The organism is Acinetobacter sp. C32I, assembly GCF_023702715.1.
GTDB lineage: Bacteria > Pseudomonadota > Gammaproteobacteria > Pseudomonadales > Moraxellaceae > Acinetobacter.
Genome location: NZ_CP098480.1, coordinates 3,055,361 through 3,113,031, shown reverse-complemented (window position 1 = coordinate 3,113,031; position 57,671 = coordinate 3,055,361). Strand labels below are relative to the sequence as shown.

Here is a 57,671-nt window from a genome sequence, read left to right as displayed (position 1 = left end):
TCAATATTGGTGCAGTTTTCGCCGCTAACAATGTATCTCCAGTCCAAACATATAGTATTGGCTCAGCCAGTGCAGATAGAACAATGCCAGCAGAAACAACTATAACAGCTATAAGCTGAGTCGAGTTTAAATAAACTTCGCGCATCTCAGCAAATTTTTGCTCGCCTTGTAAGTGAGCCATTCTTGGCATAATAACTGAACTAATTGGTGTGCTAATTTGCAATACTCCACCAGCAACTAACACCGCCAAAGAGAAATATCCATAATCAGATAAAGTTAAAATGCCTGATAAAACAAATTTATCTAATTGGGTCAGCAAAACCCATACTGAAGAGGTAAAAGCAATTGTTAAAGCAAAGCCTAACAAAGGCTTAACGGGAGCCAAGGACCAACTCAAAACATCACCAGAATTAATTTTAGGTAATAACGTATAAGTTTTTATTAAAAATATAAAGAACTCAAAAATAGCTATAATAAGTTGAAAAATAAAAAAATTATTTACATTAAAACCAAAGCAATACATGTATATTAATACACCAGGAAATCTGAGTGTGGCAACTAGAGTATTTATCCCACTCAACCACATAATTTTTTCAAAGCCAGATATCACCCCTCGATACAAACCCGTCATCCAACGTAGTGCAACGCAAATTGCCATGACCTGTAATGCAAATAAAACATCCGTAATATTTAGGCTCTGAAGTTTAAGCCAGTTCAAAGCAATATAATTATCAAGACTCAAAATCAATGTTGTACCGATTAGTGAGATTGCTACAAAAATTATGCTTAATGCTCTGAATAATTGACGGAAAACTAAAGCTGTTCCCACCCCAGCATTAAATTGAGCTGTTTGTCTGCTAATTGTTGGGGTTAGACCAAAATCAAGTAGCATGAACAGACCTTGTAACATGGTAAAAAAGCCAACCAAGCCATAAGCTTCTGCTCCCATATATTTCATGTATAGCGGCAGAATAAGAAGGCTAATCACAATAATATAAATTTGGCTGATATAGCTGGCAAAAATATTTATTTTGAGTTTTGACAATTTTTTACACTCAAAATCAATCCATGATCTTTAAAAGTTTAGCGGGATTACCAACCATGACATGATTTTTTTCTACATCCTTTGTTAATACAGCTCCCATACCAATCATTGCACCCTCATAAACATTAAGTTTTTCTCGCAATGTGGCATTTGTACCAATTTCAACAAAGTCATTTAAAACAATATTTCCAGATACTGAAGCATTTGGAGCAATTGTTACAAAGTCTTTTATAATTACATCATGTCCAATTGTACTATTTATATTGATGATAGTATGCTTTCCAACTGAAATATCTACGGTAAGTATTACTCCAGCACAAATGATTGAGCCTGTGGCAATCGATATGTTTTCACCAACTATCGACGATGGATCGATCAATGTCGCAAAAGAAAATCGCTCATCTTTAAAAAAAACATCTATAATTTTCTTTCTTGCTCTAGGATTGCCAATTGCGATCACAAACTCATAGTCAAGAAATTGCTCTGCATGTTCAATTGGTCCTAAGACATCTAGTCCCATAATTTTAGTATTTTGCTTATCTGGTGTACTATCCAAAAAACCCAAGACTTCACGGCCACAACGCTTAGCCATCCAAGCAACTTCTTTCCCAAAACCACCTGCACCAACAACTATAATTTTCTTCACTTATATATCCTTAATAATGTTAGAAATATATTTACACTCATCTATAGATAATGTCGGATACATTGGTAAACACAATACCTGTTCAGAGAGTTTTTTTGCTTTCGGCGTTTCTGTATAAAAATCTTGATATATACTTAGCTCAGTCATCAATGGAAAAAAATATTTACGAGCAAAAATATTCTTCGCCTTTAGTTTCTCAAATAATTCATCACGACTTAAAGGATAATTCTCAGTTATTACTATTGGAAAATAGGAATAATTATCCTTATCTAAAACAGGTCGACTTACACAATCAATCCCATCAATATTCTCTAAAGCTGCTCGATATATTTGATCAATATTCTGGCGTGATTGTAATGTATCCTCAATCGTTTTGAGTTGTAACAATCCTAATGCAGCATGAACTTCGCTCAATTTTCCATTGAGAGAAATATCATTAATAGTTGCCTCATTCACAATGCCAAAATTTCTTAATTGATCAATTCGTTGCTTCATATCAGCACCATGACTTACGATAGCACCGCCCTCAAAGGTATTAAATACTTTAGTTGCATGAAAGCTAATTACACTTAAATCGCCATAATCCAGAATACTTCGTCCTTGGTGCTTAATACCAAAAGCATGTGCAGCATCATAAATTAGTTTTAATTGATATTGATCAGCGATTGTCTGTAAAGCGTCAACTGCACATGGAATCCCATAACAATGAACAGGTAAAATTGCGACTGTTTTATCTGTAATCGCAGCTTCTACAGCTTCTGGATCAATATTGGATGTGTTTGGATCAATATCAACAAAAACAGGGGTTAATTTATTCCAAACAATCGAGTGAGCAGTTGCAACAAAAGTATAAGGTGTCGTAATCACTTCACCTTGCTCTAAGCCCAAAGCTTGTAATGCTGTAACAAGCGCTATTGTTCCATTATTAAATAATGAGATATATGGAACACCTAAATACTCACATAATGCTTGCTCTAATCGCTGATGTAGGGGACCACAATTCGTTAGAATTTTATTATCCCAAATTTCTTTTAAATAAGGAATAAACTCATCCAATTCAGGTAAAACTGGCTGCGTTACATAAATCGGGGTCTTCATACGTCTTTCACCAAAGAAATCAGATATTGGCCATAATCATTTTTATTCATACTTTGACCAATTGCTAAAACGTGCTCTTTGCTTAGCCAACCATTATTAAAGGCAATTTCTTCTAAACAAGCCACCTTATAACCTTGGCGTTTTTCAATGGTTTCTACAAATTGTGCGGCTTCAAGTAAACTTGCGTGAGTACCGGTGTCGAGCCAAGCAAACCCTCGACCGAGTAACTCAACATTTAAGTCACCACGCTCTAGGTACATTTGATTGACGGTCGTGATTTCTAATTCACCACGCTCAGATGGTTTAACTTGTTTCGCGATTTCAACAACATCATTGTCGTAGAAATAAAGACCAGTTACAGCAAAATGTGATTTTGGATACTTAGGTTTTTCTTCTAAAGAAACTGCACGTTTTTGCCCATCAAACTCAACAACCCCAAAACGCTCAGGATCTTTCACTTGATAGCCAAAGACAGTTGCACCCTTTTGGCGTGCAACTGCCTGACGAAGCATTGGCGTAAAACCTTGGCCATAAAAAATATTATCGCCAAGCACTAAACACACATTACTCGTGCCAATAAACGCTTCACCAATAATAAAAGCCTGAGCTAAACCATCTGGGCTTGGTTGAACTGCATAACTCAGTTCAACACCAAATTGTGAACCATCACCCAATAACCGTTTAAACCCATCAATATCATCAGGTGTACTGATAATCAAAACTTCGCGAATGCCTGCCAACATCAAGACCGACAAAGGGTAATACACCATCGGTTTATCATAGATCGGCAACAGTTGCTTAGATACACCCTTAGTGATTGGATATAAGCGTGTACCTGAGCCACCAGCAAGAATAATCCCTTTCGTCGACATTAGACATTTACCCCTAATCTTTCACGTTGATAACTGCCATCTTGTACACGGCGACACCATTCTAAATTATTTAAATACCATTCAACTGTTTTACGGATACCCGTTTCAAATGTTTCCTGAGGCTTCCAACCAAGCTCTCTTTCTATTTTTGCAGCATCAATTGCATAGCGAAGATCATGTCCTGGTCGATCCTTCACAAAGGTAATTAAACTTTCATAAGATTGAGTATTCGCTTGTGGTCTCAGCTCATCTAGAATTTTGCAAATGGTCTTAACCACTTCAATATTCTGCTTTTCATTGTGCCCACCAATATTATAAGTTTCACCAATCACACCTTGAGTGACAACTTGATACAGTGCACGGGCATGATCTTCAACAAACAACCAATCACGGATCTGATTACCCTTTCCATAGATTGGTAATGCCTTACCATCTAAAGCATTTAAAATCACTAAAGGAATTAATTTTTCAGGAAAGTGGTAAGGACCATAATTATTAGAGCAATTGGTCACAATCGTCGGCAAACCATAGGTACGCTGCCAAGCGCGAACCAAATGATCCGAACTCGCCTTACTGGCTGAATAAGGAGAGCTCGGTGCATAAGGTGTGGTTTCCGTAAATAAATCAGTTGTGCCATCTAAGTCACCATAGACCTCATCTGTAGAAATATGGTGAAAACGGAAACTCGTTTTTCTATTTTCTTCTAGTACTTGCCAGTACTTACGTGCAGCCTCTAATAGAGTATATGTGCCTACAATATTGGTCTGAATAAATGCACTTGGACCATCAATTGAACGATCAACGTGAGATTCTGCAGCCAGATGCATCACAGCATCAGGTCGGAACTGCTCAAAAATTTGTTCCAGTTTGAATGCGTCGCAAATATCTACTTGTTGAAATTGGTAGCGAGGATCTTCATCAATTTCTTTTAATGAATCTAAATTACCAGCATAGGTCAATTTATCTATATTTAAAACGGTATCATTCGTTGTTTTTATAATATGGCGTACAACAGCAGAACCAATAAATCCAGCGCCACCAGTTAATAATATTTTCATATTTTTCCACTATACTGCATCGAATAGACTCTATCTAAGCTTGATATCTTCCACACAACTTAAAGCATCCATGAACAACCCATAAAATATTTCGAAAAATATCGGCTATGTAGGCACTAGATTGTTTACTTTGGATTTCATCCTATTTCACTGAAAAAATGAGAAAATAAGACTTAAAACACTTCAAATTAGTGAGGAGAATACAATGCGGCATAATATAACAAATTTCATCAATTTGTTAGCGCTTCACTCTATTTTATTTAAATGACTTCCACTTTAAATTAAATCTATCCATTGATTACTTTTCACTAAATATTGAATTAAATCAAATTGTTTTATAAAGCAAATTGTTTATATCTGATTTCTCAACAATCCCACGAAAAGATTATTATGTTTTTTTAATCTTTTGGGATAAAATCATCGCGATTTAGCATCCTTTGCCTATTGATGATTCATACAGGGCGATAGGTATTGATTAAAAATAAGATTATCCAAGGGTTTCATGTGAAGTATTACCAACTTTTTTCGATTCTTACTCTTAGTATTAGTGCTGTAAGTTGTGCAATCACTTCAGGTCTTCAGACACATGACTTACCTGAAAATGGGGACTTTACCACAGAACAAGGTGTCAACCTTACTGTTGTACAACTGACACAAGAAAACGTGCCGTCTCTAAACCTTGAATCTGTTAACATCAACCAAAATAATTTAACTTCATTATTTCAGCAATCACATACACAGTATCACTTAAACACAGGTGATATTTTATCTATCCAGTTATGGGCCTATCCTGAAATCACCCCTCCACTTCAAGATGGAAATAACATAAGAAGCACAGGTTATGTAGTTGATAGTAATGGAAATATTCAATTACCTTTGGTTGGGCAAGTACATATTTCTGGAAAAACCCTTGCTGAAACTAACCGTTACCTACGCTCGCAGTTTGCAAAATATTTAAAAACACCAGATGTCATTGTTCGTGTCTTATCCTATGAAGGAAATCGTTACTTTGTAAATGGACAAGTCATGAAGAGTGGACAATATACGCTAAATGATCAGCCAATTAGCTTATATACGGCACTTGGCATGGCGGGCGGGATTAACACCGAAACTGGCGATAACACATCAATACAATTGATTCGAAGAGGCATCACCTATAATTTAAATTTAGTTGCCTTAGAAAAAAATGGTTATTCTCTACATAAATTAATGATTCAACCGAATGATACAATTTTTGTAAATACTAAACAAAACCAGAAACTTTATGTAATGGGCGAATCAAGTAAAAGTCAAGCTTTACCCTTACGCGATCAAGGTATGACCCTAAGCGATGTTCTTGGTGAAAGCGAAGGCATCAACCCGTACACAGCTAGTGCTGCCCGCATTTATGTAATGCGAACAGATTTGAAAACTCAACACTCGACTATTTACCAATTGAATTTGAGTAGCTTGGGTAATCTTGCTTTAGCCAATCAATTTGCAATGCAGAAAAATGACATTGTCTATATTGATGCAACAGGCTTGACTCGTTGGCAACGTATGGTCAATCAAATTATACCGTTCTCTACAGCACTTTATAGTTTTGACCAATTAGGTAAGTAAATAGACATGAGTATGTCATTCTCATGACTGAAATATCAAAGACTCTGCACACTGCTTCTTCAAATTTTAAATAGTTGTTTCCTTATGAATCAAAATACGCAACTGACTGATGACACGATTGACCTCAGAGAGTTATTTTTCTCACTTATCGTACAATGGAAACTAGTCGTTTTTTGTACTGTACTGAGCTTAATCTGTGCAGGTGCTTATCTTAAAATTGCAAAAAAAACCTATTCTGTTGATGCAAAAATTCAAATTATTGATAATAAGCAAAGCGGGTTAGCAAGTCTCAGCCCTCAATTAGCCTCTTTAGGTAGTTTAGCAGGGATTAATCTTGGTGGGAGTCAACAGTCTATTCAGACTGAAATTGAAATTTTACAGTCTCGTTCTATTCTAACCAAAACGATTCAAGACCTAAATCTTGATATTCAGATTCAACCTGATCAATCTTTTTTTGACAGTCTTTTTAATACGGATCAGTTTCATACCAATTATCTTGCTGATCAGGTAAAAATTAGAAATTATAAAACGGCTTTTTCTATCCATCAATTTGATGTTCCATCACAATATCTTGATCAAAACCTAATTTTAAGTTTCAATGGACAAAGTTTTAGTCTGGTTTCAGAAAAGACGGGGTTAGAAGTATATAAAGGATCCCTCAATCAAAAAGCTGTCTCTAATCCGATTGGCACATCATGGAAAATTAGCATATCAGCTCAACAACCATTAGACGGCAAGTATATTGTACAGAAACAATCGATGCTTGCAGCAGTCAAGGCAATTCTACTCAGCTTTAAAGCCGCCGAACTTGCAAAACAAACAGGAATTATCACGATTAATTATGATGGGACCGATAAAGCCCATATCATGAAAGTGTTAAATCATATTCTCCAAATTTACCAAGAACAGAACCTTGCAACAAAGTCTGCAGAAAAAGAAAAGACTTTAAGCTTTTTGAACAAGCAGCTACCTCAACTGAAAGATAGCTTAGAGCAGGCTGAACAAAAGTTTAATGCTTTCCGTGAAACTCACGGTACTATTGATATTCAACAAGAGGCAGCTCTTTATTTAAAACAAAGTGTTGAACTGGAAACACAGAAAGTTCAACTAGAGCAAAAGCAAGCTCAGTTAGCAGCACAATATACTGCACAACATCCAATGATGCAGGAAATTAATGCACAAATTGGCGTTTTTAACAATAAAATTAATGAGTTAAATAGTGCATTAAAAAAACTGCCAAATACACAAAGCCAGTATTTGCAATATTATCGAGATGTGCAAGTTCAAACTCAGATGTACACCAACCTGTTAGGAACATATCAATCATTAAGCTTAGCTAAAGCAGGCGAAACAGGGAATCTACGTGTTTTAGATTATCCTGTAGAACCGACCAAACCGATCAAACCCCGTAAATTAATTATTTTAATTCTCTCTATTCTTGTGGGTGGTTTCATTGGTGTCTTAATTGCATTAGTCCGTAATTTACTCCAAACAGGGGTACGCCAGCGTGAGGAAATTGAGCATGCTGTTGGACTTAAAACTTATGCTGAATTACCTAAAGCAAAGCATAAGTCAACTCCTGAGTTACAAGCCCTCAAAACATTTATCCCAACTTTACGTTTTAAGTTACAACAAAAACAACATAACGTTACACTCTTAACAAGTGTTACACCTGATCAGAACCAAGGTATCATTGCTCAACATTTGGCACTTTATCTCAGTCAAACTGGGCAGAAAGTCTTAGTTATAGATAGCGATCTTTATCAGGGTCAACTCGACCTACTTTTTAAGAGTACTTCAAAAGTAGGCTTATCTGAATATTTACGTGGTCAAGCCAACTTAGATCAAATTGTGGTGAATACGACTTATCCAAATTTAAGTTTAATTAGCCATGGACAAAGCAATGATGAGGCTTCAATCTGCTCACATCAATCGATTTTTGCTCAATTGATGCAGCAGGTCAGCAAACAATATGATTATATATTAATCAACTCCACTCCTATACTTGCAACGTCTGATAGTTTGAATCTTGCTCAATTTACAGGTTTTAATCTCTGTTTAGTGCAATATGGTCAAACACAACTTAAAGATATTGAACTCGCAAAATCTTATTTTGTGAATGCAGGACTAGAAATTGATGGTCTTATCTTAGATCAAATCCCTAGCTATCAAGTTACCCAATATCAATATCAGACCAGCAAATAATTTACCTAAACATTGTGTTTAAAAAACCAGAGCGTTTTAAATTCTCTGGTTTTTTTATTGCAACAAGAATACTTACTGATTTAACAAATGGCCCAGTCCCCATACAAAAAATCCATGCAATTTTGCTGTTAATTATTCAATGCCTAAGCCTATACATGCTAAGATCAATGCCATATTTTTTATTCAAATCTCAGTTTGGGACATCTCATGAGTAAAGCTTTACCTTTCGTTGTCGCAGCCGTTTTAGGCGGTGCAGCGCTAGTTCCTGTCTATTATGCAACTCAACACCCAGCGACTGAACTTGGCGGAGCAAAAGCTGATAAAAATGCAGCACCTGTTGCAAAAATCAGTTACGCACTAGGCTATGAAGTTGCAAAACAAACGCCACCTGAGTTAGAAACCAGTGCATTTATTACAGGTTTCCGTGATGCGCATGCACAAAAACCAGCAGCGTACACAGAAGAAGAGTTACAAGCAGCTTATGTTGAGTTCCAAAAAGAGCTACAACAAAAGCAAGTCAATGAAACTAAAAAAGCTGAGGCAAGCAATAATAGTTTCTTAGCTGAAAATGCCAAAAAAGAAGGTGTGAAAACCACGGCTTCTGGTTTGCAATATAAAATCATCCAAGAAGGTACAGGTAAGCAACCTGCTGCAACTTCTGTTGTGAAAGTTCACTACAAAGGCCAGCTGACTGACGGTAAAGTGTTTGATAGCTCTTATGACCGCGGTGAGCCAATTGAGTTCCCATTGAATCAAGTGATTCCTGGTTGGACTGAAGGCTTACAGTTGATGAAAGAAGGTGGTAAGGCAACGCTTTATATTCCGGCAAACTTAGGTTACGGTGAACAAGGTGTTCCTGGCTCGATCCCTCCAAATAGCACATTAATTTTTGATGTAGAATTAATCTCTGTTAAGTAAATGATCTAAGGAGAGCTCGTGCTCTCCTTATTTTTTGGAAAAAATAATGAAAAGATTAGCGCTCATTTTAATTAGTGCAACCATCGGAACAGTTCACGCAGCACCTGTAGATAAAATTAGCTATGCTTTAGGCTATGAAATTAAACAACAAATACCATCTGAGATAAATGTAAAGTCCTTTATTCAAGGTATCCGCGATGCGTATGCCAAAAAGCCTGCAGCGTATACGGATGAGGAATTAAAAGTTGCTTATTCTGAATTCCAAAAAAACCTAGAACAACAACAACGCCAAGCATCTCAGCATGCGGAAGTCGTCAGTAAACAGTTTTTTGCAGAAAATGCCAAAAAAGAAGGCATCAAAACGACAGCATCAGGTTTACAGTATAAAATTACTCAAGTTGGTAAAGGCCCGTCACCTCGGCTAAGCTCTACTGTCAAAGTTAATTATAAAGGTCAACTGATCGATGGAACGGTATTTGATAGTTCTTATGAACGCGGTGAACCGATTGAATTTCCGCTGAATCAAGTCATTTCAGGCTGGGCTGAAGGCTTACAGTTAATGAAAGAAGGTAGCAAGGCAACACTTTATATTCCTGCGAACTTAGGTTACGGTGAACAAGGGGTTGCTTCGATCCCCCCCAATAGCATCTTAATTTTTGATGTAGAATTAATCGCTGTTCGTCAGTGATTCAAGTAGAGCCTGTGCTCTCCTTTATTTTTTGGAAGAAATAATGAAAAGATTAGCTCTCATTTTAATTACTGCAACCATCGGAACGGTTCAGGCTGCACCCATTACACAAAAAAGTTCACAGAAAGATCAATTGGGCTATAGCTACGGTTATCTTATGGGGCGTGGCAATGCCGAAACCTTAAAAGATTTAAATATCGAAACTTTTGTACAAGGTCTGCAAGAAGCCGTTCAAGGGAAAGCGGCTTCATTAACCGATGAAGAAATGGCAACGGCTCTCAACCAATATAAAAAGCGTCTTGAAGCGAAACAGTTAATTGAGTTTCAAGAACAAGCACAAAAAAATGATCAAGCTGGCAAAGCCTTTTTAGCTGAAAATGGCAAAAAAGCAGATATCATGACCACGAAGTCAGGGCTACAATATCAAGTGCTACAACAAGGCCAAGGTAAATCACCAAAAGCGACCTCAACGGTTAAAGTAAACTACGAAGGCCGCTTGCTCGATGGAACCGTGTTCGACAGTTCAATTGCACGTAACCATCCACTTGAATTCAAACTTAGCCAAGTGATTGCAGGCTGGACTGAAGGAGTTCAAACCATGAAGGAAGGTGGCAAAAGCCGTTTCTTTATTCCCGCAAATCTAGCGTATGGTGATGTCGGTTCTGGCGATGCGATTGGGCCTAACAGCACTTTAATTTTCGATATTGAATTACTTGAAGTGAAATAATAAAAACCCTCCAAATGGAGGGTTTAATTTTTTCAACTTATAATTTTAAGCTTTTAAATGTCTTGGTCGGAAACCTGTCACCAATAATCCAATCACGTAGGCCACCACACCGAGCACACATAAACCAACTACTTCGGCAACGCGTATCCATTGTGAAATCTCACCTTGATACCAGGTTAAACCATACCAAAGTGCTGCAATCATGGTGATATTGGCAACCGCATATTGAAATACCAGTTTCTTCCAATGCGCACCAAAACGATAAATATTACGTTTATGCAAATAGAAATATAGCATCCCCGCATTGACCAGAGCAGACCCTGAAGATGCCAGTGCCAGTGCCATATGCTCTGCTTGCCAATCGATCAACTTAAACAAGCCTATAAACACCACGTTTAAAATGGCATTGGCTGCAACCGCCATTAAGCCAACACGGACTGGGGTTTTGGTATCTTGCTGTGCATAGAAGCCTGGCGCAAAGACTTTAATCAACATAAATGAGATTACCCCTGCACTCATACATTGCAAGGCCAATGCTGTCATTCGCGTATCTTCCACGGTAAATTCACCGCGCTGGAACAAGGCTTGAATAATTGGGGTCGAGAGCATAAATAGCGCGATACTGGCAGGAATACCGACCAACATAATCACCTTGGCTGCCCAATCAATCATGCTTCTAAACTTGGTCTGATCCTGCTCGGCATGACGTGCAGATAACGAAGGTAAAATCACTGTACCAATCGCCACTCCAATGAGTCCTAGGGGTAACTCGGTCATGCGCTCAGCACTGTATAACCACGATACCGAACCATCTTGCATAAACGATGCCCAAATGGTGTTGAGCAATAAGTTAATCTGAGTCACCGAGACACCAAACAAGGCGGGTAACATCAGTTTTAAAATACGGTCTACACCTTCATGTTTAAAATCGACTTTAGGTGGAATCAGTAAATTCTTTTTCCATAATTCAGGAATTTGAATCGCTAATTGTAAAACACCCGCTGCAACCACCGCCCAACCTAGCGCCATGATCGGCTCCGCCATATACGGCGTTAACCACCACGCTCCAGCAATCATCGCCACATTCAGCAATACAGGTGAAAATGCTGGTGAAGCAAATGAGCCATAACTGTTGAGGATACTGCTGGCAAAAGCCGTCAATGACATGAACATTAAGTAGGGAATGGTCAGGCGGAACATGTCCACGGCAAGATCGAATTTCTCTGGATCGTTATGGAAACCCGGCGCATATAAATAAATAATCGCGGGTGCAGCAACCATCGCCACAAAGGTCAATAAGGACATCGCCGTGAGCAAACAGCCAAACACCCGACTAATCAGAATCTGGACTTCGGCATGGGCACGGCTGGTCTTATATTCAGTCAGAACAGGAATGAAAGCCTGAGAAAAAGCCCCTTCCGCAAATAAGCGCCGAAAAAAGTTGGGAATACGAAAGGCAACAACGAAGGTATCGAAGTCCTTACCTGCACCAAATACATTGAGTAGCACCACATCACGGACTAAACCCAATACTCGAGATAACATCGTCATTGCACTGACAATTACAGTCGATCGCCACAATGCCATCGCATTCACCTACGGCTTATCTTTTAAAAAGCGTTATTGTAATGAAAGTCCGAATAGATTTCGTTGTGAAATTATAAATTCGATGCTGTTTTTTCGGCTAATTTTTGTTGAGCAAGCAAATTTCGGAATAATTGCCAATCAAAGTGTTCCCCAGGATCGGTTTTACGTTTTGGCGCAATGTCGGAATGACCTGCAATATGATGTTGAATCTTTGGATAAGCCTGTTGCAAAGTACCGACCACTTCAACCAAAGCTTGATATTGTTCAGGCTCAAAAGGCAAATCATCACTCCCTTCCAGCTCAATCCCAATCGAATAATCATTACATTCTTTTTGTGCAAGGTAACTGGAACGACCTGCATGCCACGAGCGATCATTAAAATTCACAAACTGAATCACTTCACCTGTGCGCAAAATTAATAGATGCGCAGAGACCTGCATCCCTTCAATGGTTTGAAAATAAGGATGTACAGACCAATCCAATTGGTTCTGAAAGAATTGCTGAATATAGCCTCCGCCGAACTGTGAGGGCGGCAAACTAATATTATGAATAACGATCAATTGGATCTCGGTATCGGCAGGGCGTGCATTAAAATTAGGCGAGGCAATTTGAGTTGCGCCCTCTAAGATTCCATCTTGTACTTGAGCAAATCTAGCGTGTTGCATTAGGACTCGAATCAGCAATTTAATATTTATCTCGCCCATTTTGACATGCTTTCTCCAGAATAATCGAGATCAAATACGTATTTTTTACAGGGAGGGTATTAGGGTCTATTAACATTTCACCTTACGAGCTATAGCTCTCATTGCGACAGAGAATATTTTTAGACGATACAAGGCATGACTTGCGAAATTTAGTCATTCTAAATGAGTCAAGTTATAACGCAGGAGCGGCAAAAAATATTCCTGTCCCAGAGGGTTATGGCTAAACCCGCCATAAACAGCGTTATGAAACTTGACAAGGGTGGCGCCATTGCCTACATTTCATGCCTTGTTTATGTTGTTTTAGCCAATAACGCAATGCATGGTTGAAATGTCAATAGACCCTATTATATTGCACACGTTTTTTAGTCAAACATACACTGGAACTGGTATGAGTATTCCTCAATCTTTGCTTGAACAATCTATTCAAATCAATATTCAACAAGCATTACAGGAAGATATTGGCGATGGCGATATCACTGCCCTGCTCACACCAGCCGATGAACAAGCCACAGCCACCATTATTAGTCGTGAAGAGATGGTATTGGCGGGTCAGCCTTGGGTCAATGCCTTAATTCAAGCCTATGACAGCTCAGTTCAAGTGACTTGGTTAAAACAGGAAGGTGATGTTGTTGCGGCAAATGAAGCTTTCTTAAAGCTTGCTGGTTCTGCACGTAGTTTGCTCACTGTAGAACGCCCTGCTTTAAACTTTATTCAAACGCTGTCTGCGGTTGCAACGAAAACAGCAAGCTATGTTCAACAACTAGAAGGTTTACATACCAAACTGCTTGATACTCGCAAGACCTTGCCGGGCCTACGCATTGCACAAAAATATGCTGTTGCCATCGGCGGTGGACAAAATCACCGTTTAGGTTTGTTTGATGCCTTTTTAATTAAAGAAAATCACATCATGGCCGCAGGTGGCATTGCACAAGCGATTCGCAAAGCACATGAGATTGCACCCGGTAAACCAGTCGAAGTGGAAGTCGAAACTTGGGATGAACTCAATCAAGCGCTTGAAGCAGGTGCGGATATTGTAATGCTGGATAACTTTAGCCAGCAGCAGATGATTGATGCAGTCAAACATGTGGCGGGGCGTTGTAAATTAGAAGCGTCTGGCAACATCACTATCGACAATTTACGCGAAGTGGCAACCACTGGCGTGGACTACATTTCAATGGGCGTATTGACCAAAGACGTACGTGCAGTTGATTTATCCATGCGTTTTAATGCTTAAGCCTGATCAAGATCTTTTTCTTGCTTCACTGGCTTTTGTTCTACTAAAACCTCTGTTTTAGCAAATTGCGTCGTTTCAACTCGCTCACTCCACGCTGATTTGGCTTCGGTCGAATCAGTTGGACGGGGGTCAGCCGCCATTAATACAAATGTTACTGCAGTCAGTAGCACCAAGAATACTTGTAACATCATTATTTCCCCTTAAACTTGTTTCTTTCAATTTGGCTCAATCTATCAAATTTAAATGAGTCAAATCAGTGGGCTGTGTTACAGGCATGTAAGCTCTCGGTAATGTTGTGTTGACGATGATGGCTTTATGTCTGCTTTCATTTCGATCTATGTAAGCTTAAAATGCTAAGCAGCTCAATTTATTAAAATAATAAGTATGGATACCATATTCGAAGCTGTGTTTCATGTGCTGTTTAAGTTGCTCCGTTTTCTACTCGTTGACCTGATCTTTGAGATTATTTTTGAAGGCTTGATCCGTAGCATCGGTTATGGGGTGGTTCGCTGTTATCGTCTTGGGCAACGGGTGAATTTTGACAGTACTGAAGTGTTTGTGGTGGGTTTTTTCACTGTGTTGCTACTGATCGCACTGTGTCTTTATTTTTTATTGCGCTAATTTTCAGTCATAAAAAAAGCAGCCTAAGCATTCACTTAAACTGCTGATTTAGCCTTAGCATTTTTTAAACGTTTTAGCTACCCGAAAAGCCCATATACGGATCAGAAATCGAGTCTTCATTGGTCTCAATACGCCCTGCAAAGCGACGACTATAGCTCGGATCATTTTCAATCGTGACAGTAAAATCGTACCACCCCCCAAACTCAGTCATATCCCAACTCAGCTCTTTTTCAGTCGCAGCCGTTTCAATTTGCCAAGTCTTATTCGGTAAATAAGCATTGGCTTTGACCACTAGTTTTGCTGTTTGTGTAGCGTCATTGCGGACTTTTAGGAAAATCTTTGGATCACACTCTTCCATACAGACACGAACTTCTGGAAGTGCTTGAATTTGTGCAGTTTGAGTTAGATTACCCGTAAAGCTGCGATGGAAACCATTCGGTCCCAATACCCATAGATCATATCGATTCTCTTTAGTCTGCCAAACATCATCCAGTTGCTTACCTGCTTCCACCATATAACGGCGTGGAACTGCTTCTAAATTCAATTTGTCATATACATGGAACACAGCCGCATGTGTGCCCGTATTCGAGAACATCAGTTTGACTGTTTTGGCTGTAGCATCGACTTTGGCACTGCTATGCAGGACATAAGGCAGTGCTCGTGATGGACGAATCCCCATCTCCTGCACAGGATCGGTCTGACTGAGCGGACGGCTGACCGGCGACAAATTTTCCTGTGCCTTACGAATCGCATCGGCCTCAGCTTTGCTCTTTTTCCCAGATAGATCAGGCACAGGCAGTAAGTTTGGCGTTTTAAAGTTAAATGCCGAGGTTAAATCGCCGCACACCGCTCGACGATAGGGACTGATATTCGGCTCTTTCACATCAAAACATTGTTCCAAGAATCGGATCACTGAGGAATGGTCAAACACTTGGGAATTGACCCAACCGCCCCGACTCCATGGTGAAATGATATACATCGGCACACGAATCCCCGGTCCATAGACCCCAACGCCATTACTCACTTTCGGATCGGTGAAATTAGGCTGCCCATTCGAAGCCTTAGCATGTGTCGCATATTCATAAGACATCTGTTCTTTGCTGAGCGTCGATTTGCCATAGACCGTGCCTGATGCATCCATTGAAGGTGCACTTGGTGAAGGCACATGGTCAAAGAAACCATCATTTTCGTCAAAATTGATCAAGAAAACAGTCTGGCTCCACAACTCAGGACGCTCTGTGAGTGCATTCAGCACTTCTTGGATATACCATGCCCCTTGTACTGGGCTTGATGGGCCTGGATGTTCACTATAGGTTGCGGGTGCCACCAACCAACTCACTTGCGGTAATTGTCCCTTGGCAATGTCTTCCTTAAATGCCCCCAAGAAACCGCCATCTGGCATGGTATTGGCAATGCCTTTATACAACGGTTGACTGGCATCAATTGCTGGATCATAAGCTGGGCAAATGGTGCTGTTATTAACTGGTTTGCCTGATAACTCATTGGCACGGCGATACTGTTTAAACCCTGCTAATGGATTATCGGTAAAGTTATCCGGCATGTTTTGATACACCTTCCAGCTGACTCCTGCTTGCTGTAAACGCTCAGGATAAGTGGTCCAGTCATAACCCGTGGTCGATGGACCAATCGCATCTAAATCGTTCACCACACTGGCAACATTGGCGCCTGTTGGACCATTGGTGCCCGTCCAGATAAACATACGGTTTGAGTTGGTACCCGTATGCATGGCACAGTGATAGGCATCACATAGGGTAAAGGCATTGGCTAAGGCAAACTGAAATTCGACTTCTTGTTGTTTGTAATAACCCATCGATTGCGGTTCCTTATACTGCACCCAACTGCCCATTCGACCATGATCCCAAGCATATTGGCCATCGGTCCATGAATGTGGCGTACCACGAACGCGCTGTGCATTGCCACGGCTGCTATCGAGATGATAAGGATAGACCGTATTCTTATTGGCATCATACTGTGCCCAGACTTTACGCCCTTGGCTTAAAGGAATAGTAAAGCGGTCACCAAAACCGCGCACCCCTTTCAAGGTGCCAAAATAATTATCAAAAGAGCGGTTTTCTTGAGTCAAGATCACCACATGTTTAACATCTTTGATGGTGCCTGTCTCGACCTTGGCATCAATCGCAAGGGCTTTTTGAATGCTCATCGGGAAACTGGTCAGCGCAGCCGTACCAAACAAGGCTTTGGTTGAATTTAATAAAAAGTCACGACGATTCATTTATAGATTTCCTTATTGTTCTTATTTAAGGTGCACAATGCATTTTGCAGCTTGGCGTTGGCGGCTTTGGATTTGACGTTGAGTTATTATTGTCGTCACTGTCGTTACAGGCACTGAGTAACATGCAGCTCCCAGCAAGTAACACTAAAAAGAAATTTCGCATTTGACTATCCGTTAAATATCAGTGCAGATAGTCAATACAATCTAAATGACAATTCGATGATGATTTGATCGCAGTTTAATGACAAAAAACAGATAAAAAAAAGGCGGTCTAAACACACCAGACCGCCCGCACTATCAACTGGAACTTACCAACCGAGTGCCTGCTGTTGCTTCTGAATCAATTCCGCGATTCCTTTTTCTGCAAGCTCTAACATGGCATTGCACTGCTGGCGTGTAAACGGTTTGTCTTCTGCCGTTCCCTGAATTTCAATAAATTCGCCCGCCTGTGTCATCACCACGTTTAAATCAGTTTGGCAATTTGAATCTTCTTCGTAGCATAAATCGAGTAGCACTTCGTCTTGATACATCCCGACTGAAATTGCTGCGACTAAGCTTTTTAATGGATCCTGTTTAATTTTTTTGTTGCTGAGCAATATGTTCATGGCATCAACCAAAGCCACCGCTGCGCCAGTAATCGCTGCAGTACGTGTGCCGCCATCTGCTTGGATCACATCACAGTCAATCGTGATGGTGTTCTCACCTAATTTCTTCAAATCCACCATGGCACGTAAGCTACGACCAATCAGGCGTTGAATTTCTTGGGTACGACCGGTTTGCTTACCACGCGCCGCTTCACGATCGCTACGGGTATGGGTTGAACGCGGTAACATGCCGTATTCAGCCGTCACCCAGCCTTGGCCCTGACCTTTCAAGAAACGAGGGACTGAGTTCTCAATGCTTGCGGTACATAACACTTTGGTATGACCAAACTCAACCAAAACTGAGCCTTCTGCGTAACGAGTATAGTTACGGGTAATTTTGACCTCACGTAATTGGTCTAGTGTTCTTTGGTCAATACGCATAACGATTCCTTAAAACTATGGCTCAAATATCATTGCGCCATAGTATAGCTCAATTACACGTGCTTCCAGTTTTACTTATTGGTTACAATTCACCGAATTAAGCAAACTTAAACTTTGACTTAAGGTTGCTCCAACCTTGTGCCAACTGTGCTGACATATCATTTGGCAATGAACATTTGGCTAAGCGTACCCATACCGTCCAGAACTGTTTCATGAAGTTGGCTTCGTTATAGTTCACCCCATATTCAGCACATAAGGCTCTGATTTGTGGTGCAACTTGCTCATAACGATTGGCTGGCATATCTGGGAACAAATGATGCTCAATTTGATGGCTCAAATTACCACTCATAAAGTGCATCCATTTGCCACCCGTGAAATTACTTGAACCACGAATCTGGCGCAGATACCACTGAGCCTTGGTTTCGTTCTCAGTATTATCCGCTTCAAAGGTTTCTGCATCTTCAGTAAAGTGACCATTAAAAATCACCGCAGATGACCATAAATTACGCATGATATTGGCTACGGCATTGCCTGCTAATACCGGAATAAAGTTGATGGTGGCAATTGCGGGAAAGAACACATAGTCTTTCAACACTTGGCGTTTGGCTTTTTTACGGAACTCGGCCGCATCCGCCCAGACCTGTTTCCAGGTTTTGGTTTTATACACCAAAGCATCTTCTAAATGCAGATTTTGCACACCGACATACCACTGGAAAAAGAACATCAACTGTAAGGCCAATGGAATATTGGCCAAATGACGTACTTCCCACTTCTGATCTTCGGTCACACGTAAAATGCCATAACCGACATCATGATCTTTACCAACAATATTGGTATAGGTATGGTGCATGTAGTTATGCGTGTAGCGCCAGTCATTGCCTGAACAGGTATTGTCCCAGTCGTAATCTTCGCCACGCAAGCTTGGATCATTCAGCCAGTCAAACTGACCGTGCATCACATTATGGCCCAACTCCATATTCTCGACGATTTTAGAGACCCCTAGCATGGCGGTTCCCAACAACCATACTGGTGGAATCCAGCCACCAAACATCAACATGCCACGTGACGCAATCTCGGTATAACGCACAAAATTGCGGACTTTATAAATATATTTTGAATCCTGCTCGCCGAGATTCTGCATCACCTCTAAGCGAATTTGCTCAACACGGCGACCAAATTCCTCGACTTGTTCAGGGGTTAAATGCGCTGACTTTGATACGCTTTTAAATTCTAATGCCATATTCATGCTGTTCATCCTCAAATATCTTTGTTTTTATAGATCAATGGTGACTGGGCTAAGCGCCTGGCTTACACATAACTTGATCGGACGATTCGGTTGATCATCAATTTCACCCGTGATGACGTTCTGGGTCACACCACTGACTTTGGTACAGCTACAGCGGTTACATACACCCATGCGGCAACCATGTTGTGGGCGTAAACCTGCTTGCTCTGCACTACTCAGCAGATTGGTCGTTGCAATAAAATTCTGTTGCGCACGACGGAAACTAATCGGTTGAGCTTCACTTGAATGCTCGATTTGGATCGGTTGGAAAAATTCTTGATGGAAGTTTTCCGCTGCACCCTGTTGGGTATAAATATCTTGTGCTTGGCGCATCATGCTGTGATGACCACAGGCATAGGCTTTTAGATCTTTAAAATTCGGAACTAACTTTGCTAACAATGCAGCATCTAAATGTTGTTTCTGTGCCGAGGTATTAAAGAAGTGATAGTGCAACTGTGGATATTGCTCAGCCAAGACCAAGATGTCCTGATGAAACACTTCAGCACGATTGAAATACAACACATGAATTTCTTCGAGTTGCTGTTGTAATGCTTGTTGCAATAAAGAATAAATCGCGGTAATGCCTGAACCCGATGCAATCAACACGGCTGGCTGCTGACCTTGATGCAAGACAAAATCACCTTGTGCCTGTGAAATCTCAAAGTGATCCCCAACCCGAAGTTGCTGTGCAGCTTTAGATACTACCCCTTGGACTTTAATGCCTAGACGGATTTCACCCTGTGCAGTCACATCAATAATCGAATAACTACGTTGTTGGTACACCCCATTAATCATTAGGGTAATCAATACACTTTGACCTGCTTGAACTTGGCGAATATCAAAATTATGATTTGGCTTTAAGGTCAATAACACCATATCCGAACTGAGTGGCTCTACGGCGGTAACTTCGCTCAAAATACGTTTCCAAGCAAAGCTTGGTTTTATCTTTTGCAAAATAAAATCAACAAAATCTTCTCGAATCCAATGTGGCTGATAACTTAACTCTGCGTTCATACGTTCCTCGTTTTGTATCTGGCTATTTATATTGAGTGAACAAATGTTCATGTAGTGAACATGTGTACACTATATTTATTTGTGTTCACTGAGTCAACACTTGTTCACTAATTTTTTGGATAATTTTTATACTTTTTGATAAGCCGTTTAAAATAAGGAAAAAATTAAAAAAAATACGCATGCCATCAGCTCATATCTAGCAGGCCCTGATCGGGGAAAGATCAAAAACATTGGCATTTAGCAATGGACAAGGACTAAAAAGTTTCTGTTTTTTTTGCTAGACTCTGCTGTACGGTTTCAATGAGTCTTATTCATGTCGATTAGAGATGAACGAAAACAACAGAGTCGGCAGGCTCTACTGGATGCAGCACTTCACCTCAGCACTGCTGGGCGCTCATTCAGTAGCATTAGTTTGCGCGAAGTTGCTCGCGAAGTGGGTTTAGTACCGACTGCGTTTTATCGTCATTTCCAAGATATGGACGCGCTCGGACAAGAGCTGGTTGATCAGGTCTCATTACATTTAAAAAGCCTGATTCACCAATTGGGACAGAGCTATTTACAACATAGCGGTTCGGCCAAAACCCGAACCAGCATTGAATTGTTTGTACAGGCCGTGAATCACAGCCCGCAACAATGGCAATTTATGATTGCAGAACGATGGGGCGGTTCAGAGACGGTGCGTATTGCTATTGCCCGTGAAATTGAGTTTTTGATTGAAGATCTGGCCATTGATCTGTGCAAACTGGAAACCTTCAAACATATTAAAGAAGCCAAGGATTTACAGGTACTGTCGACTATTTTGATTAATATGTCGTTTACATGGGCCATGACCTGGATCAACCTACCGAAGCAATTCACGATTGATCATTTACTCGAACAACAAAACCTGTTTATTGACAATGCAGCGACGCAAGTCCGTTTACTCTTCAGTGGCATCTCCAACTGGGAACCCCAAAACGCTTGACCTGATCCAAACCAAAGTTTGATATATAAAAGCATTGCTTCGCGTTATGATGCATTAGACACTAATGCAAACGCAGTCTAGAACACTATGAGGAGCTTATAAGCATCATGAATCCTGATCGTCATACTCAGTTCTTAATTCGTAAAGAAAAAATTTTGCAGGTTGCGGAAAAGCTGTTATTAGAAAACAACCAAGAAATGACCCTAGATGAACTGGTTGCGGAACTGGATATTGCCAAGGGCACCTTATATAAACATTTCCGTAGCAAAAATGAGTTGCTGCTGGAACTGATTATTCAAAATGAAAAAGAAATTTTAAAGATTTCAGACAAATACAACACCGATGTCAAAGAATATGCGCCACGCTATATGCTTTATCATTTAACCTCACCAAGTCGTACCATTCTGCTGCATCAGTTAGAAGAACATCTGACCATGACTGAGTCAAAGTTAAAGCATCTGTTTGATGAGCTATATGCCATTCGCCAACAGCGTATTGTGTCGTTGAAAGACATGACGGAAAAATATTTAAAATCACAAAATTATGATATGTCGATTCGTGATTACCTGTCTTATATCTGGTCTTTGACCTACGGTGCAGCCTTATTATTGAACTCAAGCTATTATCAGCGTTCAATCGGTTCACGTGAGAAATTGATTAATCTGTACGTCAATCAGGCCTTGTCACTGCCAACGCAGAAAGTTCAGATCGACTTAAAAGATCTGCAAATGGATCAAAACTAAATAAAAAAAGGACTGTAATAACAGTCCTTTTTTGATTGAAGATGGGTGTAAATTATTTGGCTTTACGCTCTTTTTCCAACAAGTAATCAACCACTTGAGTGACCTTAGCATCTTCACCCTGCACCACATATTTACCATTCACCACAACTGCTGGTACACCCGTCAACTGGTACTGCTGCGCCAATTTATTCGACTCAGCAATTTTTGCCGTGATTGGGAAGGAATTAAACATGCTGTTAAATTTCTGCTCAGGTACGCCATAGCGTGCAAAGAATTTGGCTTGAGAAGCTTGGTCAAAGATTTGCTGACCGCCTTCATGAATGGCATGGAACAATGGAATATGGGTTTTCTTGCGTACACCCAGTGCTTCCGAAACGTAGTAACCACGTGCACCTTGTTCCCAGACTTTATTCATCGCCGCAGGGGTACGTAAGAAATAAACGTCTTTTGGAATTTGCTTTAACCATGTTTGCATATGTGGTTCAAGCTTGAAGCAGTGCGGGCAGCCATACCAGAAGAACTCACGTACTTCGAGTTGTCCAGCAGGTGCTGAAGTTTTGCCTGGATTGGCAATCACGGTATAGTCTTTACCAGCCACAAAATCTGCTGCCATTGCATTCATTGAGAATGCCAACGCAACTGCACTTAAACCACCTAATACTAACTTTTTCATTGGCTTTGCTTTTCCTCTAAGCATTTTTCGTAAGTTTATATGCTAAATATAAAACAAACACGAGCAATTCGTTTTGCTTCTGTGAAGTTTTTTATTGGATTTATCGCTTTTTTTACCAGAATCGCTACACTACCAACAGATTAAACCGAAATAATCATCCTAATATAGAGGTGACACCATGTCGCAATTGAATGTTGACCCGCAAGAAATCGCAAAATTTGAAGCATTGGCTGCCAAATGGTGGGATCAACATTCTGAATTCCGCCCGCTTCATCAAATCAATCCCTTACGTTTAAACTGGGTGGATGAACGTGTCGGTGGCTTGGCAGGTAAAAAAGTACTTGATGTCGGCTGTGGTGGCGGTATTTTAGCTGAAAGCATGGCACGTCGTGGTGCAGATGTACTCGGTATCGATATGGGTGAAGCTCCCCTCGCTGTAGGTCGTTTGCATGCACAACAAGACAATGTGCAAAACATCGAATATCGTCAAATCCCAGTTGAGCAACTGGCGCAAGAGCAAGCAGGTCAATACGATGTGGTGACCTGTATGGAAATGATGGAACACGTACCAGATCCAGCCTCAATCGTGAAAGCGTGCCAAACGCTGGTCAAGCCAGGCGGTCATGTGTTCTTCTCGACCATTAACCGTAATCCTAAATCGTATCTATTTGCGATTATTGGCGCGGAATATGTGCTGCGTTTATTACCTAAAGGCACACACGACTATCATAAATTCATCCGCCCTTCAGAAATGGCGCATGATATTCGCAATGCAGGTTTAACCCTGAAAGAAATGACGGGCTTGCACTACAACCCGATTACCAAACATTACTGGTTAGCGCCGAATGTTGATGTGAATTACATGGTGCATACTACCAATACAGGTGCTGAATGAAAGCGGTTTTATTTGATCTCGATGGCACCCTAATTGATACCGCTGCGGACTTTATTCGTATCATTCAACAAATGTGCCGTGATGAACAACGTCCCGTGGTCGATGCCGATACCATCCGCACGCAAGTATCGGAAGGCGCGCGTGCCATGGTGAAACTGGTCTACCCAGAATTAGAGGTCACAGACCCAATATTTTTAGCACATCGCCAACGCTTTTTAGATGTGTATGGTGACAATATTGTAGTCGATACCGACCTGTTTTCAGGCATGTATCCGTTGCTTGAAGAACTTGAAGCACATCAAATTCCGTGGGGTATTGTCACCAACAAACCACGTGGTTTAAGTGAATCGTTATTAGCAAAACTGGATCTGACCGAGCGCTGTGCAGTTTTGGTTTGCCCAGAAGATGTCAGCAAGACCAAACCTGATCCTGAGCCAATGTATTTGGCTGCCAAGCAGCTGGAGATCGATGCTCAAGATATTATCTATGTCGGTGATCATCCACGCGATATTGACGCAGGTCGTCATGCAGACATGTATACCATTTTGGCAGCCTATGGCTATTTACCCGTAGAATCCCGCGATGATCTTGCTGCTTGGCAGGCTGATGCAATCATTCATACCGTTGCTGAACTACACCAACTGCTTAAACAGAAAATCACGGTGTTGTCAGAAAATCAGGGTATGATGGGTTAAATTTAAATTTTTGCAGATAAGAACAGGAGGCATAACAATGAAATATTCAGAATATCAACCTCGTCCAGATTTACTGAAAGATCGTATTATCCTGATCACCGGTGCTGGTGATGGGATTGGTCGCGCTGCGGCGATGAGTTATGCCCTGCACGGCGCAACGGTGGTCTTGCACGGCCGCACTTTAAACAAACTTGAAGTGATCTATGATGAAATTGAAGGCTTGGGTGCACCACAGCCTGCGATTTTACCCCTGCAGCTTTCAACCGCATCAACCCATGATTATGAGCTGTTGGTAAGCACGCTAGAGCAACAATTCGGCCGTCTGGATGGTATCTTGCATAATGCTGGCATGCTCGGTGATCGGGTGGAACTGGCCCATTATCCTGTCGATGTTTGGGATGATGTATTGGCTGTGAATTTACGTGCACCGTTTGCCCTAACTCAAGCCTTGTTGCCTTTACTAGAGAAATCTGAACATGCCTCGGTGGTGTTTACCAGTTCAAGTGTTGGTCGTGAAGCACGTGCCTTATGGGGCGCCTATTCAGTGTCTAAAGTAGCAACCGAAGCCATGAGCAAAATTTTTGCCGCAGAGAATACCTATCCGAACATTCGTTTTAACTGCATCAATCCAGGCGGGACTCGTACCGCCATGCGTGCGAAAGCCTATCCAGAGGAAGATCCAAAAGTGCTTCCGACTCCAGATAGCATTATGCCCGCCTATCTATACCTCATGGGCGATGACAGTTTAGATATGAATGGCCAAAGTATTGACGCTCAAGCTTAATTTCATCCTAACAATAATTCTAAATAACATTGGACACTGACGTTAAAACTGCTTTTTTCAGAGAAATGGGTGAAAAATCTTCATTGTTTTAAAGTAATAATGAATCGATCTTCACAGTTTCTCTGCATTTTTAACGTACAGTAGTTCACATGAGAGACATCCGAAGTCCATAAGGTGCATCATGAAAAAATTTTTCATTATCTTGGTTTTAGGTTCGACAACCCTGTTCAGTAGTCTGGGGGCTTTTGCAGGTCCACATGATCGCGATGATGATTCGCGTGGTGGCGGCTGGCAAAATGGTCGTGGCTTTGATCGTCCAGATGGTGAAAATCGTCAACGTGAACGTCGCATGCGTGAAGAGCGCGGTGTCGAGCGTTTAAAACAACATCGTTGGCAGGAAGGCTATGTGATGCCGCAGCACTATCGTGGCAATGGCTATAAAGTTGACTACAAAGACACCAATCTGCCGCGCCCAGGTCGTAACGAACAGTGGTACAAGATCAATAACGACTATATTTTAGTCAATTCCGATGATAATAGCATTATTCGAATTATGGGTTTCTAAGCCCAATTTTGCTCACTCGACTCAATAAAGTTGAATGCGAGATTTAGGAATAGATTTATCTTTTGATTTTTTTCGTTAAAATCAGATCTAGTGCTGCATATCTGAGATCGACATGGCGAACCAAATGACTGAAAATTCACATAGTACCCCCCAAGATTATGTGCATTGGTTTCGCCATTCCGCCCCTTATATCAACGCGCATCGCGATAAAACCTTTGTGTTGATGTTTGCAGGCGAAGCGGTTCAGCACGAAAATTTCCAACATATCATCCATGATATTGCGCTGCTACATTCTTTAGGCATCCGTCTCATCTTGGTCTATGGCGCACGTCCACAGATCAATCAAAATCTCCTTGATCGTCATATTGAAACCCCTTTTCATCAAAATCGCCGGGTCACCACGCGTGAATCCTTACGCGGCGTGATGAATGCGGTCGGCTCGATCCGCCTCGAAATTGAAGCCCTACTTTCAATGGGATTAGCCAACTCGCCGATGTATGGCGCTCGCATTGATGTTGTTTCTGGTAATTTTGTCACCGCCAAACCGTACGGGATTCGGGACGGTATTGATTTCCAGCTCACTGGAGAAGTCCGTTCGATTGATACCGATGCCATTCAGCGTCATTTAGACAATCACAATATTGTTTTGCTTGGCCCGACCGGCTACTCCAGTACGGGTGAAGTATTTAATTTATTGGCAGAAGAAGTCGCCACCAAAACCGCGACGGCACTCAAAGCCGATAAATTGATTTTCTTGGGCGAAAAACAAGGACTGTTAAATGAACAACAACAGTTACTGCGTGAATTGAGTCCGCGTCAGCTTGAACCCTATATTCAAAAAAATCAGCAGCAATATCCAGAATTTGCATTACACCTGAAGCAAGCACAACAAGCGTCCTTATCTGGTGTACATCGTGTGCATTTGATTTCTTATGCCTATGACGGCGCTTTGATTGAAGAATTATTTACCCGAGATGGTGTCGGTACCTTGATCACCGATGCGCACTATGAAGAAGTGCGGATTGCCAATATTCAGGATGTTGGCGGTTTAATCAATCTGCTGCGTCCACTGGAACAAGAAGGCATTCTGGTTTATCGCTCACGCGAACGCCTTGAAAGTGAAATCGAACACTTTGCGGTGATTGAACGCGATGGCATGATCTTGGCCTGTGCCGCACTGTATCCGATTCCGGCTGGATCAGATGAAATTCGTTCTGCTGAAATTGCCTGTGTGGCGGTCGACTCAAGCTATCGTAAATCCAATCGCGGTAGCCAGATTTTACAATTTCTGGAAAGCAAGGCCAAACAACAAGGCATTCAGCAACTGTTTGTACTCACCACCCGAACCGCGCACTGGTTCTTAGAGCAGGGCTTTGTCCCTGCCAGTGTGGATGATTTACCGAATGCACGTCAGGCCCTATATAACTATCAACGTAACTCTTTGGTGTTTAAAAAGAGACTGCGCTAAGCATTCATCAGGATGAAGAGATATGTTTATTTTTGATAAAGATCTCTCTTCATCATCATTATCTTTGCTTAAGTCTGAATGAAGAATAAATTCACCATTCAGTAAAATAATAAAAATACAATTAAAAACAATAGTTTAATAATTTTGTTTTTTGAACACTTATTCTATTTATCGATAAGATTATGCAATCTTCTATTTTGCACTTTTGATCATAAGCAAAGCCTGATTATTTATTTTTTATGCAATAAAAAAAGTTTTAGCTTAGTTGCTCATCTTATTTGAATCTTTTGATTTTCGGGGAGCACAAGCAACATGGCTATTTCAATCCATCGCTCATGGGCAACATCGACCCTCATTGCAGCAAGTCTTGCCAGTGTGATGGGTGTTGCAGGTTGTGCAAAAAAACCAGAGCAGCAAGAGACCACAAAACAACAAACCACAACATTAAATATCGGCTTTCAAAAGTATGGCATCTTGCCGATTCTCAAAGCAAAAGGTGAATTAGAAAAAAACCTTGCTGCTCAAGGTGTCACAGTGAAATGGGTAGAATTCCCAGCGGGACCACAACTATTAGAAGGCTTAAATGTGGGTAGTGTGGTCTTTGGTGAAGCAGGTGAAGCACCACCGATCTTTGCTCAAGCCGCCAACCCGAATCTGGTCTATGTGGCCAACCAACCGCCTGCACCCAAGGCCGAAGCCCTGATCGTGCAGAAAGACTCCCCGATTCAGTCGATACAGGATCTGAAAGGAAAGCGTATCGCACTGAACAAAGGCTCCAACGTACACTATCTATTACTCAAACTGCTGGAAGCCAATAACCTTAGCCTCAATGATATCCAAGCCGTTTACCTGCCGCCGTCAGATGCACGTGCCGCATTTGAAAAAGGTGCAGTCGATGCTTGGGTGATTTGGGATCCTTTCTTCGCCGCAGCAGAACATCAGATTCATGCGCGTGTCATCGCTACAGGCGAGCATCTGGTCAGCAATCACCAATTTTATCTGGCTGATCGTCAATTTGCCGAAAGCCATCCTGAAGCACTGAAAACGCTGGTGAATACACTGAACCAGACCACAGATTGGGTGCAAACCCATCCAGATGATGCAGCCAAATTACTGGAAAAACCAACGGGGCTTGAATTTGATGTCTTAAAAAGCTCAATTTCACGCATGGGCTTCGGGGTTCAACCGATCTCTGACAAAGTCGCCAAAGAACAGCAATATGTGGCTGATGCCTTCTTTGCACAAAAACTGATTCCGAAGCAGCTTGTGATTCAAGATGCCGTATTAAAGAATAAGCTTAAATAATAGGGGATCATCATGACATTGTTAGCGAAAGTTTCTGTTCTCGGCTTGCTGATTTCTGCCTTTTCACTCAGCGGCTGCCAAAAGACCGAATCCCCAAATACTGAAAAAACAGCTTCAAGCACTGAAGATACAGCGGTTAAAACCCTGTCCATTGGCTTCCAGAAATCATCGTTAAATTTATTGGTGGCCAGACAACAACAGTTGTTTGAGCAAGCATTCCCGAATGCAAAAATTGAATGGCGTGAATTTCCAGCTGGCCCACAAATGTTAGAAGCGCTTGCCGTTGGAGCTGTCGATTTTGGTTATGTGGGCAATACCCCACCGATCTTTGCGCAAGCCGCAGCAAAACCACTGAGCTATGTGGCTTATGAGGTTGTTGCACCAACAGGACAGGCTATTTTGGTACATGCCAACGATAAAATCAGCAGCCTGCAAGATTTAAAAGGCAAGCGTGTTGCGGTACAAAAGGGCTCGAGTGCACATGAACTATTGGCCAAAACCCTGCAAAAAGCGGGGCTGTCTTGGCAAGACATTCAACCCATCTGGTTACCACCAGCCGATGCTCGTGCAGCCTTTGATAAAAAGGCCGTAGATGCTTGGGCAATTTGGGAACCCTACCTAGGGACTGCGGAGTTACAGGGTCATACCAAAACCTTGGTCGATGGTTCAGCATTTCCAACCACCTATTCTTTTTATATCGGCAATCCTGACTTCATTCAAAAGCATCCCGATTCAGCGCAGAAATTGATTAATAGCGTGAACAGTGCCGATCAATGGATTGTGCAACATCAAGATCAAGCCTTACAGATTTATGCACAAAGTACTGGACTCAGTACCCCAGTCGCTCAACAGGTTCTTAACAAACGACCAAAACCATCACCGGTATATGCGCTCACCCCTGAAGTGATCAAAAGTCAGCAACAAATCGCCGATTTATTTAAACAAGAGCAACTGATTCCTGTACAGATCGATATTCAGCACAGTGTCTGGTCTGCCCACTAAACATACATTTCATTTTCATAAGGAACATCGACATGAATATTTTCTGGTTTATCCCCACTCATGGTGACAGTCGTTATTTAGGCACCAGCAAGGGTGCTCGTCAGGTCGATCATGCCTATATGAAACAGATTGCCGTTGCCGTGGATAATCTCGGTTATGCAGGCGTATTGATCCCGACTGGACGTTCTTGTGAAGATCCGTGGATCACCGCAGCCAGTCTGATTGATGCCACCAAGCAACTTAAATTTTTGGTGGCATTACGCCCAGGTATTACCACACCGGCACTTGCGGCACGTATGGCTGCCACTTTTGACCGCCTCTCCAATGGCCGTATTTTATTGAATCTGGTCACAGGGGGGGATGAGCAAGAGCTGAAAGGTGATGGACTCTACGAGGATCACAGCACGCGTTATCAGACCGCATCAGAATATGTCAAAATCTGGCGTGAAATCTTGACCCGTTCACATACGGGTGAATCGTTTACTTTTCATGGTGGACGCCTGAGTGTCGATGATGCCAAGCTGCTCTACCCGCCAGTACAACAGCCTTACCCACCACTCTGGTTTGGTGGCTCTTCTGAAGCAGCAACTGAGTTGGCAGCGGAACAGGTCGATACCTATTTGACTTGGGGTGAACCTCCTGCTGCGGTCAAAGAGAAAATTGAATATCTCCGTGCCAAAGCAGCTGCCAAAGGCCGCACACTTACTTATGGCATTCGCTTACATGTGATTGTACGCGAGACCAATGAGCAAGCATGGGCTGCCGCTGATGAACTGATTCAATATCTGGATGATGCAACCATTGCAGCAGCACAGAAAAAATTTGCACAAATGGACTCAGTCGGTCAGCAACGTATGGCCGCCTTACACGGCGGACGTAAAGATCAATTAGAAGTCTCTCCAAACTTATGGGCTGGCATTGGCTTAGTCCGTGGTGGTGCAGGTACTGCATTAGTTGGTGATCCTGAAACCGTTGCTGCACGTATTCAAGAATATGCGGACTTGGGAATTGATACCTTCATTTTCTCAGGTTACCCACATTTGGAAGAATCGATCCGTTTTGCCGAACTGGTGTTCCCTTTACTGCCACTCAAGACCCGTGAAAAACTGGCACAGCCGCATTTAACTGGGCCTTTCGGAGAAATCATTGCCAATAACTATGTCCCTGAGACCAAGGAAGCAAAAACCTTGATCAAGGAGGACGCATGAGTGCAAAAGCTTTTTTGAATGATGTTTCACGTGGAACACAAAAAATAGGCAGAGGTTTACTGCCTTGGTTGTTTCCAATTTTACTGATCCTGATTTGGCAAGTGGCTTCTAGCTCAGGCCTGCTGCAAAGTCGGGTCTTACCTGCCCCGACGGCTGTGGTAAGTGCCTTCTGGCACTTACTGCTCAGTGGTGAACTTTGGCAACATGTCAAAGTCAGTGCAGGTCGTGCCTTACTCGGTTTGTTGATTGGTGGTGGGCTCGGTCTGGTTTTAGGACTACTCAATGGCTCATCTCGTATTGCCTCGACCTTGCTGGATACCACCCTGCAAATGATTCGTAACATCCCTGCACTGGCGCTGATCCCACTGGTGATTTTATGGTTCGGCATTGATGAAACGGCCAAGTTGTTCTTGGTTGCTGTCGGCGTATTTTTCCCAATCTATATCAACACTTATCACGGAATCCGCTCTGTCGATCCACAGCTGATCGAAATGGGTAAAAGCTACGGTCTCAATCGTTGGCAACTCTATCGAGACATTATTTTACCCGGTGCGATGCCCTCGATTTTAGTTGGACTACGCTTTTCTTTAGGTCTGGTTTGGGTACTTCTGATCGTTGCAGAAACTATTTCCGCACAGTCTGGCATTGGTTATATGACCATGAATGCACGCGAGTTTTTACAAACTGATATCGTCTTGGTCGGTATTTTACTCTACGCCCTGCTGGGTAAATTAGCCGACGTATTGGCACAAGGTTTGGAACGCTATCTACTGCGTTGGCATGCAGGCTATCAAAAATAAAAGGGACAGAAAAATGAGTAACTTAAATTTAAATTTTTACGATAACACACTCATTCAGCCAATTGCGGAACCTGAAACCACCACAGCACCCGCAAATGGTGCTGATATTCTGATTGAGCAGCTATATAAATTTTATGGTGAGGTTAAAGTCCTTGAGGATTTAGACCTCAACATCCAAGCGGGCGAGTTTGTGGCCATTGTTGGGCGCAGTGGTTGTGGTAAGAGCACCCTGCTCCGTTTGATTGCCCAACTCGAAAAAGCCAGTTATGGCGAAATCAAGTTCCAATCCGCTCGCAATTTCCGTGAAGGTATTACCAACGATGATATTCGCGTGATGTTCCAAGACCCACGTTTGTTGCCGTGGAAAAGTGTCTTACATAATGTCCAGCTGGGCTTAGCCAAAGATCAGCACCTGCTCGCACAACAACTCTTGGAAAAAGTGGGCCTAAAAGACAAAGCCAGCCAATGGCCAGCACAGCTTTCAGGTGGACAACGTCAACGGGCTGCCCTTGCTCGCGCACTTTCACATACACCACGTATTCTCTTGTTGGATGAACCGCTCGGTGCATTAGATGCGCTCACTCGTCTCGAAATGCAGAACCTGATTGAACGTCTGTGGAAAGAACAAGGGTTTACTGCGATTCTGGTCACCCATGATGTCAGTGAAGCAGTGCAATTGGCAGATCGAATTATTCTGCTAGATCAAGGGCATATTGCACAGAGTTTTCAAGTCAATCTACCGCGCCCACGGAAAAAGAGCATTGCTTTCGCTCAACTCGAACAACAAGTCCTTGATGCGGTTTTAGCCACCTAAAACCGCAGGAACGGCGACTCTAAAAAAATAAAAAGAATCAAAAAATGCCGATCTAATTTTATGAACGAAAAATGAATTATTTACAAAATATGTATGCGCTTTTTTAGATTTCAATAATTATCAAATACATCCTCAACACTAACCCCAAAAGTCTATTTTTTTCGATAAAAAAATTTTGTTATTGTGCACAAATCCGACAATTTATCTTACAATGTCAATGACATTTTTTGAATTAAGCTCGCAGATGGAACAGAAAAAAAGTACACAAAAGCGCAATCAACTGCTGAATGCTGCCCTCGATGTTTTTTCCGTCTATGGGTTTAGTGGTGCCAGTCTGGATGAGATTGCGCAACTGGCAAATATGCATAAATCGAATATTTTCTATTACTATGAAAATAAAGAGTCGCTTTATGTCGAAGTGCTCACCACGGTATTACAAAAGTGGCTTGCACCCTTACAAACCTTAGAGTCTGAGCTTGAGCCGACTGAAGCACTCACTCACTATTTGATTCAAAAAATTGAAAGCTCGCGTGATCAACCGAAAGCGTCACGTTTATTTGCGCTTGAGATTATTCAAGGTGCGCCGCATATTTTACCAATCTTAAAAGGCCCTTTGAAAAAGCTATTTAAGCGCAAAACCAAGGTGATTCAAACTTGGCAAGAGCAAGGTAAATTGTCGGCAGAGATTGACCCTGAATTGTTGATTATCAATATCTGGGCGATCACCCAAAATTACGCTGATTTTTCGACGCAAATGGAAATGGTCACAGGCAAAACTTTGCGTAACCGTAGCATGTTTCAACGCACAGTTGAGCATACCGTGCATATGATGTTATACGGCGTATTACCTCGTTAAGTTTTCTTCTAAAAGCCTGAATTTTAGCGATTGGCATACACTTAAAAAGCGACTATGTAAGTCGCTTTTTTTATTCAGTGCATGAGAATGTTATTAAGTTAGCCTAAACAAAATTATGCAACATGAAAAGTCACGGAAAAACTGTTCCAGTGCGCAGAACATAGAAGCGGTATTCACTAAAATCTTGATACTAAATATAAAATCTCAAGGGTTTCGTATAAACCGTATCATGTTAATTTGGCTTTATTGCACAAACCTACCGATACGGTCTATGACATGGAAGTAAAGTTCAAAACTAAAATGAATGAGTATCACTATAAGCCTAAAATCTCATTCAACGGCTCAACAATAGAATGCTATACTAAATTATCCGAAGCTTTACAAAACTTATAAAATGAAAAAGATCCTAATTAGCCTACTTACTATTTCAGCAATCAGTACAATTCAAGCGAAAGAATATCCAAATTATGCAGATGAAAAGAAATATTTACAGATGCTAGAAAAAGTTTACCCACAATTAGAAATCATTGTTCGTGGCAAATTGATATTGAATAACGCTGAAAATGATGTAAAGGTTCTGACTGATAAAGATAAAAAAGAAGTGTGTTCAATGGCAAATGCAGTTATAAAAGCTGACAACATTATCGTAAATAACACAGTCCATGAGTCTTATTTTGAATCAACAAACTATCTCCAAAATTTTATGACTTCAGAAGGTGCTGATAATCTAAAACAAGAATTACAGTTATCAGGATTTAAGTGTAATTAAAATGAAAATTAAGTACTTACACAAAATTTAAAACAGTCCCAAGGCCCATAAATAGGGCCTTTCGATCATCTGATTAACATAAAATCTCTTATGAGAACTCCAAACTCCATTAAATTTTACGCCTATTTAACATAATGGTCGTTATGCGAATTCACCACAAAACCATTATTTATTTTCAATATCTTAGAAACAAAACAATGTTTATCACAACGTTAGACCATTGCATTTAAAAATGTGCTTGATACAGCGCCAATAATTTTTGTGCACCAACTAGCAGATTTTCTTCCCAATCCAAATGAGCCGTATCATTGGCACCATCAGTAATATATTTAACTGAAATCAAACGTACACCCAATTTTCGGCACACTTTAGCCAAGGCATAGGCTTCCATATCCACGAGATTACAACTGACTTTAGGAATCCCTATTTCAAAAGAATCACCCGTTCCACAAATCCCTTTGGGTAAAAGTTCAAAATGGGGTTGAGTATGGATCTCCGCTGGAATCTCATCATCCATCGGGGTGACCCCAACGGCAAAACCCAAAGGAGATACATCCATATCACGCTGCACAAAAGTAATCACCTCAACCAGACTATGCGCATCAAAATGTGAACTTCCTGCACTGCCTAAATTTATCAGCGTTTTGCAGCCCGTCTTTTGAATCACTTCAAATGCCTTGAATGCCGCATTAATTTTGCCGATGCCACTGTAATGAACGTCAATGCCTGCTTGTTCAAACAAGCCTTTAGATTCATTCGGCAAAGCCATAATCAGAGCAATATCAGCATTCATAAAAAAGACTCGTTCAAATCAAAATAGAGACACAAAAAAGGTGTGCTTCGGCACACCTCGATATTATTGCATCTTCTGCTGTAAGGCGACTAAACAAGGAGAGAAAAATAATTGACCACTATACGCCCCTGCCAGTGTTTTCTTCATCACCAATGTCCATAGACCAACCAACAACAGACTTAAAACCACAGCCGCATACTGTAAGAAATCGATATGTAACTGATGCGCCAAGTTGAAGATCGCCAAGATAAACACACCGAATGGGAAAGTCAGTCCCCACCAACCTAAGTTAAATGGAATGCCAGTACGCATATGGCGCAGTGTGGTCAAAATCGCAATCCCAAACCACCATAAGCCAAAACCTAATAAAACCAAACTTGCCACAATGCCCAAGGCTGGAAGTAATGTCGCTAAGCCTTCAAAGCCCATCGCCTGCATAATACGTGGTGCTTGCTCACCTAGTAATAATAACGCTAATGCCCCTGTTCCAATCGGTCCTAAACATAACCAGCTAGAAATCGCGACTTCTTTTTCAGGTAACTGGTGTAAAGCTAAACGTAACATCAAAATGGTTAAGATCGCAAAAGCAGGTAGTACAGAAATACCCCATAACACATAGCCTGTGATCAAGATGGTTAATGCATGTTGATCGGCAGCTAAATGCTGTAATAGCAGCCCCGCAGAGCTAGCAGCAACTTCACAGGCCACGATCGGGAGTAACCATACCGCAGTCATACGATGTAATTGATGATCTTGGCAGCTAAACATACAGAATGGCACCACCCACGCAATCACTACCGCAAGAACAACATCGATATACCAAAGGTAAGTGGCAATTTGAACGGCAATATCACCATATAAATGGGTACCGAAACTGAGAAAACCATTGGCAATTGTGGCTAAGCCCATCGGAATCGCACCGAGGAATAAGCTCATGTTGGGGTGAGTAAAAATTTGCTTGGCTTCAGCCGGAAATAAAATCCAGCGTAAGATATACAGCACGCTAAAAGTGCTAAATAACAAAATATTAAACTGCCATAATTTAGTCGCAAGCATAAATAAAACAGATGAGGCAAAAGGCAGTTGTGCTAAAATCATCGCAACCACACCCGTTCCCATGGTTGCAGTAAACCAGTTCGGGGTAAAATGGCGAATCACATCGATGCTCTGCTCTAGCTGATAAAACGGCTTTTTCATCTCTTTCTCAATATCAAGCGACTATGCAGTTATTTTAGGTCAATCCACAAATAAGAAAAATTGATTTATTTTTATTTAATGAATCAATTTAATTGATGTAAAAACTTTAAATATTGAAATTTTTCTGTGTAAAAACACAACAACAAGACGAAACGCTGAGAATATGGCAATATATAGCCTTTGCAAAAATCACTGTATTTAACGCTCATGAAGTTGCTTCGTCTTAATGCATTATCGCCAGATTTTCAGTTACCGCCGACTGCGGTAACGATTGGCAATTTTGATGGTGTCCATCTCGGCCATCAAGCGATGATTGCTCAACTCAAAACGTTGGCTGAAGCGCAAGGCTTAAAGACCTTGGTAATGATTTTTGAGCCACAACCACTTGAATTTTTTAAAGGTTATGAGGCACCGCCACGCATCAACTCACTCAGAGAAAAAGTAGAATATTTAACTGAGCTCGGTGTGGACTACATTGCTGTTGCGAAATTTGATCAATATTTTAGAAGTTTAAATGCCACTGAATTTGCCGACCTACTCAAATTAAAACTCAATGCACAAAGCTTGGTGCTAGGCGATGATTTTCATTTTGGCAAAGACCGCCAAGGCAACAGTGAATTCTTACGTGACTACGGTTTTGATGTCACCAATTTAAATACCGTGGCTTTAAATGGTGAACGTGTCAGTTCAACCCGTATTCGTCAGGTCCTTCAACAGGGTGATCTGGCGTTAGCGGCAAAACTACTGGGTCGTCCTTATAGCATCACAGGCCGAGTGCAATATGGCGATCAGATTGGTCGTACCCTTGATTTTCCAACGATTAATGTGCGTTTAAACCGTCACAAACCCTGTTTAAACGGGATTTATGCGGTGGATGTGGTCTGTGAAAATGCATCATTAAATGCAAAAGTAAAACATTCAGATCCTGCCCTCAACGGGATTGCAGGCTATCAAGCTGACAGTTTGTTTGGTGCAGGTCATGTGGGGACACGCCCAGCCATCAAACAAGACCAGCCAGAATGGCGATTAGAGGTACATTTCCCTGATGTTTCTGCTAATCTGTATGGCTTATTGATGCGGGTAACCTTTCTTCACTATTTGCATGGTGAACTGAATTACCCTTCGCTTGAAGCCCTCAAAGCCGGAATTGATGATGATGTGCAAAAGTTACGAGACTATCGTAAACGCACACCAGAATTTCCTTTTTAAATTTAAATAGTAGGATTTGTTAATATTTCACAAATCCTAATGTAAAACATGTCAGTTTACCAACTGATCAAACTGGAAGAAAACTTGCATGAGCGATAAGCAAACTCCTGAAAATGCAGTGGATTATAAAGCCACACTCAATTTGCCAGCGACTGAATTTGCCATGAAGGCAAACTTGGCTGTGCGTGAAGCCAAATGGTTAGAAGAGTGGTATGCCGACAACATTTATCAGCAGATTCGTGAAGCGCGTATTGGCAAGAAAAAATATGTACTGCATGACGGCCCTCCATATGCCAATGGTCAAATCCATTTAGGCCATGCAGTCAATAAAGTGTTAAAAGACATCATTATTAAAAGCCGCGTTTTAGATGGCTTCGATGCACCGTATGTGCCGGGTTGGGACTGTCACGGCCTACCAATCGAACTGAAAGTCGAAGAAAAAGTCGGTAAAGTAGGCGTTAAAGTTGATGCCTCAACTTTCCGTAAGGCTTGCCGTGAATATGCCTACACCCAAGTCGAATTGCAGAAGAAAGACTTTGTGCGTATGGGCGTGTTTGGTGATTGGGACAATCCATACCTCACCATGAACTTCAAGCAAGAAGCTGACATCGTGCGTGCCTTGGGTGCCATTGCCAAAGCAGGTCATATCGAACCAGGTCTAAAACCAGTGAACTGGTGTATGGACTGTGGTTCATCATTGGCTGAAGCTGAAGTTGAATACGAAGACAAAAAATCAGATGCGATTGATGTTGGTTTCACGGTTGTGGATCTCAAAGATCTCAGCATACGTTTGAATGTTGATGTTCAAGATGCCACGGATATCGTCATTTGGACCACCACCCCATGGACTTTGCCTGCTAACCAAGCCGTGGCACTCCATGCTGAAATCGACTATCAATTGGTTCAAGTGACCACTGACCGTGGTACGCAAAACTTTATTCTGGCCAAAGACTTGGTTGAATCAGCAATCGAACGTTACAAACTGGAAAATCCAGTTGTACTCGCAGATTTCAAAGGCGCTGCAATCGAGAACCTTCTTTTACAACATCCGCTGTTGGCAGATCGTCAGGTGCCTGTCATTTTAGGCGAGCACGTGATTGCAACCAGCGGTACAGGTGCCGTTCATACTGCACCCGGCCATGGTGTAGACGATTACAAAGTCGGTTTGCTGTATCAATTAAAAGTTGAAAACCCTGTCGGTGGTAATGGTGTTTATTTACCAACATCACCAATTTTTGCAGGTGAACACATCTATAAAGCCAATCCTCAAATCATTGAGGCATTGGGTGCAGTTGGTCGTTTATGGGCACATCAGCCAATTAAACATAGCTATCCGCACTGCTGGCGCCATAAAACTCCAATTATCTTCCGTGCGACACCTCAGTGGTTTATCAGCATGGATGCCAATGGTCTGCGCCAAAATGCCTTGAATGCAATTGAAAATGAGATTGAATTTGTGCCGGATTGGGGACAAAGCCGTATTCAGTCGATGATTGAAGGTCGTCCAGACTGGTGTATCTCACGCCAACGTACTTGGGGTGTACCAATCCCATTCTTTGTACACAAAGATACCAATGCATTACACCCACGCACACCTGAATTGATCGAAGAAGTGGCTAAACTGATCGAACAAGAAGGTATCGATGGTTGGTATAACCGTGAAGCGAGTGAATTCATCGGTGCTGATGCAGAACAATATAATGCAGTACGCGATACCTTAGACGTTTGGTTTGACTCTGGAACTACACACTACGCTGTGCTGCGTGAACGTGATGATCTACAAGATCCAGCAGACTTATATCTTGAAGGTTCAGATCAACACCGTGGCTGGTTCCAATCGTCGTTGTTAACTTCGATCGCGATCAATGAACGTGCACCATATAAAGGCCTACTCACCCACGGTTTCGTGGTTGATGAGAAAGGCCGTAAGATGTCTAAATCATTAGGCAACATCATTACCCCACAAGACATTATCAAAGATATGGGTGCTGATGGCTTACGCTTCTGGATCGCGTCTGCTGACTATCGTTACGAGATGACAGCTGGTAAAGAGATCTTTAGCCGCGCATCAGATGGTTATCGTCGTATTCGTAATACCTTACGTTTCTTGTTGGCAAACTTGAATGGCTTCAAACCATCAACAGATGCTTTACCAGTCGACCAGTTGATTGCATTGGACCAATACATCTTGCAACGCGCTGCTGAGGTTCAAAAAACCATTCAGCAAGCCTATGAAGAGATGAACTTCCATATCGTCACTAATGCGCTAACAAGCTTCTGTATTAATGACTTGGGTGGTTTCTACCTCGACATCATCAAAGATCGTCAGTACACCACCAAAGCAGATTCACAGGCACGTCATTCTGCGCAAACAGCGCTGTATCATATTGTGCAAGCTTTTGTTCGTTGGATGTCACCTATTCTCAGCTTTACCGCACAGGAAGCTTGGCCATTGATTCCAGAACAAACTGGAAAATATGTATTTACTGCTGAATGGTATGACATCCCAACTGCATCAACAGCAAACTTACTGTCTGAAGCAGATTGGCAAACATTGATTAGCGTAAAATCAGCAGTAAATAAACAGATTGAAGCAGCACGTAACGCTAAACTCATCGGTAGTAACCTATCTGCTAAAGTTGAACTTTGGGCAGATGAAGCATTACAAACATTGTTAAACCAATTGGCTGATGAATTACGTTTTGTCTTGATTACCTCTCAAGTCATCGTTCACCCTTATGCTGAACAAGGCGAAAGCACAGACCTCGAAGGTCTGCGTGTGCAAGTTTCGGCGGCAGATGGTGAAAAATGTGTACGTTGCTGGCATGTATTGCCTGATGTAAATACACACGTTGGCCATGCTGGTTTATGCGCTCGTTGTATTATCAACGTCACAGGCAGTGGCGAAGTGAGAAAATATGCATAATTCTGTGCAAACTAGCCCAGCAAAAAAAGGCTTATTCCAATTTTATCCGCATAACCTGCTTTGGCTTGGACTTTCAGTCCTTGCCATTGTGCTGGACCAATGGACCAAATGGATTGCCAGTTCACATTTAAATTATGCAGATCCTGTTCCTGTACTGCCCTTTTTAAATTGGACGCTGTTGCATAACTATGGTGCAGCATTCAGCTTTTTGTCGGATGCAGGTGGCTGGCAACGCTACTTCTTTACCTCTTTAGCAGGTATGGTATCACTCATTTTCATTTTCTGGCTAATGCGTATGCCAAAGAAAATGATCGTGTTACCGATGGCGATTGCATTGATTCTCGGTGGTGCAATTGGCAATTTGATTGATCGTGTTAGCTTAGGCTATGTGGTCGATTTTATTCATGTTTATTATCAAAACAGCCATTTCCCAGCCTTCAACCTTGCGGATAGCTCAATTACCCTAGGCACGATTTTACTGCTGATTGATACCTTCTTCCTTGAGAAGAAACGCAACCAAAACGCGGATGCATAACATGACTGAAATTATTCAACCAAACGAAGAAATTCGTATTCAAGAAGGCTCAAAAGTCGAATTACACTTTTCAGTCTCTATTGAAAATGGTGTTGAAATCGACAATACCCGTGGTCGTGAAGAACCTGTCAGCCTCGTGATTGGCGATGGTAACTTGCTGCCAGGGTTCGAAAAGGCATTATTTGGTTTACGTGCAGGCGACCGTCGTACCGTACATTTACCACCAGAAGATTCCTTTGGTCCTTGGAATCCTGAAAATATTCAGACCTTCGATACGGTTAAATTTGAGCAACGCCCAATTGTGGGTCATATGATTGAATTTGAAGATAAGGCCAAAGCAACTTTGTTTGGCATCGTAAAATCAGTCAATGATGACATCACAGAGATTGATTTTAATCATCCACTGGCAGGCAAAAATATTACTTTTGAAGTGGAAATCTTCAAAGTCACCCCAGCAGGCCAGCAAGGCATCAAATTGATGTAACAAAAAAGCTCTCAAATGAGAGCTTTTTTTATCGCCTAAAAAAAGTATAAGATCATTAAAAGGCATTCATTTTTAAAATCAAAGCAATAACACATAGGAATTTAAACATGCTGATTTATATTATTGTTGGTAGTGTTCGGGAAGGTCGTACAGCGATCAAAATCGCCAATTGGGTGCAGCAAGCAACCACTGAACTCGCATTAAAAGATATTCAAACCGAAGTTGTTGATCTTAAGGAATGGGACTTACCGCTCTTTGCGGGTTCTCATCCACCGGCAACAGGCATCTATGATCAACCGAAACAACAGCAATGGGCAGATAAAATTGCGCAGGCGCAGGCATTTATCTTCATTAGCCCTGAATATAACCATGGCTATAGTCCAGCATTGAAGAATGCCTTGGATTATGTGGGTAAAGAATGGCAAGGTAAACCTGCAGCCTTTATCGGTTATGGTTCAACCAATGGCTCACGTTCAATCAGTCAAATTCGCCAAGTGACCTCTAGCTTAGGTCTAGTTGATCCCAATGCAGTGATTGAAATTCGCGACATCTTTAAACGTAATAAAGACGAGAACTTTGAAGCCAATGAGTTTGAAGTGAAAGGATTAGCGGCTCTCGTTACCAAATTACAGAAATATCATATCGCTTAGTTGTACGCCTAAGCGTACGCTGATTAGGTCGATTTACGTCTATTCCACTTTCGACTTGATCGCTAATATATATAGCATAGAGAGACAGGAAGTCTCATTGAGAATAATAAAACACACAGGACGTGGTCGTTAATAGGATATCAACGACATAAACTGAATATGAAGAAGCCCCGTCAGGATGATGGGGCTTCTTTTTATCTATTCTTTCTCTAACAACTGCTGGATTCTCTTTTGATAATTATTTAAAAAATCCTTTGTTACCCGAAAATGCTCTGTTTCTTCATAAGATATTTGTTTAATCCCTGAATCCGAAAATTGATAAATTTTGGCATTTGGATAAGCCAATAAAATGGGAGAATGGGTGGCAATAATAAATTGAGATTGCTCCCGACATAAACGATCCAAAACAGATAAGGTTGTCATCAACATTGTTGGAGACAAGGCGGCTTCTGGCTCATCTAAAAGATATAAACCTTTCCCTTTTAATTTCATTGTTAATAATTTTAAGAAAGCCTCTCCATGCGAGCGCAAATGTATATCTCCCCCATACTCCACCAAATAGTCCACTTGCTTCATATAGGTTGCAACGTTATAGAAGCTCTCTGCACGCAGAAAGTAATAATCTTGGGGCTTCTTATAGCTCTTTATCGTTCGAATCGCCTGATGCAAATCAGAAGCCGTTGTTGCAGTATTTAATTGTACATTCCGTGTTCCACCTTCTTCTGAAAAACCCAAAGCAAGCGCTAAAGCTTCAAGAATGGTCGACTTTCCTGAACCATTTTCTCCAACAAAGAAGGTTACCTCTGGATGGAACTCAATACTTTCTAGATCATTAACGGCAGGAACGACATAAGGATAACTGGCCCAATCCAAGGACTCAGGTGCTTTAAACTTCACAGCTCGAATATAGGGTCTTTCTTGCATAAAATATTGGCAAAACGATTTGTTATAGCATGCTAGATTTTATCTTTGAAAAATACCTTCATTCATTGATAAACGTCTTAGGCTGTCGTATTACTAAAAAATGATTTCTTCAGACCTTATCTAAATCCAATGATTATCAATGAGCTCCATGACATCATATAACCGTTTTTCTAAGTGATTGTTCCCTACAGCACAAATAATGTCTTTAACCCCATCTACATATGGTGAATCACCTAAAACCTTTGTTTCCAAAACAATTGAACACGATTTATCATCTGATATTTGAATACGATGATATGCATGTCGAGCTAGATTTTGTTCAGGAATCCCAAGCTCAAACTGTTGTCTTTTCACATCACGTACGGATTCGATTACATCATCCTGCATACTGAGTGACTTGGCCATCGCCACCGCTGTTCCAGGTACAGAGGTTTTATTGGCTTGATGAGATTCAATGATACTTACTTGATATTGGCTGAAATTTTGCCCACTTTTTTCAATCATACTTATAAATTTAAGCATTAATATATTGGTATTTGGGCATAAAACGACTGGAATATCCAAATAATCTTGCTTGTAATCAATATCCGTTGATAGCTCAATAAGCGTAGAACCTGTTTGTTTACAATAAGAAATGGCCTCTTTTAGCTCTCTGCCAGAACCCACATGTACGACAATCGCTATCTCAGCTTCATTATTATTTCGATCAGCCCAAGCGAAGACTTTATATTCTTGATTAAAATCCAGTCCTTTGAGTAATTCATTCGCTAATTTACCAGAACCAATAATATATACGTTTGCCATAAATTAAGATTTGTAGAAGATTTTCTTTATTTTAATCTATTTCCCACTACCTATTTTCTTTCACGCAATAAAAAACACCCCCAACCAGTTAGGTTGGGGGTGTTTAGATTTAAAAGCTGGCGATGACTTACTCTCACATGGCAAGTGCCACACTACCATCAGCGCTAAGAGGTTTCACTTCTGAGTTCGGGAAGGGATCAGGTGGTTCACTCTTGCTATTGTCGCCAGCAAACTGTTTTGGTTTTGGGTGGTCTTACATTTTTTGCCACTTAGTACCGAAAGAGTTATTAACGGATTAGATAATTGGTCTGTATTGTAACTAGATTTCACACTAAATCAAGTTATGTATTGAATTTATCTTGAATACAACAACTGTTTGGGTGTTGTATAGTCAAGCCTCACGAGCAATTAGTATTGGTCAGCTTCACACGTCACCGTGCTTCCACACCCAACCTATCAACGTCCTAGTCTCGAACGGCTCTTTAGAGGAATAAATTCCTAGGGAAATCTTATCTTGAGGTAGGCTTCCCGCTTAGATGCTTTCAGCGGTTATCCCTTCCGAACATAGCTACCCGGCGATGCGACTGGCGTCACAACCGGTACACCAGAGGTTCGTCCACTCTGGTCCTCTCGTACTAGGAGCAGATCCTCTCAAATTTCCAGCGCCCACGGTAGATAGGGACCGAACTGTCTCACGACGTTCTAAACCCAGCTCGCGTACCTCTTTAAATGGCGAACAGCCATACCCTTGGGACCTGCTTCAGCCCCAGGATGAGATGAGCCGACATCGAGGTGCCAAACACCGCCGTCGATATGAACTCTTGGGCGGTATCAGCCTGTTATCCCCAGAGTACCTTTTATCCGTTGAGCGATGGCCCTTCCATACAGAACCACCGGATCACTAAGACCTACTTTCGTACCTGCTCGACTTGTGGGTCTCGCAGTTAAGCGCGCTTTTGCCTTTATACTCTACGCGTGATTTCCGACCACGCTGAGCGCACCTTCGTACTCCTCCGTTACTCTTTAGGAGGAGACCGCCCCAGTCAAACTACCCACCAGACATGGTCCTCGCCCCGGATTACGGGGCAGAGTTAGAACCTCAACATTACCAGGGTGGTATTTCAAGGACGGCTCCATACAAACTAGCGTTCGTACTTCAAAGCCTCCCACCTATCCTACACAAGTAAGGTCAAAGTTCAATGTCAAGCTGCAGTAAAGGTTCACGGGGTCTTTCCGTCTAGCCGCGGGTACACTGCATCTTCACAGCGATTTCGATTTCACTGAGCCTCTGCTGGAGACAGCGCCGCCATCATTATGCCATTCGTGCAGGTCGGAACTTACCCGACAAGGAATTTCGCTACCTTAGGACCGTTATAGTTACGGCCGCCGTTTACTGGGGCTTCGATCAAGAGCTTCGCTTACGCTAACCCCATCAATTAACCTTCCAGCACCGGGCAGGCATCACACCCTATACGTCCACTTTCGTGTTTGCAGAGTGCTATGTTTTTAATAAACAGTTGCAGCGGCCTGGTTTCTGTGGCTGCCAATAGCTCAGGGAGCAAGTCCCATCACCGTCAGCAGCGTACCTTCTCCCGAAGTTACGGTACCATTTTGCCTAGTTCCTTCAGCAGAGTTCTCTCAAGCGCTTTGGTCTACTCGACCTGACCACCTGTGTCGGTTTCGGGTACGATTCCTGTGTAACTGAAGCTTAGAGACTTTTCCTGGAAGCATGGTATCAGCCACTTCACTGTACAAGTACAGCTTGCTATCAGCTCTCAGCATAGAGCACCCCGGATTTGCCTAAGATGCATGCCTACAACCTTCCACCTGGACAACCAACGCCAGGCTGACTTAACCTTCTCCGTCCTCTCATCGCATTACACAGAAGTATTGGAATATTAACCAATTTCCCATCGACTACGCCTCTCGGCCTCGCCTTAGGGGTCGACTCACCCAGCCCCGATTAACGTTGGACTGGAACCCTTGGTCTTTCAGCGAACGGGTTTTTCACCCGTTTTGTCGTTACTCACGTCAGCATTCGCACTTCTGATACCTCCAGCATACTTCTCAATACACCTTCATCGGCTTACAGAACGCTCCCCTACCACTTACGCTAATGCGTAAATCCGCAGCTTCGGCACATAGTTTTAGCCCCGTTACATCTTCCGCGCAGGCCGACTCGACTAGTGAGCTATTACGCTTTCTTTAAAGGGTGGCTGCTTCTAAGCCAACCTCCTAGCTGTCTATGCCTTCCCACATCGTTTCCCACTTAACTATGATTTTGGGGCCTTAGCTGGCGGTCTGGATTGTTTTCCTCTTGACTACGGACGTTAGCACCCGCAGTCTGTCTCCCGGATAGTACTCATTGGTATTCGGAGTTTGCATCGGTTTGGTAAGTCGGGATGACCCCCTAGCCGAAACAGTGCTCTACCCCCAATGGTATTCGTCCGAGGCGCTACCTAAATAGCTTTCGGGGAGAACCAGCTATCACCAGGCTTGATTAGCCTTTCACCCCTATCCACAAGTCATCCCCTGGCTTTTCAACGACAGTGGGTTCGGTCCTCCAGTTAGTGTTACCCAACCTTCAACCTGCTCATGGATAGATCGCCTGGTTTCGGGTCTATACCCAGCAACTAAACGCCCTATTAAGACTCGATTTCTCTACGGCTCCCCTATGCGGTTAACCTTGCTACTGAATATAAGTCGCTGACCCATTATACAAAAGGTACGCAGTCACCGAACAAGTCGGCTCCCACTGCTTGTATGCATGCGGTTTCAGGATCTATTTCACTCCCCTCACAGGGGTTCTTTTCGCCTTTCCCTCACGGTACTGGTTCACTATCGGTCAGTCAGGAGTATTTAGCCTTGGAGGATGGTCCCCCCATATTCAGACAAGGTTTCACGTGCCTCGCCCTACTCGTCATCATTGTGTGTGCCCTTTCGTGTACGGGAATATCACCCTCTACGTTCGCACTTCCCAGAGCGTTCCACTAGAACACACACAACTTAATGGGCTGCTCCCCGTTCGCTCGCCGCTACTAAGGGAATCTCAATTGATTTCTTTTCCTAAGGGTACTGAGATGTTTCACTTCCCCTCGTTCGCTTCATAAGCCTATGTATTCAGCTTATGATACCCGCCTTATAGCGGGTGGGTTCCCCCATTCAGAAATCTCCGGATCAAAGGATATTTGCCGCCTCCCCGGAGCTTTTCGCAGGCTATCACGTCTTTCATCGCCTCTGACTGCCAAGGCATCCACCACATGCACTTAATTACTTGACTATACAACCCCAAACAGTCGTTAACACATACAAGTGAGTGTTATCGTTGCAAACTTAATTGCCACTGGTTTGTTGTCTGTGAACTTAATCACCATACAGCTTCAATCTAAATTCATATACCAAAACGCTTGATTCAGTGTTTTTGCTAGTTCTCAGATTAAATATCTTCTTAACAATTGCTTGTTAAGCTTATATCTAATCGAGTTTGAACAATTTATTTCAGACTCAATTTTCTAATCTGTTAATGATTAACTACCACCTCGTCGGTGAGTAGTAAACTGTGATAAATCACAGAGATTAATAAACCAGTCAACTTGGACTGTATTCACTAAACTCTATAATCTTCTTAGCTTCAAGCTACATCCTATGTGTGCCTGCGCACAGCATAGCTGTTTGCTTAAATTCTCGGACAAAGCGTTGCTTTGTTTACCCTCGAATTTGGTGGAGACTAGGAGAGTCGAACTCCTGACCTCCTGCGTGCAAAGCAGGCGCTCTACCAACTAAGCTAAGTCCCCAGCTTATCACTTAATGAACGACATATCTTTCAATCCAAGCTACTGCAATCAGATTTGGTGGGTCTGACAAGACTTGAACTTGTGACCCCACGCTTATCAAGCGTGTGCTCTAACCAACTGAGCTACAGACCCTCAGATACATCTTCGAAGAACAACTTGTTGTGGATTCTTACCAGTCACCAATCTTTCGTTAAGGAGGTGATCCAGCCGCAGGTTCCCCTACGGCTACCTTGTTACGACTTCACCCCAGTCATCGGCCACACCGTGGTAAGCGTCCTCCTTGCGGTTAGACTACCTACTTCTGGTGCAACAAACTCCCATGGTGTGACGGGCGGTGTGTACAAGGCCCGGGAACGTATTCACCGCGGCATTCTGATCCGCGATTACTAGCGATTCCGACTTCATGGAGTCGAGTTGCAGACTCCAATCCGGACTACGATCGGCTTTTTGAGATTAGCATCCTATCGCTAGGTAGCAACCCTTTGTACCGACCATTGTAGCACGTGTGTAGCCCTGGCCGTAAGGGCCATGATGACTTGACGTCGTCCCCGCCTTCCTCCAGTTTGTCACTGGCAGTATCCTTAAAGTTCCCGACATTACTCGCTGGCAAATAAGGAAAAGGGTTGCGCTCGTTGCGGGACTTAACCCAACATCTCACGACACGAGCTGACGACAGCCATGCAGCACCTGTATCTAGATTCCCGAAGGCACCAATCCATCTCTGGAAAGTTTCTAGTATGTCAAGGCCAGGTAAGGTTCTTCGCGTTGCATCGAATTAAACCACATGCTCCACCGCTTGTGCGGGCCCCCGTCAATTCATTTGAGTTTTAGTCTTGCGACCGTACTCCCCAGGCGGTCTACTTATCGCGTTAGCTGCGCCACTAAAGCCTCAAAGGCCCCAACGGCTAGTAGACATCGTTTACGGCATGGACTACCAGGGTATCTAATCCTGTTTGCTCCCCATGCTTTCGTACCTCAGCGTCAGTATTAGGCCAGATGGCTGCCTTCGCCATCGGTATTCCTCCAGATCTCTACGCATTTCACCGCTACACCTGGAATTCTACCATCCTCTCCCATACTCTAGCTTCCCAGTATCGAATGCAATTCCCAAGTTAAGCTCGGGGATTTCACATCCGACTTAAAAAGCCGCCTACGCACGCTTTACGCCCAGTAAATCCGATTAACGCTCGCACCCTCTGTATTACCGCGGCTGCTGGCACAGAGTTAGCCGGTGCTTATTCTGCGAGTAACGTCCACTATCCTAGAGTATTAATCTAAGTAGCCTCCTCCTCGCTTAAAGTGCTTTACAACCAAAAGGCCTTCTTCACACACGCGGCATGGCTGGATCAGGCTTCCGCCCATTGTCCAATATTCCCCACTGCTGCCTCCCGTAGGAGTCTGGGCCGTGTCTCAGTCCCAGTGTGGCGGATCATCCTCTCAGACCCGCTACAGATCGTCGCCTTGGTAGGCCTTTACCCCACCAACTAGCTAATCCGACTTAGGCTCATCATTTAGCGCAAGGTCCGAAGATCCCCTGCTTTCTCCCGTAGGACGTATGCGGTATTAGCATTCCTTTCGGAATGTTGTCCCCCACTAAATGGCAGATTCCTAAGCATTACTCACCCGTCCGCCGCTAGGTTAGGTAGCAAGCTACCCTTCCCCGCTCGACTTGCATGTGTTAAGCCTGCCGCCAGCGTTCAATCTGAGCCATGATCAAACTCTTCAGTTTAAAATCATTAGTAGCTTATGGCTACAAATCTTGGCTCATCAATTTTCTGACTAAAAATTCGCTCAAATAAACTTCGAGAAATTTCTACTCTTCAATCAATGAAATATTTTCGATTGATCAACTAGTAAAAATCCACACAAGTTGTTCTTCTATTCTCTTAATGATCTTTTTACCACCTCGTCAGCGGCAAATCAACGCAATAAATATTTAACAACTTAACCAGTAAAGCTAAGTTATTTTTGCTTCATCGCGTCGGGATGAGTGCATTATAGGAGATTTTTTTTAGGGTGCAAGCTTTTTTAAACCCTTGTTTTATCGAGTGTTCTTTTTTTACACACAAACCTGTTTAACAAAGCAGCACAATTCTCGTAAGCACATAAAATTAAAGCAGAAATATTTTATACATATTTCTGCTTTGTTTTTTACTTACTGTTCTTTATCTGTACACTGATAATTTTAACGGGTTGTTTCGGAACATTTTGATGCATTCCATAGTTAGCTGTCGGCACATTTACGATCTTATCGACAATATCCATCCCTTTGGTCACTTTACCAAATACGGCATAACCTGCATCCATCGGCGACTTATTTAAAAAGTTATTATCTGCGACATTAATAAAGAATTGACTGCTTGCAGAGTTCGGGTTACTGGTACGTGCCATGGCCAAAGTACCACGCGTGTTCTTCAAACCATTGCTCGCCTCATTTACGATTGGTGCTTTGGTTGCCTTCTCAACCATATTGGCATCTAAACCACCGCCCTGCACCATAAAGCCAGGAATCACGCGATGAAAGATCGTGCCTGTATAGAAGTTGCTTTTTACATAGCTTTCAAAGTTTTTTGCAGATACAGGTGCTTTATCATCAAAAAGTTCGATTTCGATGTTGCCCATACTGGTTTTCATATCAACCATGGTATTTGCAAATAAATGGCTGCTTGCCAAAATTAAACCTGTTGTCATGAACAACTTTTTCATCATTGCTTTTCTCGGCTTGATCATAGATTTGTTGTGAACGCTCATCTTAATTTTGCTGATGCTATTTTGCTATTTCTATTTGTTATCTTTAAAACAAAAAACCGATGTTTCACGTGAAACATCGGTTCGGACATTATTAACTATGTTTATCCCAAAACTTTCTAAAGTTTTTGGCAACTTCAATGGTATTGCGTTTGGCCTTACTTGAGACTGGCGTGAGGTTAATAAAGCCGTGAGTCTGATCTGGGTAATCCACGTATTGAACTTTCACCCCGTTTTGTCTTAGCTTATGGCTATAGATTGCACCCTCATCATGCAGTAGGTCATGCCCGGCAGTAATCACATAGGCTGGTGCTAACTTTCTAAGACTGCCATAGGTTGGTGAGATTAATGGATCATCTAATGCAACATCATGCTGTGTTGCATAATAGTCAGTCACATAATCCACATCTTTACTGGTCAACACCAAGCCCTCTCCATAGGCATAGAAAGAAGGATGGCGGCTTTTGAAATCAACCACGGGATAAATCAATAATTGTGCTTGAGGTGCGTAGGCCTTACCTACAGAATGTTGCGCAACCGTGGTACTGATATTGCCCCCTGCACTATCCCCTGCAACCGCAATTCGGTTTTTATAGATTTTCAATTGACGGCGATTTTGATACACCCATGCCAAAGCATCTTCACATGATTTGATCAACAGTTGTGGTGATGCTTCTGGTGCAAGTGGGTAATCAATACTTAAGACCTGTACTTTTGCATACTTGGCAATCAGACGACAGGCTTCGTCATGGGTATCCAAACCACCCACCACAAAACCACCACCATGATAGAACACAATCATTGGCAATTTTTTATTGGGCGCAGGATGATAATGTCTGGCAAAGACTGTACCGCTTTGTAGTGGAAGGCGAATGTCCTCAACCGAGTCAATTGAAGTCGGTTTATTGATAATTGCCAACATTTGCGCATCAAACTGACGGCGAGACTCAATTGGATCATCCCCAATAAAGCCAATGCGCCCTTGTTTAATTTGGACGGCCATCAGACATTTGGTAAAAGAATCTAAATCTGGATATTGGTGTGGATAAGCGAGAAGCTTAGCGAGAGACTCTTGTACGATTTTGGGGAGCTTATCTAGCGCTCGTGCAGCGGGGCCTTGCCCTTTGTCTAAAATTATTTGAATTTTCTGAGGTAATGCTGTCACTTCTGTCCCCTTCTTCGCTCTGTCCATAATTCTTGTTGTCTTCGACTATATGCTTTTCTAAAGTCTTAGATCAAGTTCAAGATTTGAAAAATATGTCGTACGCTAAAGGGCTATTATCAAAAAGTCATTAACCATAGTGCTTATTCACAGCTACTTTTTATGTCAATTAAATGCTGTTTTAACATGAGATTGTTAAAACGATAAAACTAGAACGAATAAATTCGTTCTAGTCTATAGCACTCTAAAAGTGTCCGTTTTATGAATTAAGTTAACTTCGCGCAATGTATAGCAGTACATTAGTAAGATTGCATGCGGCATCGTGTGTTTAATCTTATGCGAAGCTAACTTCATTCTAAAAATTATTGAGCTGTCGTACCTGCTGAACCAGAAACTGAGCCAGATACATCCGCAGAAGCGCCACCAGATTGAACATCAACTGATGAACCAGCTTGTACGCCAACACCACCTTGTACACCAGCAGGGCTTGCACCTGTTGTTTGAGCTGAGCCAGACGCGTCTAAACCACCTTGAGTTGAGCAACCTACAGCTGTTAATGCAACACCAGCTACAACCGCAGAAATCAATGCTAACTTTTTCATTTCGTATTTCCTTTCATTATGACAAAAAGCAAAGTTGTCTTTGCGATGCCTATGATTCACAATTTTTTTCTCGAACGTGATGCGGATTAGTTGCAGTTTGTTATGTAAGCCGCTCTATTTTGCAATTTTTCTTAAATCAACTCTTTTCATATTTCACATATTAAAAAAAACATGCAAAATCGCTAAAGCATTAAAGTTAAAGTAATTTCACGATTTTTAGCTTTATTTTTGCAGTTAAAAAGCGATTATCTTATTTTTTTATAATTCATAGAAACACCGTACAATCTGCTTAAAAGATTACAATTGAATAATTTTGATTAAAAATAAATGTAGCAGCCATAAAAAACCGTGACTCATCATCACGGCTTTTCCATTTATTTGGCTTGGTTTAAGGCCATTGCATCTCACCTTTCACCACTTTGGCGCCCAACTCTAAACTGCTCGACTCACCTAAAGTTGGATACTGCTTTTGCATAATTCCAATTAATTCAGCTGAATTTTTGCTGGCTTTTACCGCTTTTTCATACTGCTTTAAATAGTCAATCGAAAAATTCACCGCATCAAGACCTTCCGCTGCGCCTGCTTTCATATGTGCAGGTACTACCACTTGTGGATTTAAGGCTTTGATGCTCTCTAAAGTCTGTACCACTTCTGCACGATCTTTGACTGTTGGGGTATCCGCAGTCCACAGATGAATACCTGATGATACTGGAATACCACCAACCACAGCTTTGGCACTCGGAATCCATAAATAAGTCAGTTCTTTCTTACCTTTGATTTCGATATTTTCATTTTCTAATTTTAAGGTTTTAGCCGTATACGCTTGTGGAACAATAATCTTGCTCGGTGCATTGGCTCCCATTTTTGGTCCCCAATACTGTACTTTCAACGCTTGCGTATCCTGAATATGCTTCACTGTTTCAGGGGTCGCAATCACTTGCACATTCGGGAAGTATTGCTTAAACACATCTAAACCAAAATAGAAGTCTGGATCGCCATAGCTGACAAAAATGGTTTTTAAGGTTTTGCCGCTATCTAAAATATCGGCCGCAATACGCAATGCTTCTGATTTAGAGAATTGTGCATTCACCAATAACACTTCTTTATCGCCTTCAATCAAGGTCGAAGTCACACCAAAATGTTCAGGTTGAGCCAAAAAGTTCTGGATTTTTAAGTCTTGTGCAAAAGCCGCAGATGTTGCTGCTAAAGTGGATAAAGCAATGATATAAGGTTTGGTATTCATCTTATCGTCTCCAATTTGATAAGGAACACTTTAAATTGCAATTATTGCTGAATAAACACACTAAATTAAGATAAAATGTTGCATATCTTGCAACAATGATAATAAACATGGATACCTTAAAAGCCATTCAAGTCTTTGTCTGTATTGCGCATCAAGGCAATCTGAGCAAAGCAGCCGAACATCTGGATTATTCTAAAGCCATGGTGTCACGTTATTTAGAACACCTTGAACAAACCTTCTCGACGCGTCTATTTCAACGCAATACCCGTAAAGTGTCACTCACCCCTGCGGGTGAGAAAGCGCTGGTCTACTGCGAAAATATTTTACAGCAGCAACACCTGCTCGAAGCTTTGGCCGCACCAGAACAACATAGTGGCACGATTCGTTTTACCTGCGGCTTGTTTCTGTTTCAATTGGGCGTGAATGAATGCATTAAGCAATTTAAGAAACGCTATCCACAAATTCATTTTGATGTCTATTTAACTGAAAATACGGTCGACCTGATGGATGCTCATGTGGATCTTGCTTTGAGGATTACCCAGAAAGTTGCAGATGGACTGATTGCCCGCCCAGTCTGTCAAATTGAATCCACCTTTTGCGCACATCCACATTACTTACAAGACCACACTCCCCTGTTACATCCCAGCCAGTTGATCCAACATGAATGCATTGCCCATCATACCCATAACCAGTACTGGACCTTGTTTGATACAGATCAGCAACCACAGAACTATCCATTAAATGTTACGTTTAAAAGCAATGATGTGATTGCACTTTATCAAATGTGTCTTAAAGCCCAAGGGATTGCCATGCTGCCAACATTATTGGTGCGTAAAGATATTGCGCAACAGCGTTTGCAACAGGTATTTACAGATTTTGCTGCACCCGATCTGACCTTGTCCCTAGTCTATGCATCTAGACAACATTTACCCAAAATCACCCAAGAATTTATTGCTTTTGTGATTGAAAACTTAAATTTTTACTTAGATCAGCAAAATTAAAAGATTTAAATCGACCTGAACGCTTGAATTTTGTCGGCTTGCCCATACTTCATCCCTATCTATGAATGACCAAGATGTGGCAGTTCGGGTTTAACCCTATGAGCATTCACGCCAAAAAGGACTGTACATGTTTAAGAACCTTTTTCAACGGAGATCATCAATGGCTAATGAGCACAATGAGCAAGCTCAAGACATTCAAAATGAGCAACAGGCTGAACAAACTCAAGCTGAAGGTGTAGAGCAGGCAAACGAGCTTAGCGTTGAAGATTTACAAGCGCAAATCACAAAACTTGAAGAAAGCTTGAAATTAGAAAAAGCACGTACTGCCAATGCTGTTTATGAAGCGCAGAAGAGTGTCGAGCGTATTCAACGCGAATCTGAAAAGCACAAAGATACCGTGCTAGAAAAATTTGCAAAAGAATTACTGGATTCTGTCGATAACCTTGAACGTGCAATTCAAGCAGCTGGCGAAGAAGAAACGCCTGTGCTTGAAGGCGTCAAGCTAACCCTGAAATCATTACTGACCACACTGGAAAAATTTGGCGTGCTTGAAGCGGATACCCAAAATGGCTTCAATGCAGATTTACACCAAGCGGTTGGGATCGATCCAAATGCCAAAGCCAACCAAATTGGCACTGTTTTACAGAAGGGTTATACCTTAAATGGTCGCCTACTCCGCCCAGCGATGGTGATGGTAGGTCAATAATCCAAGTAGCAAAGCGTTTATTTGCTCAAAAGTGCAGAAATTTGAGAGTTTTTTGATTTTTTTTCATAAAAATGCTTGAAAAATACCAATTGACTCTCATATCGAATAACAAGCAAAACATTGCAACAAAATTTTAGAGGAACACAATCAATGGCAAAAATTATTGGTATTGACTTAGGTACTACCAACTCATGTGTTGCTGTACTTGAAGGCGATAAAGTAAAAGTAATCGAAAACGCAGAAGGCGCACGTACAACTCCATCGATCATCGCATATAAAGATGGCGAGATCCTTGTGGGCCAAAGCGCGAAACGTCAAGCGGTAACCAACCCGAAAAACACATTATTCGCAATCAAGCGTTTAATTGGTCGTCGTTATGAAGATCAAGCAGTACAAAAAGATATCGGTCTTGTCCCTTATAAAATCATCAAAGCGGACAATGGCGATGCTTGGGTTGAAGTAAACGATAAAAAATTAGCACCACAACAGATCTCTGCTGAAATCTTGAAAAAGATGAAGAAAACTGCAGAAGACTATTTAGGTGAAACAGTAACTGAAGCAGTAATTACTGTTCCTGCTTACTTTAACGATGCACAGCGTCAAGCGACTAAAGACGCAGGTAAAATTGCTGGTCTTGATGTTAAACGTATCATCAACGAACCAACTGCTGCGGCACTTGCGTTCGGTATGGACAAAAAAGAAGGCGATCGTAAAATTGCAGTTTACGACTTAGGTGGTGGTACATTCGACGTATCAATCATTGAAATCGCTGACCTTGATGGCGACCAACAAATCGAAGTGTTATCAACAAATGGTGATACTTTCCTTGGTGGTGAAGACTTTGATAACGCTTTAATTGAATTCTTGGTTGAAGAATTCAAGAAAGAACAAAGTGTGAACTTGAAAAATGATCCACTTGCGTTACAACGTTTGAAAGAAGCTGCTGAAAAAGCAAAAATCGAGCTTTCTTCATCTAACGCGACTGAAATCAACCTTCCATACATCACGGCTGATGCGACTGGTCCTAAACACTTAGTGATCAACGTAACACGTGCAAAACTTGAAGGTTTGGTTGCTGACTTAGTTGCTCGTACGATTGAGCCTTGCCGTATTGCGCTTAAAGATGCGGGTCTTTCGACTTCTGACATCTCTGACGTAATTTTAGTGGGTGGTCAGTCTCGTATGCCACTTGTACAACAAAAAGTACAAGAATTCTTCGGTAAAGAGCCACGTAAAGACGTGAACCCTGACGAAGCAGTTGCGATTGGTGCAGCGATTCAAGGTGCGGTATTGTCTGGTGACAAAACTGACGTACTTTTATTAGACGTAACACCTTTAACTTTAGGTATCGAAACAATGGGCGGCGTATTGACTCCGATCATTGAGAAAAACACCACGATTCCTGCGAAGAAATCACAAGTGTTCTCTACCGCTGCTGACAATCAGCCTGCCGTAGACATTTCGGTTTACCAAGGTGAACGTAAGATGGCTCAACAAAACAAATTGTTGGGTAACTTCCAATTAGGCGATATCCCACCTGCTCCACGTGGCGTACCGCAAATTGAAGTATCGTTCGACATCAACGCGGATGGTATCTTGAAAGTATCTGCAAAAGATAAGAGCACGGGTAAAGAGCAATCAATCCAGATCAAAGCAAACTCAGGTTTGTCTGATGCTGAAATCGATGCAATGATCAAAGATGCTGAAGCAAATGCTGAAGAAGATCGCAAGTTTGAAGAGTTAGCGAAAGCACGTAACGAAGCAGATGCGCTCGTTTCTAGCTCGACGAAAGCAGTAAAAGATCTTGGTGACAAAGTCACTGAAGATGAAAAAACTGCGATCACAACTGCTGTTTCTGAGCTTGAAGCAGCAACGAAAGAAAATGATGTTGAAGACATCAAAGCGAAAACTGAAGCTTTACAAAACATCTTGATGCCAATCACTCAACGTGCTTATGAACAAGCACAAGGTGCTGGCGGCGCAGAAGGTTTTGATCCAAATGCATTCCAAGGTGGCGATGCTGGTCAACAACAGAAAGCGGATGATGGCGTTGTAGATGCTGAGTTCACAGAAGTAAAAGATGACAAGAAATAATTTGTCTCTTTAAAAAGACCGCGCGAAAGCGCGGTTTTTTATTTTAAGATGAATCATTTTTGTTCAAAATAAAGTTCGCCCAAAATTGGCATAAACAAAGGTATAACGCCACACGCTTTTATTTCTTCAATAAACTCAGGAATATTCACCCCAGGCAACAACTGAGGAACGTCATCAATCGGCGTCACCATGCTATCCCAATGGCATGGAATAATGTATTTAGGCCTCAGTAATCGCACTACATCTTTGACATAGTTTGGACGATATTTGCGTCCGATTGCACACAAACACACAATATCAGCGTGTTTACCCTGCAACTCTTGCTCAATAAAATCAGCAGAATCAATGTGAACAACACACAGCTGGCCTGTATCAATCCACCAGTTCAACACCAAACCATGCCGTAACTGATGAAATTTTGGTGGATACGGTGGTGGTACGGTCATATCTCCTGGCAATGGCACACGACCAAACAAGGCTTTGCCATGGATTGAAGGCAAGCCAATCACTTGCCAAGAACCGCAGTGAATCACTTCCCTGCCCTGTGTGGCTTGCATCTGTTGCTCAGGCAAGCCTGCGGAACGCCCATACATCACACTGGCTTGTGAACCAATCAGGCGAGCACCTGTTTGTTTACACACTTCTGCGGCATCCAGAATATGGTCATAATGCGCA

Annotated in this window: 49 protein-coding genes, 2 tRNA genes, 3 rRNA genes and 2 pseudogenes (2 of these 56 running past the window's edge); 29 read left to right on the top strand and 27 right to left on the bottom strand. The window is 42.0% G+C overall.

Annotated elements, in window-relative coordinates; genetic code table 11:
- The 5 genes in view from NDN13_RS14835 to rfbB are tightly spaced (at most 16 nt apart) and all read right to left on the bottom strand, a layout consistent with a single transcriptional unit that may run on beyond the window.
- Positions 1-1,045, bottom strand: the 5' portion of a protein-coding gene (locus NDN13_RS14835) for an oligosaccharide flippase family protein (RefSeq protein WP_251116011.1). The gene continues 461 nt to the left of window position 1, outside the view; 1,045 of the gene's 1,506 nt are visible here — the first part of the coding sequence; the start codon lies at positions 1,043-1,045; the stop codon falls past the left edge of the window.
- A 16-nt stretch (positions 1,046-1,061) separates the two neighbouring features.
- Positions 1,062-1,691, bottom strand: coding sequence for an acetyltransferase (locus tag NDN13_RS14830; RefSeq protein ID WP_251116010.1), 630 nt, complete (start codon positions 1,689-1,691; stop codon positions 1,062-1,064).
- Positions 1,692-2,789, bottom strand: a complete 1,098-nt coding sequence (locus NDN13_RS14825; RefSeq protein ID WP_251116009.1) for a DegT/DnrJ/EryC1/StrS family aminotransferase — start codon at positions 2,787-2,789, stop codon at positions 1,692-1,694.
- The gene (gene rfbA / locus NDN13_RS14820) at positions 2,786-3,661 is read right to left on the bottom strand and encodes a glucose-1-phosphate thymidylyltransferase RfbA (protein WP_251116008.1); all 876 of its coding nucleotides are present in this window, start codon (positions 3,659-3,661) and stop codon (positions 2,786-2,788) included. Before rfbA ends, NDN13_RS14825 begins: the two co-directional genes overlap by 4 nt.
- A complete protein-coding gene (rfbB, locus tag NDN13_RS14815; RefSeq protein ID WP_251116007.1) occupies positions 3,661-4,719 on the bottom strand; it encodes a dTDP-glucose 4,6-dehydratase in 1,059 nt (352 codons plus the stop codon). The genes rfbA and rfbB overlap by 1 nt, the downstream gene beginning before the upstream one ends.
- A 504-nt stretch (positions 4,720-5,223) precedes the next feature.
- Between rfbB and NDN13_RS14810 the strand changes: the two genes are divergently transcribed.
- The 5 genes and pseudogenes from NDN13_RS14810 to bamJ (NDN13_RS14790) all read left to right on the top strand — a co-directional run bounded on the left by NDN13_RS14810 (position 5,224) and on the right by bamJ (NDN13_RS14790) (position 10,859).
- Complete coding sequence (locus tag NDN13_RS14810) at positions 5,224-6,321, top strand: polysaccharide biosynthesis/export family protein (protein ID WP_251116006.1); 1,098 nt, start codon at positions 5,224-5,226, stop codon at positions 6,319-6,321.
- Between the two features lie 84 nt (positions 6,322-6,405).
- Positions 6,406-8,526 carry a GNVR domain-containing protein gene (locus tag NDN13_RS14805; RefSeq protein WP_251116005.1) on the top strand — a complete coding sequence of 707 codons (2,121 nt, stop codon included), beginning with the start codon at positions 6,406-6,408 and terminating at the stop codon, positions 8,524-8,526.
- A gap of 207 nt (positions 8,527-8,733) precedes the next feature.
- Entirely contained in the window at positions 8,734-9,444 is a 711-nt protein-coding gene (bamJ, locus tag NDN13_RS14800) for a BamJ family beta-barrel-assembly machinery protein (RefSeq protein WP_251116004.1), read from the top strand.
- A gap of 94 nt (positions 9,445-9,538) precedes the next feature.
- Positions 9,539-10,132 (top strand): annotated as a pseudogene (bamJ, locus tag NDN13_RS14795) (BamJ family beta-barrel-assembly machinery protein); the annotation flags it as partial.
- Positions 10,133-10,175: 43 nt separating this feature from the next.
- The gene (bamJ, locus tag NDN13_RS14790; RefSeq protein WP_251116002.1) at positions 10,176-10,859 is read left to right on the top strand and encodes a BamJ family beta-barrel-assembly machinery protein; all 684 of its coding nucleotides are present in this window, start codon (positions 10,176-10,178) and stop codon (positions 10,857-10,859) included.
- A 45-nt stretch (positions 10,860-10,904) separates the two neighbouring features.
- Here the strand turns inward: bamJ (NDN13_RS14790) and murJ are convergent, their stop codons facing one another.
- Together murJ and ampD are read right to left on the bottom strand one after the other, a co-directional pair.
- Positions 10,905-12,455, bottom strand: coding sequence for a murein biosynthesis integral membrane protein MurJ (gene murJ, locus NDN13_RS14785; protein ID WP_251116001.1), 1,551 nt, complete (start codon positions 12,453-12,455; stop codon positions 10,905-10,907).
- Between the two features lie 62 nt (positions 12,456-12,517).
- On the bottom strand, positions 12,518-13,111 hold the full coding sequence (gene ampD / locus NDN13_RS14780) for a 1,6-anhydro-N-acetylmuramyl-L-alanine amidase AmpD (RefSeq protein ID WP_251116000.1): 594 nt from the start codon (positions 13,109-13,111) through the stop codon (positions 12,518-12,520).
- A 427-nt stretch (positions 13,112-13,538) separates the two neighbouring features.
- Here ampD and nadC point away from each other — a divergent pair, with 427 nt between their 5' ends.
- Positions 13,539-14,384, top strand: a complete 846-nt coding sequence (nadC, locus tag NDN13_RS14775) for a carboxylating nicotinate-nucleotide diphosphorylase (protein WP_251115999.1) — start codon at positions 13,539-13,541, stop codon at positions 14,382-14,384.
- Here nadC and NDN13_RS14770 read toward each other — a convergent pair.
- Positions 14,381-14,572: an ABZJ_00068 family colistin stress protein gene (locus NDN13_RS14770; protein WP_004656743.1), complete on the bottom strand. Its 192-nt coding sequence runs from the start codon at positions 14,570-14,572 to the stop codon at positions 14,381-14,383. The genes nadC and NDN13_RS14770 overlap by 4 nt on opposite strands.
- A 196-nt stretch (positions 14,573-14,768) precedes the next feature.
- Here NDN13_RS14770 and NDN13_RS14765 point away from each other — a divergent pair, with 196 nt between their 5' ends.
- The gene (locus NDN13_RS14765) at positions 14,769-15,005 is read left to right on the top strand and encodes a hypothetical protein (RefSeq protein ID WP_251115998.1); all 237 of its coding nucleotides are present in this window, start codon (positions 14,769-14,771) and stop codon (positions 15,003-15,005) included.
- Positions 15,006-15,078: 73 nt separating this feature from the next.
- Here the strand turns inward: NDN13_RS14765 and NDN13_RS14760 are convergent, their stop codons facing one another.
- From NDN13_RS14760 to NDN13_RS14745, 4 genes are all read right to left on the bottom strand, one after another.
- Entirely contained in the window at positions 15,079-17,259 is a 2,181-nt protein-coding gene (locus NDN13_RS14760) for a phosphocholine-specific phospholipase C (RefSeq protein WP_251115997.1), read from the bottom strand.
- Between the two features lie 308 nt (positions 17,260-17,567).
- On the bottom strand, positions 17,568-18,284 hold the full coding sequence (rph, locus tag NDN13_RS14755; protein WP_251115996.1) for a ribonuclease PH: 717 nt from the start codon (positions 18,282-18,284) through the stop codon (positions 17,568-17,570).
- Between the two features lie 97 nt (positions 18,285-18,381).
- On the bottom strand, positions 18,382-19,524 hold the full coding sequence (locus tag NDN13_RS14750; RefSeq protein ID WP_251118244.1) for a fatty acid desaturase family protein: 1,143 nt from the start codon (positions 19,522-19,524) through the stop codon (positions 18,382-18,384).
- Positions 19,525-19,557: 33 nt separating this feature from the next.
- Positions 19,558-20,583: a flavin reductase family protein gene (locus NDN13_RS14745; protein ID WP_251115995.1), complete on the bottom strand. Its 1,026-nt coding sequence runs from the start codon at positions 20,581-20,583 to the stop codon at positions 19,558-19,560.
- 313 nt (positions 20,584-20,896) lie between these two features.
- Here NDN13_RS14745 and NDN13_RS14740 point away from each other — a divergent pair, with 313 nt between their 5' ends.
- Entirely contained in the window at positions 20,897-21,547 is a 651-nt protein-coding gene (locus tag NDN13_RS14740; RefSeq protein WP_005240627.1) for a TetR family transcriptional regulator, read from the top strand.
- Positions 21,548-21,654: 107 nt separating this feature from the next.
- Positions 21,655-22,290 (top strand): TetR/AcrR family transcriptional regulator, encoded by a 636-nt coding sequence (locus NDN13_RS14735; RefSeq protein WP_004656758.1) that lies wholly within the window; start codon positions 21,655-21,657, stop codon positions 22,288-22,290.
- A gap of 52 nt (positions 22,291-22,342) precedes the next feature.
- Here the strand turns inward: NDN13_RS14735 and NDN13_RS14730 are convergent, their stop codons facing one another.
- Positions 22,343-22,963: a thiol:disulfide interchange protein DsbA/DsbL gene (locus NDN13_RS14730; protein WP_251115994.1), complete on the bottom strand. Its 621-nt coding sequence runs from the start codon at positions 22,961-22,963 to the stop codon at positions 22,343-22,345.
- A 178-nt stretch (positions 22,964-23,141) separates the two neighbouring features.
- Here NDN13_RS14730 and ubiG point away from each other — a divergent pair, with 178 nt between their 5' ends.
- The 12 genes from ubiG to NDN13_RS14670 all read left to right on the top strand — a co-directional run bounded on the left by ubiG (position 23,142) and on the right by NDN13_RS14670 (position 34,124).
- Positions 23,142-23,858 carry a bifunctional 2-polyprenyl-6-hydroxyphenol methylase/3-demethylubiquinol 3-O-methyltransferase UbiG gene (ubiG, locus tag NDN13_RS14725; protein WP_251115993.1) on the top strand — a complete coding sequence of 239 codons (717 nt, stop codon included), beginning with the start codon at positions 23,142-23,144 and terminating at the stop codon, positions 23,856-23,858.
- A complete protein-coding gene (locus NDN13_RS14720) occupies positions 23,855-24,553 on the top strand; it encodes an HAD family hydrolase (RefSeq protein WP_251115992.1) in 699 nt (232 codons plus the stop codon). The genes ubiG and NDN13_RS14720 overlap by 4 nt, the downstream gene beginning before the upstream one ends.
- A gap of 37 nt (positions 24,554-24,590) precedes the next feature.
- Entirely contained in the window at positions 24,591-25,337 is a 747-nt protein-coding gene (locus tag NDN13_RS14715) for a YciK family oxidoreductase (RefSeq protein WP_004656765.1), read from the top strand.
- Between the two features lie 181 nt (positions 25,338-25,518).
- Positions 25,519-25,902 (top strand): RcnB family protein, encoded by a 384-nt coding sequence (locus tag NDN13_RS14710; protein ID WP_251115991.1) that lies wholly within the window; start codon positions 25,519-25,521, stop codon positions 25,900-25,902.
- A gap of 112 nt (positions 25,903-26,014) precedes the next feature.
- On the top strand, positions 26,015-27,370 hold the full coding sequence (gene argA, locus NDN13_RS14705; RefSeq protein ID WP_251115990.1) for an amino-acid N-acetyltransferase: 1,356 nt from the start codon (positions 26,015-26,017) through the stop codon (positions 27,368-27,370).
- Between the two features lie 312 nt (positions 27,371-27,682).
- A complete protein-coding gene (locus NDN13_RS14700) occupies positions 27,683-28,675 on the top strand; it encodes a sulfonate ABC transporter substrate-binding protein (protein ID WP_251115989.1) in 993 nt (330 codons plus the stop codon).
- 12 nt (positions 28,676-28,687) lie between these two features.
- Positions 28,688-29,677, top strand: coding sequence for an aliphatic sulfonate ABC transporter substrate-binding protein (locus tag NDN13_RS14695; RefSeq protein WP_251115988.1), 990 nt, complete (start codon positions 28,688-28,690; stop codon positions 29,675-29,677).
- Positions 29,678-29,709: 32 nt separating this feature from the next.
- The gene (ssuD, locus tag NDN13_RS14690; RefSeq protein WP_251115987.1) at positions 29,710-30,885 is read left to right on the top strand and encodes an FMNH2-dependent alkanesulfonate monooxygenase; all 1,176 of its coding nucleotides are present in this window, start codon (positions 29,710-29,712) and stop codon (positions 30,883-30,885) included.
- The gene (gene ssuC, locus NDN13_RS14685; RefSeq protein WP_251115986.1) at positions 30,882-31,685 is read left to right on the top strand and encodes an aliphatic sulfonate ABC transporter permease SsuC; all 804 of its coding nucleotides are present in this window, start codon (positions 30,882-30,884) and stop codon (positions 31,683-31,685) included. The genes ssuD and ssuC overlap by 4 nt, the downstream gene beginning before the upstream one ends.
- 13 nt (positions 31,686-31,698) lie before the next feature.
- Positions 31,699-32,499 carry an ATP-binding cassette domain-containing protein gene (locus NDN13_RS14680; protein WP_251115985.1) on the top strand — a complete coding sequence of 267 codons (801 nt, stop codon included), beginning with the start codon at positions 31,699-31,701 and terminating at the stop codon, positions 32,497-32,499.
- 244 nt (positions 32,500-32,743) lie between these two features.
- Positions 32,744-33,355 carry a TetR/AcrR family transcriptional regulator gene (locus NDN13_RS14675; RefSeq protein ID WP_005200942.1) on the top strand — a complete coding sequence of 204 codons (612 nt, stop codon included), beginning with the start codon at positions 32,744-32,746 and terminating at the stop codon, positions 33,353-33,355.
- 394 nt (positions 33,356-33,749) lie between these two features.
- Positions 33,750-34,124 carry a hypothetical protein gene (locus NDN13_RS14670; RefSeq protein ID WP_251115984.1) on the top strand — a complete coding sequence of 125 codons (375 nt, stop codon included), beginning with the start codon at positions 33,750-33,752 and terminating at the stop codon, positions 34,122-34,124.
- A 226-nt stretch (positions 34,125-34,350) separates the two neighbouring features.
- Here NDN13_RS14670 and NDN13_RS14665 read toward each other — a convergent pair whose 3' ends face one another.
- Both NDN13_RS14665 and NDN13_RS14660 read right to left on the bottom strand, forming a co-directional pair.
- The gene (locus tag NDN13_RS14665) at positions 34,351-34,917 is read right to left on the bottom strand and encodes a 5'-methylthioadenosine/S-adenosylhomocysteine nucleosidase family protein (protein WP_251115983.1); all 567 of its coding nucleotides are present in this window, start codon (positions 34,915-34,917) and stop codon (positions 34,351-34,353) included.
- Positions 34,918-34,980: 63 nt separating this feature from the next.
- On the bottom strand, positions 34,981-36,114 hold the full coding sequence (locus NDN13_RS14660; protein ID WP_251115982.1) for a TDT family transporter: 1,134 nt from the start codon (positions 36,112-36,114) through the stop codon (positions 34,981-34,983).
- 207 nt (positions 36,115-36,321) lie between these two features.
- Here NDN13_RS14660 and ribF point away from each other — a divergent pair, with 207 nt between their 5' ends.
- From ribF to NDN13_RS14635, 5 genes are all read left to right on the top strand, one after another.
- Complete coding sequence (gene ribF / locus NDN13_RS14655) at positions 36,322-37,323, top strand: riboflavin biosynthesis protein RibF (RefSeq protein ID WP_251115981.1); 1,002 nt, start codon at positions 36,322-36,324, stop codon at positions 37,321-37,323.
- 88 nt (positions 37,324-37,411) lie between these two features.
- On the top strand, positions 37,412-40,249 hold the full coding sequence (gene ileS / locus NDN13_RS14650; RefSeq protein WP_251115980.1) for an isoleucine--tRNA ligase: 2,838 nt from the start codon (positions 37,412-37,414) through the stop codon (positions 40,247-40,249).
- Positions 40,250-40,253: 4 nt separating this feature from the next.
- Positions 40,254-40,784 carry a signal peptidase II gene (lspA, locus tag NDN13_RS14645; RefSeq protein ID WP_251118243.1) on the top strand — a complete coding sequence of 177 codons (531 nt, stop codon included), beginning with the start codon at positions 40,254-40,256 and terminating at the stop codon, positions 40,782-40,784.
- 1 nt (position 40,785) lies between these two features.
- Positions 40,786-41,268 carry an FKBP-type peptidyl-prolyl cis-trans isomerase gene (locus NDN13_RS14640; protein WP_004801732.1) on the top strand — a complete coding sequence of 161 codons (483 nt, stop codon included), beginning with the start codon at positions 40,786-40,788 and terminating at the stop codon, positions 41,266-41,268.
- Between the two features lie 107 nt (positions 41,269-41,375).
- Positions 41,376-41,918 carry an NADPH-dependent FMN reductase gene (locus NDN13_RS14635; RefSeq protein ID WP_251115979.1) on the top strand — a complete coding sequence of 181 codons (543 nt, stop codon included), beginning with the start codon at positions 41,376-41,378 and terminating at the stop codon, positions 41,916-41,918.
- 198 nt (positions 41,919-42,116) lie between these two features.
- Here the strand turns inward: NDN13_RS14635 and NDN13_RS14630 are convergent, their stop codons facing one another.
- The 11 genes from NDN13_RS14630 to NDN13_RS14580 form a co-directional block, all read right to left on the bottom strand.
- A complete protein-coding gene (locus NDN13_RS14630) occupies positions 42,117-42,842 on the bottom strand; it encodes an AAA family ATPase (RefSeq protein ID WP_251115978.1) in 726 nt (241 codons plus the stop codon).
- A gap of 120 nt (positions 42,843-42,962) precedes the next feature.
- Positions 42,963-43,646, bottom strand: coding sequence for a dihydrodipicolinate reductase C-terminal domain-containing protein (locus NDN13_RS14625; protein ID WP_251115977.1), 684 nt, complete (start codon positions 43,644-43,646; stop codon positions 42,963-42,965).
- 114 nt (positions 43,647-43,760) lie between these two features.
- Positions 43,761-43,875 (bottom strand): 5S ribosomal RNA (rrf, locus tag NDN13_RS14620).
- A 158-nt stretch (positions 43,876-44,033) separates the two neighbouring features.
- Positions 44,034-46,926, bottom strand: a 23S ribosomal RNA gene (locus NDN13_RS14615).
- A 438-nt stretch (positions 46,927-47,364) separates the two neighbouring features.
- Positions 47,365-47,440, bottom strand: a tRNA-Ala gene (locus NDN13_RS14610).
- A 55-nt stretch (positions 47,441-47,495) separates the two neighbouring features.
- Positions 47,496-47,572: transfer RNA gene (locus NDN13_RS14605), tRNA-Ile, on the bottom strand.
- Positions 47,573-47,631: 59 nt separating this feature from the next.
- Positions 47,632-49,169, bottom strand: a 16S ribosomal RNA gene (locus tag NDN13_RS14600).
- Together the 16S, 23S and 5S rRNA genes with 2 tRNA genes alongside form the textbook arrangement of a ribosomal RNA operon.
- Positions 49,170-49,591: 422 nt before the next feature.
- Positions 49,592-50,149 carry a peptidylprolyl isomerase gene (locus tag NDN13_RS14595; protein ID WP_251115976.1) on the bottom strand — a complete coding sequence of 186 codons (558 nt, stop codon included), beginning with the start codon at positions 50,147-50,149 and terminating at the stop codon, positions 49,592-49,594.
- A gap of 133 nt (positions 50,150-50,282) precedes the next feature.
- Complete coding sequence (locus NDN13_RS14590) at positions 50,283-51,353, bottom strand: alpha/beta hydrolase (protein WP_251115975.1); 1,071 nt, start codon at positions 51,351-51,353, stop codon at positions 50,283-50,285.
- A gap of 359 nt (positions 51,354-51,712) precedes the next feature.
- On the bottom strand, positions 51,713-51,952 hold the full coding sequence (locus tag NDN13_RS14585; protein ID WP_251115974.1) for a hypothetical protein: 240 nt from the start codon (positions 51,950-51,952) through the stop codon (positions 51,713-51,715).
- Between the two features lie 388 nt (positions 51,953-52,340).
- Positions 52,341-53,195, bottom strand: a complete 855-nt coding sequence (locus NDN13_RS14580) for an MBL fold metallo-hydrolase (protein ID WP_251115973.1) — start codon at positions 53,193-53,195, stop codon at positions 52,341-52,343.
- A 107-nt stretch (positions 53,196-53,302) separates the two neighbouring features.
- Here NDN13_RS14580 and NDN13_RS14575 point away from each other — a divergent pair.
- From NDN13_RS14575 to dnaK, 3 genes and pseudogenes are all read left to right on the top strand, one after another.
- Positions 53,303-54,261, top strand: a pseudogene (locus tag NDN13_RS14575) (LysR family transcriptional regulator).
- Between the two features lie 95 nt (positions 54,262-54,356).
- A complete protein-coding gene (gene grpE, locus NDN13_RS14570) occupies positions 54,357-54,902 on the top strand; it encodes a nucleotide exchange factor GrpE (protein ID WP_251115971.1) in 546 nt (181 codons plus the stop codon).
- 150 nt (positions 54,903-55,052) lie between these two features.
- Entirely contained in the window at positions 55,053-56,996 is a 1,944-nt protein-coding gene (gene dnaK / locus NDN13_RS14565) for a molecular chaperone DnaK (RefSeq protein WP_251115970.1), read from the top strand.
- A 53-nt stretch (positions 56,997-57,049) separates the two neighbouring features.
- On the opposite strand, the gene NDN13_RS14560 is transcribed toward dnaK, so the two are convergent.
- Positions 57,050-57,671, bottom strand: partial view of an MBL fold metallo-hydrolase gene (locus tag NDN13_RS14560; RefSeq protein WP_251115969.1) — the 3' portion only. The gene runs 254 nt beyond the window's last position; 622 of the gene's 876 nt are visible here — the last part of the coding sequence; its start codon lies beyond the right edge, outside the window; its stop codon occupies positions 57,050-57,052.

What these genes read in the sequence shown, in the direction of transcription:
- NDN13_RS14825 (WP_251116009.1), bottom strand. Translation starts at nt 2,789, where the DNA reads ATGAAGACCCCGATTTATGTAACGCAGCCAGTTTTACCTGAATTGGAT.
- rfbA (WP_251116008.1), bottom strand. Translation starts at nt 3,661, where the DNA reads ATGTCGACGAAAGGGATTATTCTTGCTGGTGGCTCAGGTACACGCTTA.
- rfbB (WP_251116007.1), bottom strand. Translation starts at nt 4,719, where the DNA reads ATGAAAATATTATTAACTGGTGGCGCTGGATTTATTGGTTCTGCTGTT.
- NDN13_RS14805 (WP_251116005.1), top strand. Translation starts at nt 6,406, where the DNA reads ATGAATCAAAATACGCAACTGACTGATGACACGATTGACCTCAGAGAG.
- bamJ (WP_251116004.1), top strand. Translation starts at nt 8,734, where the DNA reads ATGAGTAAAGCTTTACCTTTCGTTGTCGCAGCCGTTTTAGGCGGTGCA.
- bamJ (WP_251116002.1), top strand. Translation starts at nt 10,176, where the DNA reads ATGAAAAGATTAGCTCTCATTTTAATTACTGCAACCATCGGAACGGTT.
- ampD (WP_251116000.1), bottom strand. Translation starts at nt 13,111, where the DNA reads ATGCAACACGCTAGATTTGCTCAAGTACAAGATGGAATCTTAGAGGGC.
- nadC (WP_251115999.1), top strand. Translation starts at nt 13,539, where the DNA reads ATGAGTATTCCTCAATCTTTGCTTGAACAATCTATTCAAATCAATATT.
- NDN13_RS14770 (WP_004656743.1), bottom strand. Translation starts at nt 14,572, where the DNA reads ATGTTACAAGTATTCTTGGTGCTACTGACTGCAGTAACATTTGTATTA.
- NDN13_RS14765 (WP_251115998.1), top strand. Translation starts at nt 14,769, where the DNA reads ATGGATACCATATTCGAAGCTGTGTTTCATGTGCTGTTTAAGTTGCTC.
- NDN13_RS14760 (WP_251115997.1), bottom strand. Translation starts at nt 17,259, where the DNA reads ATGAATCGTCGTGACTTTTTATTAAATTCAACCAAAGCCTTGTTTGGT.
- rph (WP_251115996.1), bottom strand. Translation starts at nt 18,284, where the DNA reads ATGCGTATTGACCAAAGAACACTAGACCAATTACGTGAGGTCAAAATT.
- NDN13_RS14750 (WP_251118244.1), bottom strand. Translation starts at nt 19,524, where the DNA reads ATGGCATTAGAATTTAAAAGCGTATCAAAGTCAGCGCATTTAACCCCT.
- NDN13_RS14745 (WP_251115995.1), bottom strand. Translation starts at nt 20,583, where the DNA reads ATGAACGCAGAGTTAAGTTATCAGCCACATTGGATTCGAGAAGATTTT.
- NDN13_RS14740 (WP_005240627.1), top strand. Translation starts at nt 20,897, where the DNA reads ATGTCGATTAGAGATGAACGAAAACAACAGAGTCGGCAGGCTCTACTG.
- NDN13_RS14735 (WP_004656758.1), top strand. Translation starts at nt 21,655, where the DNA reads ATGAATCCTGATCGTCATACTCAGTTCTTAATTCGTAAAGAAAAAATT.
- NDN13_RS14730 (WP_251115994.1), bottom strand. Translation starts at nt 22,963, where the DNA reads ATGAAAAAGTTAGTATTAGGTGGTTTAAGTGCAGTTGCGTTGGCATTC.
- ubiG (WP_251115993.1), top strand. Translation starts at nt 23,142, where the DNA reads ATGTCGCAATTGAATGTTGACCCGCAAGAAATCGCAAAATTTGAAGCA.
- NDN13_RS14720 (WP_251115992.1), top strand. Translation starts at nt 23,855, where the DNA reads ATGAAAGCGGTTTTATTTGATCTCGATGGCACCCTAATTGATACCGCT.
- NDN13_RS14715 (WP_004656765.1), top strand. Translation starts at nt 24,591, where the DNA reads ATGAAATATTCAGAATATCAACCTCGTCCAGATTTACTGAAAGATCGT.
- NDN13_RS14710 (WP_251115991.1), top strand. Translation starts at nt 25,519, where the DNA reads ATGAAAAAATTTTTCATTATCTTGGTTTTAGGTTCGACAACCCTGTTC.
- argA (WP_251115990.1), top strand. Translation starts at nt 26,015, where the DNA reads ATGGCGAACCAAATGACTGAAAATTCACATAGTACCCCCCAAGATTAT.
- NDN13_RS14700 (WP_251115989.1), top strand. Translation starts at nt 27,683, where the DNA reads ATGGCTATTTCAATCCATCGCTCATGGGCAACATCGACCCTCATTGCA.
- NDN13_RS14695 (WP_251115988.1), top strand. Translation starts at nt 28,688, where the DNA reads ATGACATTGTTAGCGAAAGTTTCTGTTCTCGGCTTGCTGATTTCTGCC.
- ssuD (WP_251115987.1), top strand. Translation starts at nt 29,710, where the DNA reads ATGAATATTTTCTGGTTTATCCCCACTCATGGTGACAGTCGTTATTTA.
- ssuC (WP_251115986.1), top strand. Translation starts at nt 30,882, where the DNA reads ATGAGTGCAAAAGCTTTTTTGAATGATGTTTCACGTGGAACACAAAAA.
- NDN13_RS14680 (WP_251115985.1), top strand. Translation starts at nt 31,699, where the DNA reads ATGAGTAACTTAAATTTAAATTTTTACGATAACACACTCATTCAGCCA.
- NDN13_RS14675 (WP_005200942.1), top strand. Translation starts at nt 32,744, where the DNA reads ATGGAACAGAAAAAAAGTACACAAAAGCGCAATCAACTGCTGAATGCT.
- NDN13_RS14670 (WP_251115984.1), top strand. Translation starts at nt 33,750, where the DNA reads ATGAAAAAGATCCTAATTAGCCTACTTACTATTTCAGCAATCAGTACA.
- NDN13_RS14665 (WP_251115983.1), bottom strand. Translation starts at nt 34,917, where the DNA reads ATGAATGCTGATATTGCTCTGATTATGGCTTTGCCGAATGAATCTAAA.
- NDN13_RS14660 (WP_251115982.1), bottom strand. Translation starts at nt 36,114, where the DNA reads ATGAAAAAGCCGTTTTATCAGCTAGAGCAGAGCATCGATGTGATTCGC.
- ribF (WP_251115981.1), top strand. Translation starts at nt 36,322, where the DNA reads ATGAAGTTGCTTCGTCTTAATGCATTATCGCCAGATTTTCAGTTACCG.
- ileS (WP_251115980.1), top strand. Translation starts at nt 37,412, where the DNA reads ATGAGCGATAAGCAAACTCCTGAAAATGCAGTGGATTATAAAGCCACA.
- NDN13_RS14640 (WP_004801732.1), top strand. Translation starts at nt 40,786, where the DNA reads ATGACTGAAATTATTCAACCAAACGAAGAAATTCGTATTCAAGAAGGC.
- NDN13_RS14635 (WP_251115979.1), top strand. Translation starts at nt 41,376, where the DNA reads ATGCTGATTTATATTATTGTTGGTAGTGTTCGGGAAGGTCGTACAGCG.
- NDN13_RS14630 (WP_251115978.1), bottom strand. Translation starts at nt 42,842, where the DNA reads ATGCAAGAAAGACCCTATATTCGAGCTGTGAAGTTTAAAGCACCTGAG.
- NDN13_RS14625 (WP_251115977.1), bottom strand. Translation starts at nt 43,646, where the DNA reads ATGGCAAACGTATATATTATTGGTTCTGGTAAATTAGCGAATGAATTA.
- NDN13_RS14595 (WP_251115976.1), bottom strand. Translation starts at nt 50,149, where the DNA reads ATGATGAAAAAGTTGTTCATGACAACAGGTTTAATTTTGGCAAGCAGC.
- NDN13_RS14585 (WP_251115974.1), bottom strand. Translation starts at nt 51,952, where the DNA reads ATGAAAAAGTTAGCATTGATTTCTGCGGTTGTAGCTGGTGTTGCATTA.
- NDN13_RS14580 (WP_251115973.1), bottom strand. Translation starts at nt 53,195, where the DNA reads ATGAATACCAAACCTTATATCATTGCTTTATCCACTTTAGCAGCAACA.
- grpE (WP_251115971.1), top strand. Translation starts at nt 54,357, where the DNA reads ATGGCTAATGAGCACAATGAGCAAGCTCAAGACATTCAAAATGAGCAA.
- dnaK (WP_251115970.1), top strand. Translation starts at nt 55,053, where the DNA reads ATGGCAAAAATTATTGGTATTGACTTAGGTACTACCAACTCATGTGTT.